This is a genomic window from Serratia sp. (in: enterobacteria) (assembly GCF_051654945.1).
Lineage (GTDB): Bacteria > Pseudomonadota > Gammaproteobacteria > Enterobacterales > Enterobacteriaceae > Chania.
The window spans coordinates 228,815-286,485 of the sequence record NZ_JBOFZA010000067.1 but is presented as its reverse complement, the minus strand read 5'-3'; the positions used below and the strand labels follow the sequence as shown (position 1 = coordinate 286,485).

At 52.8% G+C, this 57,671-nt stretch carries 54 protein-coding genes (2 of these 54 running past the window's edge); 33 read left to right on the top strand and 21 right to left on the bottom strand.

Translation table 11 applies throughout. The annotated features are described in order from the left end of the window. Together mngB and mngA are read right to left on the bottom strand one after the other, a co-directional pair. Positions 1-941, bottom strand: the start of a protein-coding gene (gene mngB / locus ACRDCA_RS10385; RefSeq protein ID WP_438689428.1) for a mannosylglycerate hydrolase. Its footprint begins 1,696 nt before the window's first position; the window shows 941 of its 2,637 coding nt (coding positions 1-941); it begins with the start codon at positions 939-941; its stop codon lies off the left edge, out of view. Between the two features lie 140 nt (positions 942-1,081). Next, positions 1,082-3,007, bottom strand: a complete 1,926-nt coding sequence (gene mngA / locus ACRDCA_RS10380; protein WP_438689427.1) for a PTS 2-O-a-mannosyl-D-glycerate transporter subunit IIABC — start codon at positions 3,005-3,007, stop codon at positions 1,082-1,084. Between the two features lie 237 nt (positions 3,008-3,244). Here mngA and ACRDCA_RS10375 point away from each other — a divergent pair, with 237 nt between their 5' ends. Further along, complete coding sequence (locus tag ACRDCA_RS10375) at positions 3,245-3,961, top strand: GntR family transcriptional regulator (protein WP_438689426.1); 717 nt, start codon at positions 3,245-3,247, stop codon at positions 3,959-3,961. Positions 3,962-4,016: 55 nt separating this feature from the next. Here ACRDCA_RS10375 and ACRDCA_RS10370 read toward each other — a convergent pair whose 3' ends face one another. Both ACRDCA_RS10370 and ACRDCA_RS10365 read right to left on the bottom strand, forming a co-directional pair. Continuing rightward, positions 4,017-4,937, bottom strand: coding sequence for a L,D-transpeptidase family protein (locus ACRDCA_RS10370; RefSeq protein ID WP_438689443.1), 921 nt, complete (start codon positions 4,935-4,937; stop codon positions 4,017-4,019). A gap of 180 nt (positions 4,938-5,117) precedes the next feature. Then, entirely contained in the window at positions 5,118-5,996 is an 879-nt protein-coding gene (locus ACRDCA_RS10365; RefSeq protein WP_438689425.1) for a helix-turn-helix domain-containing protein, read from the bottom strand. Between the two features lie 142 nt (positions 5,997-6,138). Between ACRDCA_RS10365 and ACRDCA_RS10360 the strand changes: the two genes are divergently transcribed. From ACRDCA_RS10360 to ACRDCA_RS10335, 6 genes are all read left to right on the top strand, one after another. Next, a complete protein-coding gene (locus ACRDCA_RS10360; RefSeq protein WP_438689424.1) occupies positions 6,139-6,960 on the top strand; it encodes an AraC family transcriptional regulator in 822 nt (273 codons plus the stop codon). Between the two features lie 127 nt (positions 6,961-7,087). Continuing rightward, positions 7,088-7,852, top strand: coding sequence for a hypothetical protein (locus tag ACRDCA_RS10355; RefSeq protein ID WP_438689423.1), 765 nt, complete (start codon positions 7,088-7,090; stop codon positions 7,850-7,852). Continuing rightward, entirely contained in the window at positions 7,833-8,561 is a 729-nt protein-coding gene (locus ACRDCA_RS10350; protein ID WP_438689422.1) for an RES family NAD+ phosphorylase, read from the top strand. Before ACRDCA_RS10355 ends, ACRDCA_RS10350 begins: the two co-directional genes overlap by 20 nt. A gap of 220 nt (positions 8,562-8,781) precedes the next feature. Then, entirely contained in the window at positions 8,782-9,858 is a 1,077-nt protein-coding gene (locus ACRDCA_RS10345) for a YncE family protein (RefSeq protein ID WP_438689421.1), read from the top strand. A gap of 281 nt (positions 9,859-10,139) precedes the next feature. Beyond that, on the top strand, positions 10,140-10,397 hold the full coding sequence (locus ACRDCA_RS10340; protein ID WP_438689420.1) for a hypothetical protein: 258 nt from the start codon (positions 10,140-10,142) through the stop codon (positions 10,395-10,397). 152 nt (positions 10,398-10,549) lie between these two features. Next, complete coding sequence (locus ACRDCA_RS10335; protein ID WP_438689419.1) at positions 10,550-11,311, top strand: HNH endonuclease; 762 nt, start codon at positions 10,550-10,552, stop codon at positions 11,309-11,311. Positions 11,312-11,354: 43 nt separating this feature from the next. Here the strand turns inward: ACRDCA_RS10335 and ACRDCA_RS10330 are convergent, their stop codons facing one another. After that, positions 11,355-12,146 (bottom strand): nucleotidyltransferase domain-containing protein, encoded by a 792-nt coding sequence (locus ACRDCA_RS10330; protein ID WP_438689418.1) that lies wholly within the window; start codon positions 12,144-12,146, stop codon positions 11,355-11,357. 4 nt (positions 12,147-12,150) lie between these two features. Beyond that, a complete protein-coding gene (locus tag ACRDCA_RS10325; protein WP_438689417.1) occupies positions 12,151-13,386 on the bottom strand; it encodes an RtcB family protein in 1,236 nt (411 codons plus the stop codon). Between the two features lie 188 nt (positions 13,387-13,574). Between ACRDCA_RS10325 and rtcR the strand changes: the two genes are divergently transcribed. Beyond that, positions 13,575-15,146, top strand: a complete 1,572-nt coding sequence (gene rtcR / locus ACRDCA_RS10320) for an RNA repair transcriptional activator RtcR (RefSeq protein WP_438689416.1) — start codon at positions 13,575-13,577, stop codon at positions 15,144-15,146. A 45-nt stretch (positions 15,147-15,191) separates the two neighbouring features. Here the strand turns inward: rtcR and ACRDCA_RS10315 are convergent, their stop codons facing one another. Next, the gene (locus ACRDCA_RS10315; RefSeq protein ID WP_438689415.1) at positions 15,192-15,674 is read right to left on the bottom strand and encodes a hypothetical protein; all 483 of its coding nucleotides are present in this window, start codon (positions 15,672-15,674) and stop codon (positions 15,192-15,194) included. 197 nt (positions 15,675-15,871) lie between these two features. Here ACRDCA_RS10315 and ACRDCA_RS10310 point away from each other — a divergent pair, with 197 nt between their 5' ends. The 8 genes from ACRDCA_RS10310 (at position 15,872) to ACRDCA_RS10275 (ending at position 22,991) form a co-directional block, all read left to right on the top strand. Then, positions 15,872-16,588, top strand: coding sequence for a DUF554 domain-containing protein (locus ACRDCA_RS10310; protein ID WP_438689414.1), 717 nt, complete (start codon positions 15,872-15,874; stop codon positions 16,586-16,588). 68 nt (positions 16,589-16,656) lie between these two features. Beyond that, on the top strand, positions 16,657-17,211 hold the full coding sequence (gene idi / locus ACRDCA_RS10305; RefSeq protein ID WP_438689413.1) for an isopentenyl-diphosphate Delta-isomerase: 555 nt from the start codon (positions 16,657-16,659) through the stop codon (positions 17,209-17,211). Positions 17,212-17,411: 200 nt separating this feature from the next. Continuing rightward, complete coding sequence (locus ACRDCA_RS10300) at positions 17,412-19,565, top strand: carbon starvation CstA family protein (RefSeq protein ID WP_438689412.1); 2,154 nt, start codon at positions 17,412-17,414, stop codon at positions 19,563-19,565. A 67-nt stretch (positions 19,566-19,632) separates the two neighbouring features. After that, positions 19,633-19,836: a YbdD/YjiX family protein gene (locus ACRDCA_RS10295; protein ID WP_021179159.1), complete on the top strand. Its 204-nt coding sequence runs from the start codon at positions 19,633-19,635 to the stop codon at positions 19,834-19,836. A gap of 13 nt (positions 19,837-19,849) precedes the next feature. After that, the gene (gene yjiA, locus ACRDCA_RS10290; RefSeq protein WP_438689411.1) at positions 19,850-20,812 is read left to right on the top strand and encodes a GTPase; all 963 of its coding nucleotides are present in this window, start codon (positions 19,850-19,852) and stop codon (positions 20,810-20,812) included. A gap of 351 nt (positions 20,813-21,163) precedes the next feature. After that, on the top strand, positions 21,164-21,427 hold the full coding sequence (locus ACRDCA_RS10285) for a CopG family ribbon-helix-helix protein (RefSeq protein ID WP_438689410.1): 264 nt from the start codon (positions 21,164-21,166) through the stop codon (positions 21,425-21,427). Further along, complete coding sequence (locus ACRDCA_RS10280; protein WP_438689409.1) at positions 21,427-21,711, top strand: type II toxin-antitoxin system RelE/ParE family toxin; 285 nt, start codon at positions 21,427-21,429, stop codon at positions 21,709-21,711. Before ACRDCA_RS10285 ends, ACRDCA_RS10280 begins: the two co-directional genes overlap by 1 nt. A 50-nt stretch (positions 21,712-21,761) precedes the next feature. Next, positions 21,762-22,991, top strand: a complete 1,230-nt coding sequence (locus ACRDCA_RS10275; protein WP_438689408.1) for a lysozyme inhibitor LprI family protein — start codon at positions 21,762-21,764, stop codon at positions 22,989-22,991. A gap of 175 nt (positions 22,992-23,166) precedes the next feature. Here the strand turns inward: ACRDCA_RS10275 and ACRDCA_RS10270 are convergent, their stop codons facing one another. Genes ACRDCA_RS10270 through ACRDCA_RS10260 form a run of 3 tightly spaced genes read right to left on the bottom strand, consistent with a single transcriptional unit; the run spans position 23,167 to position 26,815 of the window. Further along, positions 23,167-24,351, bottom strand: a complete 1,185-nt coding sequence (locus ACRDCA_RS10270; RefSeq protein ID WP_438689407.1) for a M20 family metallopeptidase — start codon at positions 24,349-24,351, stop codon at positions 23,167-23,169. Continuing rightward, positions 24,341-25,591, bottom strand: a complete 1,251-nt coding sequence (locus tag ACRDCA_RS10265; RefSeq protein ID WP_438689406.1) for a Zn-dependent hydrolase — start codon at positions 25,589-25,591, stop codon at positions 24,341-24,343. The genes ACRDCA_RS10270 and ACRDCA_RS10265 overlap by 11 nt, the downstream gene beginning before the upstream one ends. 3 nt (positions 25,592-25,594) lie before the next feature. Further along, positions 25,595-26,815 carry a hypothetical protein gene (locus tag ACRDCA_RS10260; RefSeq protein ID WP_438689405.1) on the bottom strand — a complete coding sequence of 407 codons (1,221 nt, stop codon included), beginning with the start codon at positions 26,813-26,815 and terminating at the stop codon, positions 25,595-25,597. 433 nt (positions 26,816-27,248) lie between these two features. On the opposite strand from ACRDCA_RS10260, the gene ACRDCA_RS10255 reads away from it, so the two are divergent. After that, the gene (locus ACRDCA_RS10255) at positions 27,249-28,562 is read left to right on the top strand and encodes an NAD(P)/FAD-dependent oxidoreductase (protein WP_438689404.1); all 1,314 of its coding nucleotides are present in this window, start codon (positions 27,249-27,251) and stop codon (positions 28,560-28,562) included. A 149-nt stretch (positions 28,563-28,711) separates the two neighbouring features. Here the strand turns inward: ACRDCA_RS10255 and ACRDCA_RS10250 are convergent, their stop codons facing one another. The 7 genes from ACRDCA_RS10250 to ACRDCA_RS10220 form a co-directional block, all read right to left on the bottom strand. Further along, entirely contained in the window at positions 28,712-29,395 is a 684-nt protein-coding gene (locus ACRDCA_RS10250) for a molecular chaperone (protein WP_438689403.1), read from the bottom strand. An 11-nt stretch (positions 29,396-29,406) separates the two neighbouring features. Next, complete coding sequence (locus tag ACRDCA_RS10245; RefSeq protein ID WP_438689402.1) at positions 29,407-31,011, bottom strand: fimbrial protein; 1,605 nt, start codon at positions 31,009-31,011, stop codon at positions 29,407-29,409. Positions 31,012-31,025: 14 nt separating this feature from the next. Then, positions 31,026-33,554 carry a CS1-pili formation C-terminal domain-containing protein gene (locus ACRDCA_RS10240; protein WP_438689401.1) on the bottom strand — a complete coding sequence of 843 codons (2,529 nt, stop codon included), beginning with the start codon at positions 33,552-33,554 and terminating at the stop codon, positions 31,026-31,028. 55 nt (positions 33,555-33,609) lie between these two features. Beyond that, a complete protein-coding gene (locus ACRDCA_RS10235) occupies positions 33,610-34,293 on the bottom strand; it encodes a hypothetical protein (RefSeq protein ID WP_438689442.1) in 684 nt (227 codons plus the stop codon). Positions 34,294-34,358: 65 nt separating this feature from the next. After that, positions 34,359-34,952, bottom strand: coding sequence for a common pilus major fimbrillin subunit EcpA (ecpA, locus tag ACRDCA_RS10230; protein WP_438689400.1), 594 nt, complete (start codon positions 34,950-34,952; stop codon positions 34,359-34,361). Between the two features lie 185 nt (positions 34,953-35,137). Beyond that, a complete protein-coding gene (locus ACRDCA_RS10225; protein ID WP_438689399.1) occupies positions 35,138-35,722 on the bottom strand; it encodes a LuxR C-terminal-related transcriptional regulator in 585 nt (194 codons plus the stop codon). A 757-nt stretch (positions 35,723-36,479) separates the two neighbouring features. After that, positions 36,480-38,459, bottom strand: a complete 1,980-nt coding sequence (locus tag ACRDCA_RS10220; protein ID WP_438689398.1) for a DUF4132 domain-containing protein — start codon at positions 38,457-38,459, stop codon at positions 36,480-36,482. Positions 38,460-38,744: 285 nt separating this feature from the next. Here ACRDCA_RS10220 and ACRDCA_RS10215 point away from each other — a divergent pair, with 285 nt between their 5' ends. From ACRDCA_RS10215 to ACRDCA_RS10175, 9 genes are all read left to right on the top strand, one after another. Next, positions 38,745-39,854, top strand: coding sequence for a M42 family metallopeptidase (locus ACRDCA_RS10215; RefSeq protein ID WP_438689397.1), 1,110 nt, complete (start codon positions 38,745-38,747; stop codon positions 39,852-39,854). Beyond that, the gene (locus ACRDCA_RS10210) at positions 39,851-40,126 is read left to right on the top strand and encodes a PTS sugar transporter subunit IIB (protein ID WP_438689396.1); all 276 of its coding nucleotides are present in this window, start codon (positions 39,851-39,853) and stop codon (positions 40,124-40,126) included. The genes ACRDCA_RS10215 and ACRDCA_RS10210 overlap by 4 nt, the downstream gene beginning before the upstream one ends. Before the next feature lie 16 nt (positions 40,127-40,142). Next, a complete protein-coding gene (locus ACRDCA_RS10205; protein WP_438689395.1) occupies positions 40,143-41,456 on the top strand; it encodes a galactitol-specific PTS transporter subunit IIC in 1,314 nt (437 codons plus the stop codon). A gap of 29 nt (positions 41,457-41,485) precedes the next feature. Continuing rightward, complete coding sequence (locus tag ACRDCA_RS10200) at positions 41,486-42,292, top strand: BtpA/SgcQ family protein (protein ID WP_438689394.1); 807 nt, start codon at positions 41,486-41,488, stop codon at positions 42,290-42,292. A 109-nt stretch (positions 42,293-42,401) separates the two neighbouring features. Beyond that, positions 42,402-42,848, top strand: a complete 447-nt coding sequence (locus tag ACRDCA_RS10195; RefSeq protein WP_438689441.1) for a PTS sugar transporter subunit IIA — start codon at positions 42,402-42,404, stop codon at positions 42,846-42,848. Positions 42,849-42,853: 5 nt separating this feature from the next. After that, complete coding sequence (locus ACRDCA_RS10190) at positions 42,854-43,486, top strand: epimerase (RefSeq protein WP_438689393.1); 633 nt, start codon at positions 42,854-42,856, stop codon at positions 43,484-43,486. A gap of 4 nt (positions 43,487-43,490) precedes the next feature. Continuing rightward, positions 43,491-44,255 (top strand): DeoR/GlpR family DNA-binding transcription regulator, encoded by a 765-nt coding sequence (locus ACRDCA_RS10185; RefSeq protein ID WP_438689392.1) that lies wholly within the window; start codon positions 43,491-43,493, stop codon positions 44,253-44,255. 365 nt (positions 44,256-44,620) lie between these two features. After that, positions 44,621-45,358 (top strand): LuxR family transcriptional regulator, encoded by a 738-nt coding sequence (locus ACRDCA_RS10180; RefSeq protein ID WP_438689391.1) that lies wholly within the window; start codon positions 44,621-44,623, stop codon positions 45,356-45,358. Positions 45,359-45,485: 127 nt separating this feature from the next. Beyond that, on the top strand, positions 45,486-46,358 hold the full coding sequence (locus ACRDCA_RS10175) for a phosphorothioated DNA-binding restriction endonuclease (protein WP_438689390.1): 873 nt from the start codon (positions 45,486-45,488) through the stop codon (positions 46,356-46,358). Positions 46,359-46,371: 13 nt separating this feature from the next. Here ACRDCA_RS10175 and ACRDCA_RS10170 read toward each other — a convergent pair whose 3' ends face one another. From ACRDCA_RS10170 to ACRDCA_RS10160, 3 genes are all read right to left on the bottom strand, one after another. Further along, positions 46,372-47,055, bottom strand: a complete 684-nt coding sequence (locus tag ACRDCA_RS10170) for a response regulator transcription factor (protein WP_438689389.1) — start codon at positions 47,053-47,055, stop codon at positions 46,372-46,374. A 94-nt stretch (positions 47,056-47,149) separates the two neighbouring features. Continuing rightward, complete coding sequence (locus ACRDCA_RS10165) at positions 47,150-48,682, bottom strand: sensor histidine kinase (protein WP_438689388.1); 1,533 nt, start codon at positions 48,680-48,682, stop codon at positions 47,150-47,152. Between the two features lie 11 nt (positions 48,683-48,693). Further along, positions 48,694-50,025 carry a vWA domain-containing protein gene (locus tag ACRDCA_RS10160; RefSeq protein WP_438689387.1) on the bottom strand — a complete coding sequence of 444 codons (1,332 nt, stop codon included), beginning with the start codon at positions 50,023-50,025 and terminating at the stop codon, positions 48,694-48,696. A gap of 328 nt (positions 50,026-50,353) precedes the next feature. On the opposite strand from ACRDCA_RS10160, the gene ACRDCA_RS10155 reads away from it, so the two are divergent. Continuing rightward, positions 50,354-50,998, top strand: a complete 645-nt coding sequence (locus tag ACRDCA_RS10155) for an acyl-homoserine-lactone synthase (RefSeq protein WP_438689386.1) — start codon at positions 50,354-50,356, stop codon at positions 50,996-50,998. Here the strand turns inward: ACRDCA_RS10155 and ACRDCA_RS10150 are convergent, their stop codons facing one another. Beyond that, positions 50,999-51,715, bottom strand: coding sequence for a helix-turn-helix transcriptional regulator (locus ACRDCA_RS10150; RefSeq protein WP_438689440.1), 717 nt, complete (start codon positions 51,713-51,715; stop codon positions 50,999-51,001). 313 nt (positions 51,716-52,028) lie between these two features. Here ACRDCA_RS10150 and ACRDCA_RS10145 point away from each other — a divergent pair, with 313 nt between their 5' ends. The 6 genes from ACRDCA_RS10145 to ACRDCA_RS10120 form a co-directional block, all read left to right on the top strand. Beyond that, positions 52,029-53,456, top strand: a complete 1,428-nt coding sequence (locus ACRDCA_RS10145; protein WP_438689385.1) for a CBM96 family carbohydrate-binding protein — start codon at positions 52,029-52,031, stop codon at positions 53,454-53,456. A 406-nt stretch (positions 53,457-53,862) separates the two neighbouring features. Then, positions 53,863-54,183, top strand: a complete 321-nt coding sequence (locus ACRDCA_RS10140) for a PTS sugar transporter subunit IIB (RefSeq protein ID WP_025119470.1) — start codon at positions 53,863-53,865, stop codon at positions 54,181-54,183. 118 nt (positions 54,184-54,301) lie between these two features. Beyond that, positions 54,302-55,660, top strand: coding sequence for a PTS N,N'-diacetylchitobiose transporter subunit IIC (gene chbC, locus ACRDCA_RS10135; RefSeq protein WP_438689384.1), 1,359 nt, complete (start codon positions 54,302-54,304; stop codon positions 55,658-55,660). Between the two features lie 66 nt (positions 55,661-55,726). Then, on the top strand, positions 55,727-56,074 hold the full coding sequence (chbA, locus tag ACRDCA_RS10130) for a PTS N,N'-diacetylchitobiose transporter subunit IIA (protein WP_025119472.1): 348 nt from the start codon (positions 55,727-55,729) through the stop codon (positions 56,072-56,074). Between the two features lie 14 nt (positions 56,075-56,088). Continuing rightward, positions 56,089-56,949 (top strand): transcriptional regulator ChbR, encoded by an 861-nt coding sequence (gene chbR, locus ACRDCA_RS10125; protein ID WP_438689383.1) that lies wholly within the window; start codon positions 56,089-56,091, stop codon positions 56,947-56,949. Positions 56,950-57,015: 66 nt separating this feature from the next. Then, positions 57,016-57,671 carry the 5' portion of a 6-phospho-beta-glucosidase gene (locus ACRDCA_RS10120; protein WP_438689382.1) on the top strand. Its footprint extends 688 nt past the window's final position, so only the first 656 of its 1,344 coding nucleotides appear in the window; the start codon lies at positions 57,016-57,018; the stop codon falls past the right edge of the window.

The window sequence follows — 57,671 nt, the reverse complement described above, 5'->3', positions numbered from 1 at the left end:
CAGGCAATGGCGGCCAACGGCTCGAGGATATTGACGATCTTGTTTTCGATTTCGGCATGGGCAATCTTGATGTCCATGCGGGTCGATGAGATGGTGCGGTGTACACGCATGTATTTGCCGTCGTTGAATTCTCCCTTCAACGTCGCCAGGCGCTCACGGCTAGCTTCGATGCGCTCAAAGACCTCTTCAAAACGGCTCATCACAAACTCACGCTGCGGATAAATCTCGCGCAGTTTGGCCATCACCTGGAAGATATTTTGCTGCAATGGCATCTGATCGTGGCCGTTAGGCAACAGGATGTCCTTGGTGACCGACGCGTTTTCCAGCACGGTGAAATAACTGTCCAGCCGTTTGCGCAGCCCGGCTTCATCTTCCGGCAGGTATTTACCAATGGCGTAGCCCAGCGGCAGCACCTGTGCCGCAACTTCGCTGCCGTCGTTACTCTGCCACAGGAACTCGGTCTTGTCGGTACCGTGACGCTCGGAACAACCCCGCCAGAACATGGCGCGCGTAAGGCCGAATCCGTTGAAAATATGCGGCAGCTGAGAGGACATGCTGAAGGAATCGGGCAGATAGCCAATCTTCATCGGTTCGCCGAAGGACAGGCAATCGCGCATGCCATACATCAGGTTGCGCACGATGGATTCCCCTGACACCACCATGGTATCGGTTTGGGTATACCACGGGCCAATGATCAGCTTACCTGCCTGCACCAACGCTTTCACCCGCTGGTGGTTTTCTGGCTTGATGGCGAAGTAGTCTTCCAGCACCGCCGTTTGCCCATCCAGCACATAGAAACGGTACTCGGGATCGCTTTCCAGCCGGGTCAGGATCTCTTCCATATTGTTAATCAGCAGGATGCGTGACTCCTCGGTGGTGAAATACCACTCACGATCCCAATGCATATGCGGCGTAATGTGAACACGTGATACAGCTTGCATAATCAATTCCTAAGATGTCGTAACCAAGCCCCTCAACCCAACCCTCTGCAAACCCGATCGCCCCTCAGCCAAGCTGCGTCACCGAATTTTCAGGATCCCCTCGCCCTGTGGGAGAGGGTTAGGGTGAGGGATAAATAAAATTACTGTGGCTGCACGATGGTGTATTTGCCCTGCTTCATCGCCTGACGCCGCCAAAGGATCAACACCGATGTGGAGATCGCCGTACCAAGCAGCGCCGCTCCCAGCCAAATGGCTGCCGACAGCACGCCACCGAGGCCGTTATCATGCAGCAGAAACAGCGAGAAGATCCCCGCACCTGGCGTAGACAGGCCGATCCCCATCCCACCGACGATCGCACCGGTCACCAGCGATCCCACCAGGAAGGAGCCGATCACCCGCACAGGATCTTCAATCGCCATCGGGATAGCCCCTTCGGTAATGCCTGCCAGACCAAGCAACCAGGTCGATTTACCCGTTTCTATCTCGAACTGTTGGAACAGACGCGGTGCCAACAACGTAGAAGCGGTGACCGTAAAGGCCGAGACCATTTTGACCGCGCCAAAGATCGCATAAGGGCCGAACACGCCGTTGGCCATCGCCCCCAGGCAAAACGCATAGGCTGCCTTGTTCACCGGGCCGCCAAGATCGAACGAACACATAAAACCGAGAAGAGCCCCCAGTACCAGCGCGTTGGTACCAGACAGGCTGTTAAGCCAGGAGGTCAGGCTGTTGTTCAACCAGGCCACCGGCTCGCCGATCACGAACAGCATCAGGCTACCCGCCACCAGCGTGCCAATCACCGGGTAGAGATAGAATGTCAGGAAGCCGTTGAAGTTGGGGCTGAGACGCACATGTTGCTTCACCCAGCGCATCAGATAACCGGCGATCAGGCCGCCCACAATGCCACCAAGGAAGCCGGAGCCAATCATGTTGGCCGCCAACCCGGCCGCAAAGCCTGGGCCAAGGGCCGGTTTATCCGCCAGTGAATACGCCGTGTAGGCCGCCAGTACCGGTACCATCAAGATACCCAGCATGCCGCCACCCAGCTTGCGGTACATCCACAGCCAGGAGTTCTCTTGATCAAACAGATGTTGCAGGCCAAAGATCTGCGCCAGTAATACCGAAACCGCTAAAACCGTACCACCCGCCACAATCAGCGGCACCGCAAAGGAGATACCACTGAGCAAGGCCTGTTTGAGTTCGGTCTTCACGCTGCTTTTCTGCACCGGCACTTCGCTCTGCTGCACCCGCCCGGCACCATCGGCGGACTGGCCCACGGCCAACGCCTGCTGCAAAATGCGTTCGGCGTGTTTGATCGGTTCGGCGACCGGCGTTTCGATGCGGGGAATACCGTTGAAGCGCTCCACTTCTTTAATCGCGACTTCAGCAGCGAACACACAGGCCGTCGCCTTATTCAGTTGTTCCGCCGTCAGACGGCCTTCGATCCCGTTAGCCCCTTGCTTCTCGACATACACGTTGATGCCGAGCTTACGCCCCGCCTTCTCAAGATATTCCGCAGCCATGTAGGTATGGGCGATACCGGCCGGGCAAGCGGTGACGCACACCACCGTAGGCCAGGTTTCGTCCTGCGGTTTGCACTGCGGCTCCGGTGCGCCGCCCGTCAACAGAGCCAACAACTGTTCTGGCGTGCTGGCCTGTAGGACCGCCGCACGGATATCGTCATCCACCAATGCCGTCGTCAGGCTGGTTAGTAATTGCATATGCGTGGAACCGGCCTGCGCCTGTGGGATCGCCAGCAGGAAGATCAGGTTGACGCTTTCCGGGCCGTCGATCCCCTGCCAGTCCAGCGGCGTTTTCAGCGTGGCAACGGCAAAGGCGGCTTCCTTTACCGCATCGCTTTTACCATGGGGTACCGCCAAGCCTTCCCCGAGTGCGGTAGGACCTTGCGCTTCCCGAGCAAAAACCTCCCGTAGAAACTCTTCTTTATCGTGTAATTTGCCTTGCGCGGCCAACTGGTCGGCCAACTGATGAATGGCCTGATCGCGCCCCGCAAATGCCACTTGCAGGTTGATCAGGCTGGGGTGGGTCAGGCTGCTCAGGTCCATCTTTATCCTCGGGTAGGCCACTCTCGGGCGGCTCCATCAGTAAACAGGCGGCGATCATAGCAAGCCAATTAATACCATTTTGTGATCAATTTCAAATCAACGATATTTTGTATTTAATTTGTATTAATTCAACTTAAATACAACTTAACGCGATATGGTGTTATTGGTTTGTTTATCCTTAGCCTGCGGCTAGAATGCAAGGCAGCCGATCCAACCACCAGCCAGGGACACCAACGCGTGAGCAAGAAGCCTATTTATCGTCAGATTGCGGATACCTTGCGCCAGCAGGTTAGCGATGGTGAACTGAAACCCGGTGATGCATTGCCAACAGAGGCCTTATTGCGTGAGCAATACAACGTCAGCCGGGTAACGGTACGCCAGGCGTTGAAATTACTGACCGAAGAGCAGGTGATTGAGAGCATTCAGGGCAGCGGCTGGTATGTTAAAGAGGAGAAGGTGAATTACGATATCTATCAGCTCACCAGCTTTTATGAAAAGTTGGCGGACCGCAACGTGGAAACCCACAGCGACGTGCTGATCTTTGAAGTCGCCAAAGCCAGCCCACTCATCGCCGAAGCATTGCGCCTCACCACCGAAGACAAGGTGTATTACGTCAAGCGGGTGCGCTATATCAAGCAAAAGCCGGTGACGCTGGAAGAAACCTGGATGCCATTGGCACTGTTCCCCGACCTCAGTTACGAAGTGATGCAGAAGTCCAAATATCACTACATCGAGCAGGTCAAAAAGTGGGTCATTGACCGTAGTGAACAAGAGATCATCCCGGTGATGCCGAGTGAAGATGTGGCGAGCGCATTGGGGATTGATCCGCAGAAACCGATCCTGGAAAAAGTCTCTACCGGTTTTCTCGACGACGGAACGGTGTTTGAATTCAGCCGTAACTTCTTTAAAAGCGAGGACTACAAATTCACCCTGGTAGCCAAGCGCGGGCGCTGATTTTCTCCATAAAAAAAGACGCCCGAGAGCGTCTTTTTTACAGCGAGAGCAAAAATCAGTTCACTTTAACCGGCATACCGGAGCGAGCTCTGATGGCCGCGTCGACTACGCTTTGGTCGACAGCGGGATCCATCAGCACTTTGCCCACTGGCGCAGTGATAGTGATTGGCACCGGCTCTTTCGACTTCAGCTCATCTTCGTTGGCAGACAGTGGATTATGCACTTCCAGGTAACGTGAACCGTCTGGCTCTACGGAAACCTTCACCGGTTCGTTGATAAATTGCACACGAGTCCCTACCGGTACGCTGTCGAACAGGTATTTGATATCGTCGGCACGCAGACGCACGCAGCCGTGGCTCACGCGCAGGCCAATACCGAAGTTGGCGTTGGTGCCATGGACCGCATACAGACGGCCAACATACAGCGCGTACAGACCCATTGGGTTATCCGGGCCTGCCGGGAATACCGCTGGCAGAATTTCACCATCGGCGGCGTATTCTTCACGCATTTTCGCGGTTGGCGTCCAGGTTGGGCCAGCCTTCTTGCGTTGTACGGTGGTAACCCAGTTCAACGGGGTATCTTTACCCAACTGGCCGATACCAATCGGCAACACCACAACGGTCTTGGTGCCTTTCGGGTAGTAGTACAGACGCATTTCTGCGCTGTTGATGATGATGCCTTCACGCGGAGCGTCTGGCAGGATCAACTGCTGTGGGATGGTCAGCGTGCTGCCTGGCAGCGGCAGGAACGGGTCAACACCAGGGTTGGCTTCCAGCATATTGCTCAGGCCCATCTGGTATTGCGCCGCAAAGCTCTCCAGCGGCAGTTTGCTGTCTGCAGGCACGGTGATCTGAATATTTTCCCCAACCAGACGGCTGTCTTTGGCGGGCAAAGGGTATACAACGGCGAAGGCAGCCTGGCTGAATGCAACCAGAGCAGTAAACAGGGTTAATAACGCGCGAATGCTCATTTTCATCTTCGTAGTAGAGTGGTGGCCGCACTGGCTAAAAATGGTATGTGTTTTCTGCCCGGCCAGGTTTGACCGGATGCGCATTATATGTGCACTTGCCGCCAAGATGGAAACATTACTAACGCAAATACCTCACTTTTTTGTAGCCGGATGTGGTGAAAAACGCGCTTTCTGTAAAATTTCGCCTTAACCCACCCGCAGGTCGTCTTCGCCACGCCGGATCGGGATCAGATATTCACAACTGATCGCCGCCTGATCGTCGCCATAGCAACATCCTGATGCCGGGTAAAAGCGCTCGATATCCTGCCCTTCCCGTCGCACCGCATTCATTTGCGGAATGGCCGTGTCATACAGACGGGCGATAAAGTTCTGTAACCCTGCCACCTGCCCCTGATAAGCGAAGCGTGCATACTCCCCGGGTTCGATAGTCACCGCTTCACCCGCGGCATTTTCCTCCGGCAGTGCCGCCGTATAAACCATCTGTTGACGATCCCGCTGCTGGGCGTCCGGTTTCAGGCTCATCAGGCCATACGCAACGGCAGGCGGCCCCTGATCCGGGCGCAGCAAGTTACGCCACGCGTGTTGGCGCAGCCGATTTTTCGACTGTCCCAATTGCCCCAAGGTACAACTCCCCTGTTGCGTATGGCCGACTAATTTCATTGACGGCAGCACAATAATATCCGCCTCTGGCGTGGGCTCATTGGCCATATTCAGCGGTGGTTGCAGGCCGTAGCTGGGCCAGTCGGCACTCCGGCGATAGGCCGCCGGTGGCAAACCAAACTGTTTTTTAAAACCACGGGTGAAGGTCTGCTGGGAATCGAACTGATATTTATCTGCGATGCAGGCAACCGTGGCACTGGTCAGGCGCAGTTCACGCGCTGCCGCCGTCAACCTTCTGCGCCGGGCATAGGTCCCGAGTACTTCTCCAGTGAGCAGTTTGAACATCCGTTGCAGGTGCCACTTGGAATAACCCGATTTGGCCGCGATGTTGTCCAGCGTCAGTGGCTGATCCAGGCTTTGCTCGATCCAGACCAGCAATTGACTGATGACATTTTTCTGGTGCATGGCCTCTCCTTTGCGTTGTCGAACCTGAGCGTGCTACCACTGAACACGCAAGTGGCGCTTACTTTATCGGCATCGACGCTAGACCGCATTGCACAATCAAGACATAATATTGTTCAAATACGCCAAACTGATAACTATTCTCATGAAACCTGCCTGGCAAGAACCGAAGCCGGATATCGATAACGTACCGCGCGCCATTTTCGCCGTTCAGGCTTCTACCGTGCAGAAAGACTGGGAATCCGCTCATCATCGTCATCGCAAGGCACAATTGATCTACACGGTGCGCGGCATGATCCGTTGCGAAGTCGAAAACGGTCTATGGCTAGTACCGCCACAATGTGCGTTGTGGATGCCCAGTAACGTTAGCCACAATGCACGAGCAACCAGTCAGAGCGAGTGCTATTGTCTGTTTGTCGAACAGGATGCCATCCCCGGCTTGCCACAAAACTGCTGCACCTTGACGGTTACGCCGCTGTTGCGCGAGCTGCTATTACAGGCCTGCCAATTCGATATTCTCTACCCGGAAGATGGCCCCGAAGGTCGTCTGGCCAAGGTCTTGTTGGATCAACTGGCCGCCGCACCGCTGGAAAATCTGCATCTGCCAGTATCCAATGATGCCCGTATTCGCCAACTGACCGAGCAACTGCTGGCCAATCCGGCCGATAAATCCACCCTGGGGCAATGGGCGCAACGTATTGGCATGAGCGAGCGCTCGATCAGCCGCACGTTGCAACAGCAGATGGGCATGAGCTTTGGCCACTGGCGGCGGCAGCTCCACGTGATGCTGGCCTTGCAACGCTTAACCCAGGGGGAAAGCGTCCAGACCGTAGCGCTAGACCTCGGTTACGAGAGTGCCAGCGGTTTTGTCACCATGTTCCGTAAAGCGGTGGGGAAACCCCCTGCCCGTTATTTGGCGGAAAAGGCTGCCGCGGATCAGGCGATTGCTGGCGCGATAACGCTGTAGTTTAAGCACGTCTTGCCTCTAGACTGCTCGTAATCCACGCTGGTCAATTCTCGTACAACCTGCTATAACTAAGGATAGTTTGGTTAGAATAGTTAAAACGGTTAGCTTTAGCTAACGGGAGAAGAGAATGCTGGCCCGAGAAATCGACATCAACAGAGATGGCCTCAGGATCAGGGAAGACGGTCTTCAGATGGTCATCAGTAAAAAGAAAATGAAGGCGCAGAAACCTTTCTTCCAGTTGAAGGTTGATATAGACAATTCAACTTCTCTTGGGGTGGTCGAAGAGCATCTGAAAATCATGCTGCAAACCATTCGCCGGGTCAGAGAAGCTGAAAATGATCATGGCGACGTTTGTCACATCGACGAAACGCGTTTTGAAGCCATGTTTCATAGCCTGGAGCAACAAATCGGCCCAACTGATGCAGCAAAGCGGATAATTCTGCCACGGGAGACTCATAAGCCGCTCAACCGCAGTGGGCTGGTTGATATTGCCAAGGTTGAGCAGGGGCGTGAACATATCCTGGCGGCCAGCGAATGGTTGACGGCGGAGCAAATTTCCCAGTTGGCAGGCTTTGCCAGCGAGAATCCCTCGGCCCAGCCAAGTAAATGGAAAAACCATCAACGCATATTTTCGCTAAAGAAAGGGGCCACGCAGCTCTTTCCACGCTATGCGCTGGATGAAAACTATCGCCCTCTTCCTGTCATGGCAGTGCTACTTGCCAGCTTTAAAAACCTGAAACACGGCTGGGGATTGGCACAATGGTTCGCCACCTCAAACAACCTGTTGGCTGGCCGCCGTCCCATGGAGATGTTGCAATCACATCCAGCAAATGTGATTGCTGCGGCGGAATATGAAGCGGAAAGGATCGCCGATGGAGCAGAACAAAGTTAAGCCTATGGGTGAGTTGAAAAAGGAAGATTTTGGTTCACCTGTTTTTCTTGGCCGGACGATCGCCGCCCCAGGCAAGGCTCTGCGGGTAAGAACTGAAGCCATCCCCCAAGGCACGGTGTTACATCGCTGCCACGATGCGCGCTATCCCGGTGACAGTTTTAATCCTGGCAAAATATTGCTCCCCAATGAGTATGGAGCCCGTTTCAGCCCGATCAGGGATGCGGCTTTGAATCTGATCCCCACCATGTACCTTGCCAGCAGTTGCGAAGCTGCCATCGCAGAATCGGTTTTTCACGATGTGGTCGCCACGGGGAAAACAGAATTCTTCGACTTACGCCCGTTTAGCACTATGCATTACATCCAACTGAGGCTGGAGCGAGATCTGAATGTCGTCAGTTGCCGAGCACAGGACTGTATCTATCTGGGGATCGATCGCGATGAATTGATCGGCAGTACCCGGCTCGAATACTCACAGACCCGAGCCTGGTCGCAGGCTATTTATCAACAGCACCCTAACGTTGACGGCATGAAGTGGTACTCAAAAAGAAACGACGACCATTTCGCCCTGATCCTGTTTGGCGGCCAACGGGTCAGGGAGAATGAACTCTCGATAGCCCAACCCTCAAGCCGTCTATTCAACAACAAAGCTCTCGGCCAAATAATCCAAAAGACCGCAGAGCGACTCGGCCTGATCCTGACTGAAGAATAGCCCCCACCCTCCTCTCTGGTTACCCTAAACGTGACGCTTATCGCCCCAAACAACAAAAGTGCTCCCCTTCCGTAAGAATAATGATTATCATTCACAAATATAGTGAGCCGCATGCCATGACATGACCGGCCAGATTTTGCTTTCGATTCAATGTTGAGCCCGATTTAGCCGCCGAGCAGCAGCCCGGTGGTGACCTGTATTTTGATGAAATGGAGCTTTTATGAACGCTATGATGACCACCAGCCGTAAGTTTGGCGGACGTGCAGTTTATCCTCTGTTGCTTCTCAGCAGCCTGATGTTTTCCACCTCTGTGCTGGCACAGACAGAGCCGGAAATGCTGCGTAAGCCGGTAGGTAAAGGCGCTTACGAGATGGTGTACAGCCAGGGCGAGAATGCGCTGTATCTGGCTACCTCACAGAGCCGCAAGCTGGATAAAGGCGGTATCGTCTATCGCCTCGATCCACAAACGCTGGATATCACGCAGATTATTCATAACGATATCAAGCCGTTTGGGGCAGCCATCAATACCAAGACCGACACCCTTTACTTTGGAAACACCACCAGCAACTCGATGACTGCCATCGACGGTAAAACCGGTGAAGTGAAAGGCCGCCTGGTGCTGGACGCGCGTAAACGCTCCGACACCGTCAAACCACTGGCCCCGCGTGAAATGGTGGCAGACGCCACGACCGATACGGTCTATATCACCGGCCTGGGCGAATCCAGCGTAGTTTGGGTGGTGGATGGCAAAGACCTGACCCTGCGCACCACCATCACTGAAACCGGTAAATACGGCACCGGGCTGGCACTGGATGCAGCGGCAAGCCGCCTGTATGTCACCAATGCCGATGGTGAACTGGTGACTATCGACACCAAAACCAACAAAGTGCTGTCACGTAAGAAGCTGGATGAGTCGAAAGAGCACTTCTTCCTGAATATCAGCCTGGATCCAGCCAATCACCGTGCGTTTATCACTGACTCCAAGCAGCCGCAGGTGCTGGTTGTTGATACCAACAACGGCAACATTTTGCAGAAGATCGACGTGCCGGAATCCCTGGCCGTGCTGTTTAACCCGGCGCGCAATGAAGTGTACGTGACTCATCGCCAAGCGGGCACCGTGAGCGTGATCGATGCCAAGAGCTATAAGCTGTTGGAAACCATCAAGACGCCAACGCATCCAAACAGCCTGGCACTGTCACCAGATGGCCAAACGCTGTACGTAAGCGTGAAACAGGCTTCCAGCCGTGACAAAGAAGCCACCGATCCAGATGATGTGATCCGTATTGCTTTGAAATAAATCGTTATTCTCCCTCACCCTAACCCTCTCCCCAGGGAGAGGGAACCGAACGTGCTGCGGTTTTACACCTGCTTATGACCGCAGCACCGCCGGGGTGAGGAGAGACAAGTCGATGCCCCATCACCTCAAGTTCCCACCCGCAATTGTCAAGCCACGTCAAGCCCGTTGACGAACCTTATCACTTAATTTACCTGAGCTTATCTTGAGCCAACGATCGCGATGTCCTACGTTATCGGTAGTTTAAATGGATAACTAACCGGCCGTAAAAAGGATAAGTCATCATGGTTAAATCTTTGAGAAATCCGCTGATTGGGTTGCTGTGTTTGTCGACGGTGGGTTGTGCCAATATGAGTTCGGATGATGTCGCCATCGGCACGGTGGTACTCGGGCTAGGAGCATTGGTCGCATTGGCACTGCTAAGCGACGGTGACGACGACAAGGGACATAAAGAACCTCCCCGTAAAGAGCATGGCCACAAGGGCGGTGATAAGCATGGATATGGCAAGGATCATGGGAAAGGTCATCCCGGACGCCGTTAGTCCTCTGTAAAGGACGAAATAACTGGCTCTCCTCGTCGGGCGCTGCATGCTGCGCCCATGCATATTATCAATGAACGTAGTCAATAACCGATGTGCCTGGCATAGTAAATGGCTTCACTAACACGATTAAGTCACGCCAAAGCGAGGCCCTGATGGCTGCCGTAAATCTCTGGACACGGGAACAATTGCTGGTCGCTTTTACGCTATACAGCCAAATCCCTTTTGGTAAATTACATTCCACTAACCCCGATATCATCCATTACGCTGGGTTAATTGATCGTACCCCTTCCGCATTGGCAATGAAGCTGGTGAACATCGCCAGCCTGGATCCCTTTATCGTTAAATCTGGCCGCCGCGGGCTGACGGGTGCCTCTAAAGCCGATCAGGCACTGTGGCGGGAAATGAACCTCGACAGTGAAACCTTTGAACGGCAGTGCCAATTGGCGATGGCACAGTTGGAACAACCGGTCACGGCCTTACATGACAGTGGTATGGAAGACTTCAGTGGCAGAGAAAGAACCACCATCGTCAATGCGCGCGTCGGCCAGCAACTGTTCCGCAAGCGGGTGCTGGATGCTTATGAAAATCGTTGTTGCCTGACCGAACTGGAAGAACCGATGCTGCTGGTCGCCAGCCACATCCGCCCATGGAAACATACCGTTGAACATCGGCTCAACCCCAACAACGGCTTATGTCTGTCCAACCTGCATGATAAAGCGTTCGATCGCGGGTTAATCACCTTTAATGACCACCTTGAGCTGGTGCTTTCACCACGCCTTAAGCGGTTGAAAAGCGCCATCAGCGAAGAGAATTTTGCCAACTATGAAGGCCGCAAACTGAGGCTGCCGATTGATTTCCCTCCGGATGCTAGTCAGTTGGCCTATCATCGGCAGAATATCTTTCTGAAAAGTTAAATGGGGGCAGCATGGCCGGGGAGTATTGCTTTCCCCCGGTCCATTACACCATCACCGTGCGATAGAGCAGTTCATCCAGTGATTTGTCGCTACGGGCTGAGCTGTCAGGCAACGCTTGCTGCCGGGCATCCGCCGTGAGTTCCTGTGCGATAAACGCGTGGATCCTCTCCCTGCGCGGACCGTACTCCGCCTCACCTGCGCGCCGTTTAGCTGCCAACAGTTCGTGGATTTCCGCCAACAACGGCGGATCTTCCACCGTGCCAGCCAACAGTTGGTCAAAACGCATCGGTGGCACGCCCTTGCCCGCCTCTATCCAACGCACCGCCAGCAACGGGCGCAGTACGTAGAAGTATTTCTTCAGGCGTACCTGCTCACCTTGCAGATAGCCACGGAAGTTTTTCCTGGCCATCGACAGATAATGCCAACGCGCCCGCTGCGCGGAAAACCACTCCGGCACTACACCCCGCAAAGCCGCAACGCTCTCAGGGGTTTCCTGATACACCACGGGCGAATCCAGCCACTCGATCAGCGTTGGGTTAGCCCGCTTCAGCAGGCCAAGCGCCTTGCGCCATTCCCAGCCACAGACATCCAGATCATGATCGATAGGCAGCTCTATCACATCCCGTTGCGCTTCTACCCGCAGATACCATTCTGGCGTGTGGACATACAAAAAGCGCACGTCGTAATCGCTGTCTGGCGAGGCAAAACCCCAGCCGCGGCTACCGGATTCGCAGGCATAGAGCACCCGCACGTCGTAACGTTTTTCCACCTCGCCCAACACCTGCCTGACCCTTTCCCGCATGGCGCTGTCAACGCCGTTTACTTGCTGTTCCATCACATTATCCTTTTACACACACTACCTGGCGCAGGGTATGGACGATCTCTACCAGTGAAGACTGCGCTGCCATCACCGCATCGATATCTTTATACGCCATGGGGATCTCATCGATCACCTCGCTGTCTTTACGGCATTCCACATGCTCGGTTGCCCGGATCTGGTCGGCCACGGTGAAACGCTTTTTCGCCGCCGTACGGCTCATGGTGCGGCCTGCGCCATGGCTGCAAGAGCAGAAGCTCTCTTCGTTACCCAATCCGCGCACGATGAAGCTTTTTGCCCCCATCGAACCGGGGATGATCCCCATCTGCCCTTTCTGCGCCGATACCGCACCTTTACGCGTCACCAACACCGGCTCACCAAAATGCGTCTCACGTTGCACATAGTTATGGTGGCAGTTCACGGCCTCTTGCTGGGTAGTGAACGGTTTGGTCACGATACGCGACAGCGCCGCCAGCACGTGTTCCATCATCACTTCACGGTTATGACGGGCAAAATCCTGTGCCCAACCCACGGCTTCCATGTAATCGTCAAAATGCAGGCTGCCTTCTTCAAAATAGGCCAGGTTACGATCCGGCAGGTTGGCGATATGCTGTTGCATATCCTGTTGCGCCAGCGCGATAAACAGTGAACCTATGGCATTCCCCACCCCACGGGAACCGCTATGCAACATCACCCACACCTGCTGCGTTTCATCCAGGCACACTTCGATAAAGTGGTTACCCGTACCCAAGGTTCCCAGATGCTGGTAGTTGTTGGTTTTCAGCAGCTGTGGATATTTGTCGGTCAGGCGCCTAAAGCGCGGCAGCAAGCTGGCCCAATGCCGATCGACAGTTTCCGGTGGGGTTTCCCAGGCCCCCTTATCTCTGCGCGAACGGGTCGAGGTACGGCCATGCGGCACCGCCTGCTCGATGGCGCTACGCAATCCAGCCAGGCTATCCGGCAGATCTGACGCCACCAGCGAAGTACGTACCGCAATCATGCCGCAACCAATATCGACGCCTACGGCCGCTGGGATAATCGCGCCACGGGTAGGGATCACGCTACCAATGGTGGAGCCTTTACCCAAATGCACATCCGGCATCACCGCCAGATGTTTAAAGATAAACGGCATTTTGGCCGTATTCAGCAATTGCGCCCGCGCTTCTGGCTCAACGGGCACGCCTTGTGTCCACATTTTGATCGGTGCGCTATTATCCGGAGCCATCAATTCATAGTTATTATTTTTTGTATCAGTCATCTTTTTCTCATCCCTTTTCTGTTGACGTAGTGGATATAGCGAAAGGCGTGCCAACTCTGAATTAATCAACAATAAAAAATTAAGTTATTGATACTTAAAATATAAATAATCAAACAGATTCTACTGGCGATGATAGCAACAAGCGGTTATTTTATCCTTCAGGATAGTCTTTTATCACAAGGGATAACATGAAGCGCAGGGTAGTGATTGGCGTGCTGGGCACCACGCTGGATAAACGTGGCAAACGGGAAAACCGCTGGAGCAAGTGGCGGCCAACGGTAGGGCTGTGCCAGCAACCCGAGCTGCCGATCGATCGGCTGGAGTTACTGCATCAGCCGCGCGATAAAGGCAAGGCGCAGCAGGTGGCGGAAGATATTGTGGCAGTTTCGCCTGGCACTCAGGTGGTATTACAGGAAGTGGCACTCAAAGACCCGTGGGATCTGGAAGAGGTGTACAGCGCCTTTCTGGATTTTGCCAGCCGCTATCCGTTTGATACCGAAAACGAAGACTACCTGGTACATATCACCACCGGCACCCACGTGGTCCAGATCTGCTGGTTCCTGCTGACGGAAGCGCGCTACCTGCCCGCTCAACTGTTGCAAACCGCCCCCGGCGACAAAAGCGATCGCCCGTCCCCCCAAGGGATCTACTCGGTGATCGATCTGGATCTCAGCCGCTATACCGCCCTCACCAGCCGTTTTCTGCATGAACAACAGCGGTCCGTGTCATTCCTCAAGGCTGGCATTGAGACACGTAACGCCACCTTCAACACCCTGATTGACCAGATCGAACGCGTGGCCCTGCGTTCCAATGCCCCCATGCTGCTCACCGGGCCTACCGGAGCCGGTAAATCCTTTTTGGCCGAGCGTATCTACCAACTACGGCATTCACGCCATCTGGTAAAAGGCCGCTTTGTGGCAGTGAACTGTGCCACGCTGCGCGGCGATAATGCCATGTCGACCCTGTTTGGCCATGTGAAAGGGGCGTTCACCGGTGCGCTCCAGGCACGGGCTGGCCTGCTGCGGGAAGCCGACGGCGGCGTGTTATTCCTTGATGAGATCGCAGAGCTGGGGTTGGACGAACAGGCGATGCTGCTAAAAGCCATCGAGGAGAAGACCTTTTTCCCCTTTGGTTCCGATAAAGAAGCCAGCAGCGATTTTCAGTTAATTGCCGGTACCCACCGCGATATGCGCGACTGGATCGCCCAAGGGCGTTTTCGTGAGGATTTATACGCCCGTATCAATATGTGGACTTTCCCACTGCCCGGCCTGGCAGAACGCCGCGAAGATATCGAGCCTAATATCGATTACGAATTACAACGCTTTGCCCGCAGTAACCAGACACAGGTGCGTTTCGATAAAGACGCCAGGCAGCATTATCTGGCTTTTGCCCGCTCCCCACAGGCGGTCTGGCGTGGCAACTTCCGCGAGCTGGGTTCTTCCATCGCCCGCATGGCCACGCTGGCGGAACAGGGGCGTATCAACCGGCCGTTGGTCGATGAGGAAATCACCCGGTTGAAATCCCATTGGCAAGGGAATACCACTGCGCAATTACCTGCCGAACTGGCTGAAATCGATCTATTTGAGCAAAGCCAGTTGGAAACGGTACTTAAAGTGTGCCGGGCTTCAACTTCACTTTCCGAGGCGGGCCGGCAGTTGTTTGCCGTCTCGCGCCAGCAGAAAAAACAGCCCAACGATGCCGACAGATTACGTAAGTATCTGGCTCGCTTTGGGTTAAGCTGGGATGAAGTGTCTAAATAGAGGGCGGATAGGCGTAGCATGCAGCACCCCTAAAGTTAGCAGATCCTATTTAATCCCCAGATACGCTTTTGCCGCCGCCATGTCATTGAAGGTGATATCAACGGCAATGGGCGGTTGTCCCTTGCGATAAAGATAAGCGCCCCAACCGCCTTCATCTTCCGAGTCCGGCTGCGGTTTTAGGCTATCAAAGATCATCCGTTGGTCTTTACCCTCGGTAAAGATCAGATAGCGTTTGTCGGTGCTCACCACCTTCACATGCAGTGCGGCAAAACTTTGGGTGATCTCGCTGGCATAATAGGACCAGTCGTCCATGGCGGTCGAGTAATCCATCGCCGCTTCCGAGTTTTCATCGGCAAATGTTTTCAGCTCGGGCTGGAGCAGTACCAGCTCCGTTTGCTGCATTTCAAACGCATCCTGGTTGAGCGTTGGATCATAGGGGCTATAAAGCGCAACAGGGATTGCGAATGCTGTGGTACTACTCACCGCCAACATCAGGCCCAACAGGATGCTGAAATTCCGTTTTCTCACACTTACTCCTTAAATGATTTAACTACCTGGACGCCAGCAGCGAGGTTATCGTAATAGTCGATCGTCGTCATCGGATATTATAATCACCCACAGCATCCTCTGGGCGCTCGATCTTTTGAACTTAGCTGGGCGAGGAAATACCCGCAAATCAAACGTGATGATGACAATGTGGGTTAAAAAACAACAAGGAAAATAAGATGTTAATCGGTCCTTATGTCAACGGTGCTGCCGTTGTCATCGGTGGTTTGTTGGGGGCGCTGGCCGGCAGTAAAATCCCGCATCGCGTCAAATCGGCCTTGCCACTGACTTTCGGGCTATGCTCCATCGGGTTGGGAATTAACCTGGTTATCAAGGTTCAATTCATGCCCGCCGTGGTGTTGGCGATCATTTTGGGGGCGGTGATCGGCGAGTTGCTGTACGTCGAAAAAGGGATCGGCAAAGCCGCTAGCTCTACGCGCGGCCTGGTCAATCGGTTCCTGCCTGCGGCTCCGGGGATCTCCCATGACGAGTTTACGGAGACGTTTGTCGCCATCCTGGTGCTGTTTTGCGCCAGCGGTACCGGGATCTTCGGAGCTATGCATGAAGGGATGACGGGCGATCCCTCCATTCTGTATATCAAAACCGTACTCGATTTCTTCACCGCCATCATTTTTGCCACTCTGCTAGGATATGCGGTCATGGCCATCGCCCTGCCGCTGGTGATTATTCAGGTCGGCCTGGCTCTGCTGGCGGTGTTTATTATCCCCATAACCACACCGGCGATGATGGCAGACTTCTCCTGTACTGGCGGCCTGATCATGATCGCTACCGGCCTGCGGATCTGCAATATCAAGCTGTTCCCAGTAGCCAATATGCTGCCAGGGCTGGTGCTGGTGATGCCTTTTTCTTACTTATGGGCCACGCTAATAGGCTAAGATCTAACAAGAGCACGGTTCGCTGAACGGTGCATACAGGTCGCCCCCACGCTTACATTGGACTTCTCATGACCCAACAACACGTCGTTTTACTTGATGAACAAGGTCAACCCACCGGCGTGATGGAAAAATATGCGGCCCATCAGAAACAAACGCCCCTGCACCTGGCGTTCTCCTCCTGGATCTTCAATCCGCAGGGGCAGTTGTTGATCACCCGTCGCGCCCTGAGCAAAAAAGCCTGGCCTGGCGTCTGGACCAACTCGGTGTGTGGCCATCCACAGTGGCATGAGAGCGTCGAACACGCCATTGAGCAACGCTGTCTGTATGAAGTGGGCCTGAACGTGGAACAGATCACCTCCGTCGCCCCCGATTTTCGCTACTGCGAGACAGATGCCTCCGGCATTATGGAAAATGAAATCTGCCCGGTTTATGCGGCATTGGCTACGGGTGATGTCGTAGCCAGAGCGGACGAAGTGATGGATTTCCACTGGGTGGCGTTACCCGCGTTGATAGCAGCGGTGGCGGCAACCCCTTGGGCCTTCAGCCCGTGGATGGTGCAGCAGTTGGCGAGTGCCACAACCCAAGAAAATCTGATCGCTTTCGCCGCCCGCACGTTCGCTTAAACCACTCACCCCGCCATTCCAACCGCTCACCAGCGTATAAAACCGCTGGCTGAAATTCGGATGTTATTCCCTCTCCAGGCTAGCAATGATGAGCTGTTCCTAAACCTGACCCTAACCAGGGGAAGACGCTACAGCTAAATGTCCGACATCTAAGAATCGGATTTATCACTCAATTTTTGCAGATAGGAAAAGGATACCTCATGAAACGCGAGGGAATTTTAAAACATCTCCCATGGATGCTGTTGGGGATACTCGGGGCTTCCTGCCTGGGTGTCATCGCATTGCGCCGTGGCGAAAGCATTAGTGCACTGTGGATCATCGTTGCTTCGGTAGCGGTTTACCTGGTGGCTTATCGTTACTACAGCCTCTACATCGCCACCAAGGTGATGCAGTTGGACGCCACCCGCGCCACTCCGGCGGTGGTGAACAATGATGGCCTGAACTACGTTCCGACCAATAAAAACGTGCTGTTCGGCCACCACTTTGCGGCTATCGCCGGTGCGGGTCCTTTGGTGGGTCCAGTATTGGCGGCACAGGTCGGCTATCTGCCCGGTACGCTGTGGCTGTTAGGCGGCGTGGTGTTGGCGGGGGCGGTGCAGGACTTTATGGTGCTGTTTATCTCCTCGCGCCGTAACGGAGCCTCGCTGGGCGAAATCATCAAAAAGGAAATGGGCCCAATCCCTGGCACCATCGCGCTGTTTGGCTGCTTCCTGATCATGATCATCATCCTCGCGGTGCTGGCGCTGATCGTGGTGAAAGCCTTGGCCGAAAGCCCATGGGGCGTATTCACCGTCTGTTCCACCGTGCCAATCGCGCTGTTTATGGGCGTATATATGCGCTTCCTGCGCCCAGGCAAGGTGGGTGAAGTGTCGATCATCGGTATCGTGCTGTTGATCGCCTCGATCTGGTTCGGCGGCGTGATTGCCCACGACCCATACTGGGGCCCGGCGCTGACCTTTAAAGACACCACCATCACCTATACGCTGATTGGTTATGCCTTTGTCTCTGCCCTGCTGCCGGTATGGCTGATCCTGGCTCCGCGTGACTATCTGGCCACCTTCCTGAAAATCGGCGTGATCGTCGGGCTGGCGATCGGTATCGTGATCCTCAACCCAGAGCTGAAAATGCCTGCGGTAACGCAGTTTGTTGACGGCACCGGCCCGGTCTGGAAAGGCACCCTGTTCCCGTTCCTGTTTATTACCATTGCCTGTGGTGCCGTTTCCGGCTTCCACGCACTGATCGCTTCTGGTACCACACCGAAACTGCTGGCCAATGAAATGGACTCCCGCTACATCGGTTACGGTGCCATGCTGATGGAATCCTTCGTGGCCATTATGGCGCTGGTTGCGGCTTCGATCATCGAACCTGGCCTATACTTCGCCATGAACACCCCACCGGCGGCACTGGGCATCACCATGCCAGACCTGCACCGTCTGGGCACCGAAGATGCGCCAATGATCATGGCTTCTCTACGTGATGTCAGCGCGCATGCTGCCGCAACCGTCAGTTCCTGGGGCTTTGTGATCACCCCTGAGCAGATCCTGCAAACCGCCAAAGATATCGGCGAACCGTCGATCCTGAACCGTGCAGGTGGCGCGCCAACGCTGGCAGTCGGTATCGCTCACGTGTTCCACCAGGTCATCCCTGGCGCCAACATGGGCTTCTGGTATCACTTCGGTATTCTGTTCGAAGCGCTGTTCATCCTGACCGCTCTGGATGCGGGTACCCGTTCCGGCCGCTTCATGCTGCAAGATCTGCTGGGTAACTTCGTACCGTTCCTGAAGAAAACCGACTCGCTGGTGGCCGGTATGGCGGGTACTGCGGGCTGCGTTGGTCTTTGGGGTTACCTGCTGTATCAAGGCGTGGTCGATCCGTTGGGCGGCGTCAAGAGCCTGTGGCCGCTGTTCGGTATCTCCAACCAAATGTTGGCTGCGGTAGCGCTGGTCCTGAGTACCGTAGTATTGATCAAGATGAAGCGCACCAAGTACATCTGGGTGACCGTGATCCCAGCCGTTTGGCTGCTGATCTGTACCACCTACGCGATTTGTCTCAAGCTGTTCAGCGACAATCCGCAGTTGGAAGGCTTCTTCTATCAGGCCAGCCTGTACAGAAACAAAATCGCCGAGGGCGGTGCTGAACTGACCGTACAGCAGGTTGCCAACATGAACCATATCGTGGTGAACAACTACACCAACGCCGGTTTGAGCATCCTGTTCCTGCTGGTGGTGTATAGCATCATCTTCTTCGGTGTTAAAACCGCCATGGCGGCGTACAAAAACCCGAAACGCACCGACCAGGAAACGCCATACGTGCCGGTTCCTGAGGGTGGCGTCAAAGTTTCGTCGCACCACTGATGGTGATTTAGTCGATACCCTGCATAATGATTAAATTATGTAGGGTATTTTTCTTTGGAGAAGACTCATGTTCGGTAACCTCGGCCAGGCAGGTAAATATCTCGGGCAGGCAGCACGCATGTTAGTGGGCGTGCCTGACTACGATACCTACGTCCAGCATATGAAAGACAACCACCCGGACAAGCCGGTGATGACCTATAAAGAGTTTTTCCGCGAACGCCAGGATGCCCGCTACGGTGGCGATGGCAAAGGCGGTATGCGCTGTTGCTAGAAAAGGACCCAGTATGAAACCCATCGCAGTGACCATCCTGACGGGCTTTTTGGGCGCAGGTAAAACTACCCTGTTGCGCCACATCCTGAATGAAAATCACGGTTACAAGATTGCCGTCATCGAAAACGAATTCGGTGAAGTGCCCATTGATAATGCGTTAATCGGCGACCGTGCCAGCCGTATCACCACCCTCAGCAACGGCTGTATCTGTTGCAGCAAATCCAACGAATTGGCCGACGCGCTGCTGGACCTGTTAGACGGCGTCGATCAGGGGCAACTGGAGTTCGACCGGCTGATCATTGAATGTACCGGCATGGCCGATCCCGGCCCAATTACCCAGACCTTTTTCTCGCATGAAGTCATCGGCCAACGCTTCCTGCTGGACGGCATTATCACGCTGGTGGATGCAGTGCATGCCGATCAACAGCTGAACCAGTTCACCATCTCGCAGGCCCAGGTGGGTTACGCCGATCGCATCTTGCTGACCAAGACCGATGTGGCAACGGATAACGAAGCGCTGATCCAGCGTTTGCAGCTGATGAACGCCCGCGCACCGGTGTATAAAGTCACGCACGGCGATATCGATCTCGGCGTGCTGTTTGATATCGAAGGCTTTGTGCTTAACGACCAGCTCAACGTAGCGGCCCCCACCCCGTTGTTCCGCCGCATTCCGCAGGCGCAGAACAATATCCAGTCAATCGTGGTGTATCACGACCAACCGCTGGAGCTGATGCAGATTTCTGAGGTGATGGAAGGTTTATTGCTGAAGTTCGCCGATAACCTGCTGCGCTACAAAGGGATTTTGTCGATCAAAGACGAGCCGCGCCGCCTGCTGTTCCAAGGCGTGCAACGGCTGTACAACGCTGACTGGGACCGTGAATGGTTGCCGGAAGAAGAGTGCAAAAGCACGATGGTGTTTATCGGCATCGACTTGCCGGAAGACGAGATCCGCGCGGGGTTTGCTGCGCTGGGTTGATGAGTTGGGACGGTGTTGGTTGCTCAAGCTGCCAACGCGGTCTTTTTTATGAGTAAAGTTATTGCATAGATACAATAAAAATCACCGCCAATCTATTGTATATACGTAATAAAATAGCATGAATAGCCAGTTTGTAGTTGAACCGCCACAGCCAGAAAAATGCTAGCCGCATTTTGCGATCCCAATTCCAATCTAAGCAACAATTTCCTGTAAATTCATCCAGTCTATTTTTTACGTGGATCTATCGCAGTATCGTCTCTCACATGGCTAAACCCTATGAAAGTGCCTGTTATTTTCTTCAAGGAAATAAAATGGTATATACTTCGTTAGTACCTTAATGAGGATTTATCTATGAGCAAACAGGCCGTTTTCACTATGAAACTTGAAGCCGAACTTCGCGATACTTTTATGGCTGTAGCCCAGGCGGAACATCGCCCTGCATCACAAGTTGTTCGTGATCTTATGCGGCAATATATTGAGCGCCATGAATATCGTCATTTTTTGGAAGAGAAAGTCAATGCAGCCCGTCAATCTATGGCGAACGGGGAAGGCGTTGAACATGAAGATGCCAAGGCCATTTTTGCCGCACGCAGGGCGAAAGTTAAGGGTAACTAGTGAAAGTTCATTGGACGAAACAGGCACTTGATGACAGTAAACAGATATGGGATTACCTTGTCGAAAGAAATCCCGATGCTGCCATCGAGATGGACGAATTGTTTGAAGCCGCAGCCGATCGTCTCGCAGAGTTTCCATTCATGGGACACGAAGGAGAAATTGTCGGAACTCGTGAGGTCTTTCCCCATCAAAACTATCGCCTGGTGCACGAAACTCAGGCAAACACAGTTTGGATTGTCGCATTAGTTCATACATCTCTGCTTTGGCCTAGGACCATTTCATAAGTTAAAAATAGTGACTGAGCGACCCCATAAGCAACCAAAAGGAATTCAGCATGATCGCCAGGCTTCAACACACTAAAGCACCTCGTTATACCAGATTGACCAGCCATCCCTTATCACGCCTGTTGCTCTGCCTGTGCCTGGCATTCGGAGCCAACACGGCAGTGCATGCCGCCTCTTTTGACTGTGCCAAAGCCACCAGCGATATCGAGCATGCCATCTGCAATAACCCAGACCTGAGCAGCCTGGACGACAGGCTGAGCGAAAGCTATCAGTTGGCGATGGCCAACCTGCCAGGGGATCAGGCCGATGCATTGCGCACCGAGCAACGTAGCTGGTTGAAACAGCGAGATGCCTGCAATGGTCAGGAAAGCTGCCTGAGCGATCTATTTAGCCAGCGTGCTGCCCTGCTGCAAGATACCGCCAAGCAGGCGGCCACCGCGCTAGACGCCATCATCGCCAGCATTCCGGCAAACCCGGCCACTGCGGAGCAACAGCTTCAGCAATATCGTGGCCCGCTAGCTTCCGCCTGGTTGATTTACCTGCATCAGTTCGCGCCAGCCAGCAAAGTCACGGATGCCGAGGTAGAAAAAAGGCATCTAACCGTGGTCACCGCGATGAATGACGATAAGTTCCCGCAGTCATTATTGCGGGATATCGAAAACGATCCCAAGACCAGCCATGATGTCGCGGTTTTGACGTTATTACGTATGACCATCGAGCGAGCAGGCTATGAAGATGCGGATGGCCGCCCTTACGTGCATTGCTTCATCTTCAAGCAACAGGGCGCTGCGGCTTATGATGCCTTTGGAGCGCTGTACGGATCGTCGCGTGATTCGCAGGCACCGATTTGCCCCCCGCAGGGCGATCTGTTTGAACAACCTGCCTGGCAACAACTGACCAAGTTGATCGAACCAATGGTTGGCAAAGCCAGTGAAAATTCCGGCACCATTCGTTATGCCAGCTATGCCGACTGGGCCATGTTCCGGCTACGTGCCACCGTGTCGCCCGAGGATTTCCTCAAACCCGGCCAGCGCACGCCAGCCACCGACGATCCTGAACAGCTGATCCGCAGTTGGTCTGATGAAAGCGTTTGGCCGAAAACACAGCGCGAACAGTTGCTTGCTGCCATCGAACCGGCACGTCTGGCGACCATGGGCTGGTTGCAAACCGAGAAGCATTTCTCAGCCAGCGATGCGGCCAAAATCTCCGATGCAATCGTGAAGACCTGGCTCAGTGACAGAATGGATTTTATCGGCGAGATGAGCGGACCGGAGGATTAATAAGCACTCTCATGTCCCCTCACCCTAGCCCTCTCCCACAGGGCGAGGGGACTTACCGTGCTACAGATTAGTTTCTGTGTCTAACTTCGGCTACGTATTCGCTGAGGTAACAGACTGAATACCGCGCCTGACCACCGCGCCGTTCCAGCTCCCTCCCCCTGTGGGAGGGGAGGAATTAGAACGCATCCTGCTGCAAATAACTCCAGGCATACTGCGCATACAGCTCCGCGCCGGTCGCCATCACGTCTTCATCAATATTGAAGCAGCCGTGGTGATGTGCCCAGTCGGTGCCTTTCTCCGGGTTGCCGCAGCCTAGCAGGGCAAAGCAACCGGGGATATTTTCGATAAAGAAGCTGAAGTCCTCGCCGCCGGTCGTCGGCTTTTCGGCAAACAACACTTCCTCACCAAAGGCCGAACGCACCACCGATTGTGCCAGCAACGCGCTGCGCTCCTCGTTGATCACCGGCAAGGTGCCGTAAGTGTATTCCACCTGCGCCGTCGCGCCATAAATGGCCGCCGTATGCTCCGCATAACGCTCAATCGCCGCCTTGATACGCTCACGTGCCTCAACGTTAAAGCAGCGCACCGTGCCATCCAGCACCGCATTTTCGGCAATCACGTTAAACCGGGTACCGACTTCCATTTTGCCTATGGTCACCACTGCCGATTCCAGTGGGGACGTTTCACGGGAAACGATCGCCTGCACGTTCATCACGAAGGCCGAGGCAACTACCGCGGCATCCACACAAGCCTCTGGCATTGAGCCATGGCCGCCGCGCCCTTTGAACTTCACCTTGAGTAAATCGGCAGAGGCAAAGGTAGAGCCGACGTTGCAAGACACCTTGCCCGATGGGCTGGTGGTCCAAATGTGCATGCCAAACGCGTTATCCACGCCCTCGATCGCCCCCTGCTTCACCATCTCACGCGCGCCCTGAGCAATCTCTTCCGCAGGTTGGAAAATCAGCCGCACGTTGCCACGCAGGCTCTCACGGTTTTCATACAAGGCTTTCGCCGCTGTCAGCAGCATGGCGGTGTGGGCATCGTGCCCACAGGCGTGCATTTTGCCGTCGGTTTGCGATTTATAGCTTAAGGAATCGTTCAGTTCCTGTACCGGCAACGCATCCATATCGGCACGTAACGCCACGGTTTTACCGGGCTGCCCGCCAGTAATTTCGGCAATCACGCCCGTTGGCGTCGTCAGACGATAAGGAATGCCGATCGCCTCCAGCGCTTGCGCCACCTTTTGCGTGGTACGCACTTCTTCCCAAGGCAGTTCCGGGTGAGCGTGCAGATCGCGGCGGAACGCAATCATCGCCTCCACGTGGGTTTTAATGGATTGCGCGATGGCTTTATTGGTCATAACGGGTTGCCTCTGTGATCTCTTTTACCGTGTGAAAAATGACGTCGATGCCTTTCTGAATTTGCTCATAGTCGGTCCACTCGTCGGGGTGATGGCTCAGGCCATCCTTGCTGGGCACAAATACCAGCCCCACATCGGTGATCCCGGCAAATATCATCGCATCATGCCCGGCTCCGCTGACCATGGTCCGGTGGCTCAGGCCCAACGCTTCACTGTGTTTTTGTAGCAGGCTGTGGATACCGCCGTGCAGACGGGTCGGCTCCACCAGCAGGGGTTGTTCAATCTGGCAGACGATCCCCGCCCCGGCCTGCTGCTGGATACAGGCTTTGGTTTGCTCGACCACCTGTTGCAGTTTATCCAGGCGTTTGGAACGGATATCGACGGTGAAGATCACCTTGCTCGGGATCACGTTCGCTCCGTTAGGGAATACCTGAATTTTCCCAGTGGTAGCGACCGTTTCATCACCGGCCTGGCGCGCAAAATCGCCAACGCGGGCGATCACCTGGCTGGCAGCCACCAATGCATCATGGCGGCGATCCATCGGTGTGGTGCCCGCATGCCCGGCTTTACCGGTGATGGTCACCACTAATTGGGTAATACCGACAATCACATCCACCAGGCCAACGTCCAGCCCTTGCTGTTCCAGCACCGGCCCTTGCTCAATATGCAGTTCGATAAACGCCTTGAGGGTCTTCGGTTCGCGCACCACGCTGGCCACTCGATCGGCATCAAAACCGACCTGTGCCATGCACTGTGCCGCCGATTGCCCCTGGCTATCCCGCAGGCGGTGCAGTTCTTCGCTATCCACCTTGCCGGCAATCGCACAGGAAGCCAGCAGACCACGGCCAAAGCTGGCCCCTTCCTCTTCCACCAGCGCCACCACTTCCAACGGGTAGCGTGGCAATAACCGTTGTTCTTGGAACAGTTTGGCGACTTCCAAACCCATCACTACCCCGGCAGGGCCGTCGAAAGCACCGCCGTTGGGCACGGAGTCAAAATGGGAGCCGATCATTACGCTCGGGAGCGCTGGATCCTGCGCCTGACTTTTGCCAAAGATATTGCCGATGGCGTCCTCGCTCACGCTGAGACCTGCCGCCTGCATCTGTGCCTTGATATAGGCCCGTGCCTGTTGGCCTTGCGGGCTGTAGCTCATACGCGTCGTGCCTTCGCCTGGGGTTGCCGTAAACTCGGCCAGTTTTTCCAGGTGCTGCTGAATACGCAGCTGATTTGCATAGCTCATGACTTATCCTGCAATTGGAGTGATGTAACCGACCATAATGCCCGCCAGCACCACGGAAACCATCGTCACGGAGATAAATCCGCCGACCAGCATGGGTGCCAACATATGGTGCGTCAGGATCTCACGCTCTTTTTCGTCTTTGGTCAGCGCGGTTATCGCTTCGTTGGTGATGATGTAATCCGCCGGGAAGCCATACATCGCCGTCAGGGAGATAGCGAAGGCCATCTCCATGCTGACGCCCAGGCATTTACCTACGATCCACGAAACGATAAACATCCCCACTACCGCGACGACGATCAGCACCACCATCGGGAATACCAGCCGCAGCAGCATTTCCGGGGTGGCTCTATTGAGCGTATCAAAGATAAACAGCATCAGCCCCATCACCGCAAAACCGAAGCCGTTGGCTTTCTGCAGCGGTTGTTTTTCCAGGAAGCCGATGGTGGCGGCAACGACGCCAAACAGCAAACACAGCACAAACGGGCTGATGGTGACCACCGGAGCCAGCAGGTCTGAAACCAGATACGCCAGATAGCCTACCAGCGCCAAACGTAGGAACTTGAAGTAGCTGGTGTTGTAATGGGCCGGGATCAGGCCAAACAGGCGCGGCATTTTCTCTTCCGCGCTGACCGTGGTCGGCATTTTATCGGCAGGCAGTTGCACGGCAGACTCATGCCATTCGCCATTGCGATACTTCTTCAGCACGCGTTTACCTTCGCGCTGCAACATGATGGCGGTTAACGGATAACCGGCAAACCCCTGCATCACGTAGATCAGGATGGCGAATACCGAGAGATCGACCAGGCCCGCGCTGGCAGCCCCTTTCGACATGATCAACGCCGACACGATGCCGCCAACCAGAGGGGGAATGGTGACGATGGCCGTATTCATGTCAAACATCAGCATACAGGTCGCAAACACGGCGGCGATAATGCCAGCGATCCCCGCCAGTGAGATTACAATGGTTTTCCATTGCCGTATCAGCTCAGGGACGGAAAGCAGTGTCCCCATGTTGGTGATCAGCAGGTACATCAGCATCACCGCGACCGCCGGTGTGATACCGGCCAGGCTGACGATATCCTGCGGGAAGAACGTCCAGTAACCGAACAGGAATAGCACCGCACAGACAAATACAGAAGGGATCCAGGCTTTAGTGCGCACGGATACCACATCTCCCAGGTATAAAATCACCATTACAATCAAAAGCGCTAACATCTGTGACATAGAATATTTCCGTTCTTATATTTTTTAGAAATCCGTTCCGGATAGTTAAATCCACTAAGTTGCACTTACAATGCAGTTAATAAATCTGCCACTTAAACAGGGAATGTCCGATTTACAGCAGAAAAACGCAGAAAACGGGCTATTCTCACCAATTCCGATACTAAACAGCTATCGTTGGGGAATAAAGGAAAAAATCAGAAATAAATCTGCTGAGTAGGTCCGATGACTAGCGTAGAGGAGAATTTAAACCGCCCTTGCCAACCCATTGGAAAAACATGACCACTACAAAGCTTAACGGTTACTTATAAGTAACTTACCGACAATAAATTGGGCAGTATGGCGAGTGAATGAATCTGCTGGTTCAGCCAAGAAAAATGTTTTATAACCCTATTTAGTGACCTTGGTGACCCACAGTTTAAAAAGGATCTTTAGTTTGAAATATGCATCGGTGCCGTTAAATCAAAACCAAAATGGCTGGCTGAAACCAGACTTGCACCCCACCGTCTACCCAACGCTGATCGGCGATACCGAGGCCGACTGGGTGGTGGTAGGCTGCGGGTTTGCCGGTATCTCCTTCGCCAGAAGGCTGGCCAGTAACAATCCCAAACTGAAGATTATTATCGTAGATTCAGCCTGTGCGGCAGAGAGTTCCTCAGCCCGAAATTCAGGATTTATTATCGGATTACCCCATAATATCGGCAGCTCAACGGCGGAACTGAAAAAAGCCCAGTCGTATCGCTCTTTATTGCAAGAAGGGATCACTCAATTAACCCGGCAGATTGAACGTCAGGGGATCGAATGTGAATGGGAAAATGCCGGTAAATATCACTGCCAGGTTGACGCCACTAATCAGCGAGTGCTCAAAGAATATACCGATAATCTCGATACCATGAACGAGCCTTACCAAATAATGGATAAGGAAGCGCTGTATCGGAAATTGGGCACGCGTTTTTATAATAAGGGTATCTATACGCCCAGCTCGATCCTGGTTAATCCCGCCAGCCTGATCGTTGGCCTGGCAAATAATCTGCCGGACAACGTGACGATGTATAACCATACCCCGGTGATGGCGATCCACCACGGTAGCGTAACGCAGGTGGTTACCCCCTTCGGCACGATTAGAACGGCCAACGTGATGTTAGCCACCAATGCCCTCTCCAGAGAACTGGCTCCGGTCACCAGCCAGCAAGCTGCAATGGCCACTTTCGCCAGCATCACCGCACCATTAACCGCCGAGCAGCGCCAGAAGCTGCCAGCAATGAGCAGTTGGGGATTAACGCCGGTCAACGCCATTGCCGGGGCGACGGTGCGCTATACCCAGGACCACCGTTTCCTGATCCGCCAGCATGTCACGCCAGCCTTGAACGGCAGGATCACCGCTGCACAGACCTATCAGGCGACCCAGTTGCACCAGCAGATATTCAACAAGATTTACCCGCAACTGCGGGATGTCCCGCTCACCAGCACCTGGTCTGGCACCATCAGCGTCACCCGTAATGGCGCACCGGTTTGGGGTGAGTTGAAGAAAGGCATTTATACCGCCGGGGGCTGTAACGGCGCGGGCGTATCCAAGCAGACCATCGCCGGGACGTTATTGGCAGACTACGCGCTGGGGATCGACCATCCGCTGATTGGCGCGATGCAGGAGCTGGGCAAGGCCAATTACCTGCCGCCTTCTCCGGTGCTGGATATTGCGATTGGCGTTTCGTTGATGAAAGAGCGCTATCTGGGGCGCAAGGAAATCTAGCTTTAGCTCCACCGCTGGCCCCTCACCCTAGCCCTCTCCCAAAGGGAGAGGGGACCTAACGTGCCACAAATCAGCCCCTGAGCCTGACGACGGCTCTGCACTCGCTCCCTCTTCTGGGGATGTACAGGGGAGATGGTTGGGGTGAGGGGCTAACCCGACGCCAAGCTCTGCCCAAAACACTGCTCCCCAAGCCGCTGATACTTGCTGAAACCGATAATAAACTTGCGATTCTGCCCACGCAGATCGGCACCGCTGTAGCTTTCCCCCGGCAGCAGATTAAACACTTTGGCGGTGTCATCCTGCCCGTCGCAGCCCTTATGGACCATCACGCGAAAATAGGTATTGCCGGTGTTTTTCAACACCCCGGCCTGCGGATCATAGTGATACGTGAAACGCATCTTGCGCGGACGAACGACCATGATGGTATCGAGCGCCACGGTCGGGGAAACCAGTGGTGTCTTTCCCTCCCCCTGCATCTCCATGGCGTTGGCCGGGATCTCCTGGATCGCAATGCGGTAATAGCGTTCGCGATCGTCCTGGGGACCACGATAAAAGATTTTAAAATACTCCCAGGCATCCGGCTCCAGGATTTTACGCAACGGCGTATAGAGGATTTCGCCCTGTTCCAACGGTTGAGGTTGTTCATCAGCACCCGGCTTGTTGATCCGATAAGCAGTGATCACGTACAGATTGGTATCTTTAGTGTTGTTAACAAACTGGCGCGAGAAAAAGGTCTTGTCGCTCTCCAGAGTAAACACGCCAGAAGAGAGATAAATCGCCCGCGCTGGAGATGCCAGCAGCAATACCGCCAACCACAGTCCTAGTCTCAACATCACCATTCACCTTAATGGATATCCGGGCCCGACCAGATTGCCGTAACCCTGACCTCACCGGTGGCACTAACCACCCCCATCCAATCCCGCCCTTCCATGGTGTACATCGAGTCGGCTTCATTCATCGGGAATGAGAGAGAGAGATCGGTGCGATAAAAGCTGCCGTCATTGTGCGCTGGCACCGCCCATGGCGTTCTTTGCCAGCGTGCCGCGTTCAGATTGACCACGGTATTGTCACAGCTGGCACGCGAACGAACGACCTGCCCGATGTTGTTGGTATAGGCCAGATAGGCCGAGAACGGCACCTGCAGCCTGCCATCGCTGGAGGAAAATACGCAATACGGGCGTCCATTTAGCTGCCCCTTCGGGCCCGCAACCTGTGCAATGACGTCATTAGCCTGCCTCGGCCCTGAAGTCGTTACAACATAATCGAAAACGATCGGCTGTTCTTTACCCCCAACCCTGCCTTCACGTTTCGGATTAAGTTCCAAATCCTTGGAAAGGATACTGATCCCGAAATCGCGCGGGCGCAGCAGGATGGTATTCGAGGGGGAAAACTCGTAAAACCCGGACTGGGGCGCTGCCGTATTGGTAAACAGGAAAGTGAAAAACTCCCTACTGGTGGTGAGATCGACACCGCGAGCAATCAGGTTTTTCAGGAAAGTCTGCGGCATAAATACGTAAATAGCGCCATTCCCCGGTGTGAACATGTTCGATGCCCGGGTACGTACATCGTAGTTTACCCAGTTGCCAGCCCCGTTAGGACTCATGCTAACCATGCCGTTGGCATTGGACGGAGCGAAACCCAGCGCGCTGGTATTGGCCTGCAAAGTCAAATACATGCGGGTAAACATGCTGCCCGTAAAGTCATAGGTCAACATCTTACAGATAATGCCGCTCTGCGCACCAACATAGCCTATCTTGCATAACTCCGATCCCATGCCAATCGACGGATTGCCATTACTATCGATAAAGATTTCCTGCAGCGCATTGGTGGACTCCAGTCGTATATGCCCCGCTTTGGTGATGGTGATCTCGTGTCCACCTATCCGCGCCCCCGTGGAAGCACAGGTCTGCCCGGCCGCAGGATTATAATACGCGGTGGTAGAGCACCAGCGGAGCTTATACAATTCCGTCCTGCCTACCGGAACGCCTCTAAAATACTCATAGGCCGAATCTGAGAAGATGCCGCGTGCATAGTTGGATTCACCGAGAGCATTGCCCCTATAGATACGATATGCTCCCTCCTTGCCGAGATATTCTGCAGGTAGAAAGCCGGTGTCGGGACATCGGGAAGAATTACGCATACAACGGTTGCCGATAAAGGGTCTGTCGATCGGAGAGTTTTCCAGCCAGATATCGGCATAGTTATTAGCCGATATGGACGGGGCAAGCGAATATCCTATATACCCCATACTGTCCTGACGGCTAGCCGTATATTTGGTGAACATATTGGCACCGGTGAAACGCGGGTTGAGGTCATCTTCGGCAAGAAAATATTCGCCATCCACCTGGTTCTCAACAAACACATAGCTATTGTTGCCACTGGCCGCCTGGCTGGCGGAACTGGCCAGTAGCAATGCCCCCGCCAGCCCACAAAGATTGCGCAGTTTCATATCAAATCCTGTTGTTATCGTTGTGCCAGAATGGTTTGCACGGAACACACCACATCGCCAACCCACTTCACGCCCTTGGCCTTGGCCAAATCCAGATCGACTTCGCAAATACCGTGTTCCGCCGTGGTGAGCGATACGCTCGGGTAACGTTTGTCCACGTCCATCGAGAAAGCTCCCGTCGCATCCGTGGTGGTTTTACCGATGTGGTTGCGTACCGCCGCATTGGCAATCGCCTGGCCATTTTTCGTCGTCATACGGCCAAATACTGTCACCAGTTGCTTCACTTCCGGCTCATAGACGGCGACATTGCCCGGATACAGAGTGACGTTGCTGGTCCGCCCTTTCACGATGTCAAAGCTGTCCATGGAGTTTTTGTCGTTCATCAGCTCAACCTTGTAGTTCGAGTAAGGCGGCAGCGGGATGAAGTTGTTCGAGCCAGTCAACCGATAGCTGCGACCATTGACCTGGGCTGAGAGCACCGCATCGTCGATGAAGCCGGTTTTCACCAGCACCCCGGACTTCTCCTGGATCCCGCTGGCAGCAAAACTCTTATTGCTGTAAGCCAGCGCACCATGCGCGGTCAGGTTGCCATTCAGGCGATTATTATCTGGCCGTGAGAGTGACAACGTGCCTGCGCTGTATTTGGTATCAAAAGCGGCATAGCCAGAGGCGGTATAATCACTGTCGCCATTGTGTTTATCCTTGATAAGCTTCGCCAGGTTGAAACCGGCCGAGGTGATTGCCGTATCATCAAAGCTCCTGTTGGCGGCCAGATTGGCCCGTACATTGCCGTTATTTGAAGACACTCCGGTACTCAGCCAGCTAGCCAGCGGTAGCGAGAAATCCAGTGAGATATAGCGCTGATTGGCGCTGTTTGACTGGTTGTTGTAGCGATAACGCTGTGCACCGGCGCGTAGGTTGATGGTGCCGTAACGCCCAGAGAACAGCGCTGTAGAATATTCCAGGTTATTTGAGACGGTGCGATCGCGTTTATCTACCGTGCGGCTAAGCGTGACTTGTCCGCCGCGCGCAAGAAAGCGGCTCAGGCTGAGGGTACCGCCATAGGAATAGCTGTCCGACTCATAGACCGGCAGACTATCACCGATATGGCTCTTTTCCCGATTGGCCCACAAGGATCCATAGCCTCCCGGTATCGCGGCGCTGGCACTGAAAATATTGCGATAGCGCCCACCTTGCGAGACCAACCCCTGCCAACCCAGATTGGCAACCTGGTTCAGGTTGACGTTAACCGAAGTCTCATTCACCACCTGCTTGTCGAAGGTGTAGGTCGAGGTTTGTACCGCCATCCCCATAATCGCCGGAACCGAGGCGATCTTGAAGATTTCCGGGTTCGAGAGTGCCGCCGAAACCCCGGCCAGGTAGGTTTCTTTGGTAGTACTGCGATCGACACGGTTACGACGATTGTCGTAATCCACATAGCCACCATACAGCTGCCAGTTCAGCTCCTGCGCCCCACCGTTAGTGCCGAAAAACGCTTTGTTGATGGTCTGGCGCATACGTGAATTAACCTTGCCGTCGATCACTACCTCGACATCGACATCATAAATCCCATAAGGCAGGCGGCTGGTATCAACCTCAAAGCTGCCCATCGGGAAGTTCTGGATGTTCAGCAGACGCCCCTGGCGGTAAATATGCACTTCCCCAGCGCTGGGCAAGAAGACGGTGATCGGCGTCAGCGCATGTTGGTTGTTGTGGATCTTGGTGGCCGATTTATTGCCGTAGGTGATGCCATACACCTTGCTGCTGCTGAGCGCCGACATGTTGCCGAGAGATTGTAAATTCCAGGTATCAACCAGCCCCAACGCCAGACGACGGCCGTTGCTATCCCTTTCATACATGGCACGATAAAGCTGTGAATCCTGCTGAGCTTCACCGAGACCGTAAAACGAGCCGTTCACATTGAAGTGATGCTCCGCGATACCAAAGGTGTTATCCAGGGTTAGATAGTTGTTGGAGGTGTTTTCACCTCTTTTTAGCTGTGAGCGATAAACACCGAGATCGTAATTCAGTATCGAGCTGAAATGCGGCACCGAAGATTTACCCAACAGGCTCAGGCGTGGAATAATGGCGGTAGACAGGCTTGCTTTACTCACGTCCAACGTCAACACGAATGAACGGACGTTCAGATTCAGCTCAGCATCGTCGGAAAGCGCAATTTGGGTATTTTCATCGAAGAAACGGTCTTTCAGACTGGTGATTAATGCCTGGGTTGCATCCGCTAGCCTGGCCCCTTCGGACTCTTCTACCAACGTAATGTCTTTTATCATCAGGCGGTCTTTTTCGAGCACCACCAACGCATCGGCTACCTTTTGTTTTTCTTGTTGGTCGCCGCCTTTGTAACGCAGCAGGACAGGAATGGTCATACCTTCGGTCAGCGCCTGGCCAAAAACACCCGGGATAAGATAATTTCCTAAACGAACATCCTGTAAGTTTCGTGCATTGGCCTGCGTAGATACCAAGGCCGCTGCAATACAGAGCGCGACAACCTTTGCTCTTGTCCCTAAGATGAAATTATTATCCATTTGCTTCCCCAAACAACACCCTTATTCCACACGAGGCAGATAATGAATAAAGGTGCTATTTCACGTTGATATAATCTTCGCTATGCCAAATACCCACGCTGAGTTTTTGGTTATTGATATCAACAAATTTCAAATGCACGCCTAAGCCTGGCATGACGTAATAACGTTCCCGGCAGCCTTTGTTTTTCTCTTCGCTGGTTTGTGGCTGCTTACACGGGCCAAATGCCACGGCGCGGAAAGAGCTATTGCCGGTGTTATAAACCACACCGTTACGATATTGATAATCGAACTTATCCTGACGCGGTGCTACGACCAGGATGGTACTGATAGTCGCCGAGGTGGTTGCCGAAGCGGTTTTTTTAGTTTTTGACAACCCCTCTTCGGTGACCGGATTATCATTCCACACTAAACGGTAATAGCGTTCCTTATCATCTTTCGGGCCGGCATAGAAAACCCGAAAAACATCCTTGCCCTTACCAGGTAAAATCAGGTTGGCTGGTGTGGTCATTATTTCCTGTTTGCTCTCCATCGGGATCACTTTCCCACCCTCCATTGGAGAGGAAATTCGTTCTACCCTCAGGCTAACCAAACGTGCATCATCCACGGTATTGATCACTTCTTTGGCGACGACGCTCTGAGCAGGAGCAATAATTGAAGTGATCGCGCCAACATTAATTGCACCGGCGTGGGTACAATAGAAGAGTGCTGAGCACATCAGCGTAGGAAACCATCTTTTCATCGTGCGTTCCATTTAGGATCGGGGCTATTCACCCCGATCCTGACTACGTAAAGGCAACCGGATGATTAACCGGTGAAGGTACCGTCCCAGGTCGCGGTGAACTCTACGTTCACGTTGCCGTCCCAGTAACCGTCAGCCAGGTCTTTGAAAGCCGTGTCGGTGCCTGCAACTGTGGCTTTTGCAATGTTGAACGCGAACACGCCCTGGGTGCTTGCACGGCCAGCACCGGCATAGGCGCTTTCCAGAGACAGTGCAGCCAGACCTGCGCTGATACCTGCAGAGGTATCGATCATTACCATGTCGGTGCTTTCAGACAGTTCTTTACCGTTCCACTGTACGCCTACGGTCAGCGCAGAGTTATCGCTGGTACGGGTCAGGGTGTTAGAGATGATTTTTGAGGTCAGTTTAAAATCGCTGGCACCAGACTGGCCTGCAATGGTGATGTCAAACGCACCGTCTTGAGTATTGAAACGATCCAGACCTTCTGCGTAGTTAAAGGTCAGTGATTTCAGCGGAGTAACCACCAGCATACTGCTGGTATCTTTAATGGCTTTTGCATCCCATGAAGCCGTCGCATTCGCCGTGCGAGTGGCTGCATTGGCCAGATTAATTGTTCCCATCGCTGAAGCTGCAATCAAAACCAGAGCTAACTTCTTCATACTATTTCTTCCTTTTTTATATCAATTAATTTCCCGAGGGTGATAACGGGCATGGCACACTAAATGCGACGCAAAGGCGCATTCGAAAATCAAGTTTCCGAATAAGCCCTTTGGCATAGAGTCGACAATATTTCTACAATATAGAAATATCGCATCCTACAGATAATATTATTTTAACTCGGGGATTACCGATTTTCTGGAGACTGAATAGCCTGAGTATAAATGTCATGCATTTTAGTCAACCCCATTTTGCCTAAGATATTATGACGCAGGGCATATATCGTTTTGGGGCTAAGCTGCAACCTGCTGGCAAGATCCCGCACGGTGACACCACGGATGAAAATACGCAATAGGTTCATCTCTCGCGAAGAGAGACTGGACTTAGACGATGAAATCACCCGGTTCCCTGCAATAACACGATCGATTTTATCAAAAATATCGCAGGAAATACCCGTCCTTTGGATCACCGAATCAACTTGGCGAAACCTGCTTTTATAGTAATTAGCCAACGGTAAAAGGTGACTATCGGTCACCAAAACCACACGATTACAAGCAGAATAAATTAGCCAATCCCGCTCCAGAAATAGACGCAGGTTAGACAATTGAAAGTCAATAAAAACCACTTTCAGTTGTTCTGGATCTGTATTGATTGAGTTAAAGTAGCCAACAATACCTTGATGAAAATATTGATTGGCATCTGGCCAGGTTAAAGGCTTTTTTGATTGAGTACCACGCTCCAGTGGATACTCGTCATCCATGTTCTGTTGCATACGGATTCCTTTCTCTTCGTATTATACACCAACTCCATAACGCCGTTGGGTGAGCGTTGATACTTCACTAGCACTAAGCAAATTCTTAATTTGTAAAATGATATTAACGGCGAAATATCATTATTCAAAATCGGTTAAAACGATCAACGAAGCCATGATTAATCGACACAACCTATCAACTTGTTATTATTTATCACAACCCAATTTGAGATTATTAGTATATATTCCAGCCAATCTTGTTAATTAGTTTGCTTATTGTCAACTAAGAACATTCTCTTTAAATTCCGCATTAACAATAAGTTGATTCTTAGAAAATGCTGATTTAGTAGTGAATTAATTGAATTAACGCACAGAGGATTAACGAAAAGCCTCAAGAGGAATCCCAAACCAAACCTACCATAAAGGGTTAGTTGGTTCAGGCGGTAGTACACTATTATTTACTACATTTACCCCACCTCATTATTAACAATAAGTTAACACAAACCAAACAAACAGGAGGTTTATTGAGCAGAAAAGCGTTTTTTTTATGTGACTAAAATCACTTTTTTATCGAAATAAAACCCGTTTTATCCTAATAAAGTGAGGATAATGACGATCAAAAGCCGATAATTACATGTTAGAAAAGTCACATTTTGAAGATTACGAGAGACTTCCCCCTGTTTTACAACAGGGGATAGAAAAATGTGGCGTTGGCTCAGAGTGCTTGAGAGGTGGTGATAACCTTCACTCAATGTTCCCTGACAGAAGGCGGCGCAGCTTAACGTGATAACAGCCTGTTCAGCGTAGCGATTATCTCACCAGACAACAGATCGCCAGATGCCTCCTCCAACCGGGGGCAAGGCAAATCCACGGGCTTGCCAAGGCATGTCACTCTACCAGTGGCTAAATGTGCCCGGTTATCGCCAACCTGAGCATAATGGCCATCAAGGATGAGCCGCTGGCTGGCAATCTCATCGGCAAAATGCTGCTCTACGCAGGTTCTTCGATAGTCGAGAGCCTCCTTCATTGAGACAAAGCCGGTTTCACCCCGAGCAAGGGCCGACTTGCTGACGAGCAAATCAACAGCCCGCAGCGCTTCAGAAAGCACCACGGCGGGGATCTGCTCATCAAAAATCCGCTCGCGGCGACCATTGCTCTGGCGGTAGCTAACCAACTCACCGCTCTCCCCTTGCCCCTGTACGCCATGGTAGAGCGTAGTCTGCATGGTAAACACGAAAAGATAGCCGCCAAACCAACGTTCGAAGGCGTCATAATTAACTTTCCATCCTTCAGCGCGAGCCAACCCCACCAGCGTTTGCAGATCCAGCGTATAGCCAGAGAAATCCTGCATTGCGGTGGCATGATAGATTTCGCGTAAAACCTGCTTAAACGGCTGATCTATGCCCTGCCTTAGCAGGTAGCCTTGCCATGCATCATGCTCGGAAGGGGAAACATGCAGCGGATGCCATAACCGTATACGTTGCGGATCGGGCAACGTGCAAGGCTCTCCCCAACAATCAACCCACTGTTGGTTTGCCCTGGGCATTATTGAATGGTAAACACCGGGCGCGGACTCCATCTGCCAGATGAGCCGGCGGCTGATATCAGCAACCCAGTCAAATTGTGTTACCGCTTCAAGCCAGGCTGGCCATGCATAGTGCGTATCGCAATACACGCCGTTTTCCAGCACTTTCAACAAGGTATCGCGCTGCTTTTTATTTTTAGTGGCGGAAAGGTGCCTGAAAGCGTATTCCCCGCGCATCGCCAAAGCCACTTGAGCAGGCTTGAGGTTACGCTTTAATTTTTTCTGCACGCCAGCATGGCGGACCTTCTCTACCCAACGCTGTAGTGCCAGCACGCTCTCCGGTGTGGGAACGCCTTCTACCGCATGGCCCAGCGCGATTGCCAACGACTGCGAAGGCACCGTTTTAGCTTCGCCAGGCGCGGAACAGACTAGCGCCAACAAGCGTGGGAATACCTCCCCAAACCAGCGTTCATCACGCCATGCCGCAACCCTTGCCGCCCGTGCAATGACGTGTGCCTCTTCGACAGAAAATGCCCCGTCGGCGCGGTAGGTGGCCGGTTGGGTATGGATGGCTTCAAGGTGGGCGATAGCCTGGCGTAACGCTTGATAAGCAAACGAGCAATAGGCCGGATCCTCACTCAACTGACGGGCAGGATCTTCTTCCCCGGCTTTAAAGTAACCTTGTCCAAAGAAAAATAGCGTAAAGCGGGAGTTGGTAGATAGGTGGGGAATAAACGTGGCTTCCAGCAAAATGAGGCTTTGCGCATTAAATTGCTCGCTCACTACTTGCTGCCAACGTGTAAGCGCAGCCTCACCGCTAAACTGCGCCATAACGGCACAACAGTAGCGCCCAGCCTTCGCCAATTGCTGATCAAATTGCTGCTCATCGGCAAACTGCTGGCTAATAAAGTCTGTCAATTCACTCTCTGGTGGCTGTGACAGCCAACCCAGGTATTGGACCATTTCCTGCCAATCCCGCGCCAGCGGCAAAACCCGCAACGCAGCGGCGTTATCCAGGGCGGGTTGCAATTGCTGCTCTCTGACCTTTCTGTAGAGCAAGTTAGCCAGGCTATTCACCGTTGACGAGGGGTCGCGTTGATTTTCTAAAATATCTGCCCACAGCCCACCCAAGGTTTCGGGCGAGAGAGAGTAAATCTGATCCGGATTAGCAATGGCGCTATCGACGTGCCGATCCAGCAGGCTCAGCCAGTCATGGTTGGGTTGTTCACACATTGGAATTTTACGGTCCCTGTAATGTTGTTGTCATTCTTTGGAAGGTGATTTTATCAGGTTATCAGACATGCATACCTTAAGGCAGAAAAGCCATCTGGCCGGGATCGATCGCCACCATTGAGCGAAATCACCAAATACGCAGCAAAATTGAGCGATTTAATTTTAACCAGTTAACAAAATTCCCAAAAAAACCGTCACGCCTATTTTTTATGCGATTGTTATCACATTTTATCAATCAGTTAGCGCACATAACATCCTCTCTGCCAATCATCACAGAGGTTGATTATGCCATTTGATATCAGTTCTACCCTGCTACAGCTGTTGTCGTTAGACGCCATTCCCGGCTTTGAAACTCCGGTTGCGGACGTTATCCAGCCTCTGCTCGCGCAAGGTGCTATCAGCACCCGGCGGGACGTGCTGGGTAACGTGATCGCGCAATATGGCAGCCAGGATCCTGATGCCCTGCGCGTGATGGTCTTTGCCCATATGGACGAAGTCGGCTTTATGGTGCGCAAGATTGAACCAGGGGGATTTATTCGCTTCGAGCGGGTTGGCGGACCAGCGCAAATCACCATGTCCGGCTCGACGGTGACGCTACAAGGCAGTAAAGGCCCGGTCTCCGGTTGCATCGGCATCAAGTCTTACCATTTCAGCAAAGGGGACGAACGAACCCAACAACCCGCCATTGACCAACTGTGGATCGATATTGGTGCCGCCAGCAAACAGGACGCGCTGGATATGGGCATTAACATCGGTACGCCCATCACGCTGTATAACCCACCGCGCAAGCTCGGCAACAACCTGATTTGCAGCAAAGCGTTGGATAACCGCCTGGGATGCACCGCGTTGGTTGGCCTGGCAGATAAAATTGCCGATAAACCCTTGGATATCACCCTGTTTATCGTTGCCGCCGTGCAGGAGGAGTTTAATATCCGGGGGATTTTGCCGGTATTGAATACCGTGCGGCCGGATATGACCATCGGCATCGATATCACCCCGTCATGCGATACGCCGGATCTCAGTGACTATGCCGATCTGGTCATCAACCAAGGGCCGGGCATTACCTGTCTGAACTACCACGGACGCGGCACGCTGGCCGGTTTGATCACCACACCAAAAGTGATCCACTGGCTGGAAAGCACCGCCGCACAACACCAGATCCCGGTTCAGCGCGAAGTGGCACCGGGCGTGATCACCGAAAGTGGCTACATCCAACTGCAGCAGGACGGCATTCTCTGCGCTGGCTTGTCCATTCCCTGCCGCTACACCCATTCCCCAAGTGAAGTTGCCAGCCTGAACGATCTGCAACACTGCATCGATCTGTTGGCACACCTGGTTCTGGCACAAGCCGAAACCTTCCCTATATCCGCAAAATCAGCGAGGTCAGCATCATGAAGAAGATACTGGTTGCCTGTGGCACCGGCATGGCGACATCTACCATGATCGCCCAGAAAATTACCCACTTTCTGGCCAGCCACAATATTAACGCTACCACCAGCCAATGTTGCCTGAACGAAATCCCGTTAAATAAGCGGGGAGTGGATGTGATCGTCACGGCAATGAAAATCACCACCGACTATGGCATCCCGACCCTGAACGGCGCGCCGTTTCTGACCGGGATCAATGACGAGCCGCTCAAGCGGCAGTTGCTCGAGTTGTTAAAATAACCGCGGGGACACAGTCATGCTTGATTACTTGTTATCGCTAGGGGGCAGCGTGTTTGTCCCCATTATCATGTTCTTCATCGCGTTGATCTTCCGCATCCCGTTTCTGCAAGCGGTAAAAGCCGGGGTAACGATCGGCATCGGCTTTGTCGGGATGGGGCTGGTGATCGTCATGGCGATCGATAGCCTCAACCCAGCCATCAAGTTGATGATCAACCGCTTCGGCTTGCAACTCCATCTGCTGGATGTCGGGGCAGGCCCGGCTTCCGGCGTGGGCTACGCCACCGCCATCGGCGCGGTGGTGATCCCGATCGTCTTCCTGTTCAACATTGTGCTGCTGCTAACCCGGCTGACCAAAACCATGAACGTGGATATCTATAACTACTGGCATTACGCCATCACCGGTGCCATTGCGCACATCCTTACCGGCAGCATGATTTATGGCATCATAGCTGCGGTTTGCCATGCGGCACTGTCGCTGAAAATGGCCGATCTTACCGCCAAACGGGTACAGAACATTGTCGGGCTGGAGGGGATATCCATTCCACAAGGCTGGGGAAGCAGTTCAGTCCCGATTGCGCTGGCGTTGGAATGGGTTTACCAGCGTATTCCGTTTATGAAAAACCACAATATCGATGCCAGCGAGATCCAGAAACGCTTTGGTATGATCGGCGATCCGGTGATTATCGGCGTGATCCTGGGGATTATCTTTGGCCTGGCCGCCGGATACGGCTTCCGGGATCTGGCTAACCTGGTGATCACCGTCGCCGCGATCATGGTGTTGTTCCCACGCATGATCCGCCTGATCGTCGAAGGTTTGTTACCGATCTCGGAAGGCGCCCGCACTTTCCTGCAAAAACACTTCCATGGCCGCGAGTTGTATATCGGCCTGGACAGTGCCGTTACCCTTGGTCACCCCACCACCATCGCCGTTGGCCTGCTGCTGATCCCGATCATGCTGATCACCGCCGGGTTGCTGCCTGGTAACAGCGTGTTGCCTCTTGCCGATCTTCCCGTTGCCCCCTTCTTTGTCTGTATGGCAACGGTGATCCACCGGGGTGACTTCCTGCGCACCTTAATCACCAGTTTCATCACCATGATTTTTGTGCTGCTAATCGCCACCCAGTTTGCGCCGTTCTTTACCCAAATGGCCGCTCAGGGTGGCTTCAATCTGGCCAAAGACGGTTCGCAAATCACTGCCCTGTCCGTCGGCAACCCGTTTGGCTGGTCGATTACCGAACTGGTCGGTATGGGGCTGATTGGCACCATTGTCTGCGTCGGCATCACGGCATTAGTGGTGATTGGCCTGCGTAACCGCGAAATTTCCGCCTGATGTATCAACCCGTTAAAGGAGTAGTAACTATGACTTGGCTTAAAACCGTGATTGGCACCGAGAAAGCCGTGATTGCCATGTGCCACCTGCGCGCCTTACCCGGAGACCCGGATTATGACAGCAACCGGGGCATGAACTGGGTGATCGATAAAGCCCATAACGATCTTATGGCGCTGCAAAACGGTGGCGTAGACGCGGTAATGTTCTCCAACGAGTTCAGCCTGCCCTACCTGACCAAAGTAAAACCGGAAACCACCGCCGCCATGGCGCGCGTGATCGGGCAACTGATGAGCGAAATCCGCGTGCCTTATGGCGTGAACGTGCTGTGGGACCCGGTGGCCTCTTTCGATCTGGCTATGGCCGTCGATGCCAAGTTTATCCGTGAAATCTTCACCGGGGCCTATGCCAGCGACTTCGGCATCTGGGATACCAACGTGGGGGAAACCATCCGCCATCAGCACCGCATCGGTGCCGGACATGTCAAAACCCTGTTCAACATCGTGCCGGAAGCGGCGGTGTATCTGGGCAATCGCGACATTGCCTCCATCGCTAAATCAACGGTGTTCAACAACCATCCGGATGCATTGTGCGTTTCTGGCCTGACGGCGGGCAGCAAAACCGATGCCGCTCTGCTTAGGGTAGTGAAAGATACGGTGCCGGATACCGTGGTGCTGGCCAATACTGGGGTATGCCTGGAAAACGTGGAGGAGCAGTTGGCGATCGCCGACGGCTGTGTGACCGCAACGCATTTCAAAAAAGACGGGGTATTCGCCAACTTCGTGGATGAGCAACGGGTCGCACGCTTTATGGAGAAGGTTCATCTGCTGAGAGGGTAAAACGGGACCGCTTTGCAACGGTCCCCCCATCATCGCTAACGGGCCCGGCGTCCTCGCCAAAGTAGGCCGGGCCTTTATTAATCGCTTTTCTGTTACAGGAGTCAATATGTTGCTATCTCATTCCCGGCTGGCTCAGGCCAGAAGAACAGCCACCGGTTGGCAGCAAGCGGTGCAAATCGCGCTGGCCCCCTTGCTGGCCACGGGCCGCATCACTGACCGTTACTGTCAGGGAGTCATTGATAATACGCTGGAATGGGGGCCGTATTACGTCGTCGCACCGGGTATTGCCTTGCCCCATGCCCGACCGGAACAAGGGGTGCTGGCCAATGGCATTGCCATCACCACGCTGGAGGACCCCGTTCGTTTTGGTCATGAAGACTGCGATCCGGTTTGGCTCCTGATCGCACTCAGCGCCGCAGACGCCAACACGCATCTGGCGACCATCCAGCGCATTTCCACCCTGCTGGCAGATGAGGAACTGCTCGTTCAACTGCAACAGGCCACCACCGACAGCCAGCTATTCCAACTCTTCCATTCTCGCAACGTGCAGGAGTGACCGCTATGCCATATCTTCATCCTTCACTGGCCTCTGCCAACCCGCTGAAACTGGGGGAAACGCTGATAAAACTGGCGTCCCACCCCATCAGCACCCTGCATATTGATATAGAAGACACCAGTTTTATCAGCAATATCACCTTCGGGATGAAGACCGTCAATGCCATTGCTCGGTCCACCAAACACCCGCTGTCGTTTCACCTGATGCTGGCCAATCCATTCCCCTGGCTACAGTGGATAGCACCGCTGCGGCCTGCCTGGATTTTCCTGCATGCTGAAGCGCTGGCCAATCCGGCTGAAGGGCTGGCCGCCATCCGCCAAGCAGGTGCACGAGCGGGTCTGGCGCTTAACCCGGCGACGCCTCTTGCGCCCTATCGATACCTGAAAGATAAGCTCGAGGGAGTGCTGATTATGACCAGTGAACCCGACGGTGCAGGGCAGCACTTTATTCCGGCAATGCGAGATAAAATTGCCGAAGCGGCGACACATTTCCCGCAGACTGAGATCTGGGCCGACGGGGGAATCGATATCTCTGTCGCCCCACAGTTGATCCATGCAGGTGCTCGTCATCTGGTACTTGGGCGTGCGGTATTTGGCAGCAGCGATATCCCGCAGGCGCTGCGCCAGTTTCAGGAGTAGCACCATGAGCCAACAGCGCAGTGAACGTATCGGCAATATCCTGCACTACCTGTGGTTGCATCATCAGTTGAGTATCCAGCAGGCCAACGAGTTGCTGAACTATGCCGAAGCTACCCTAAGGCGCGATTTTAACTACATCGCCGCCCACTATCCCGGTATGGAGCGTTATCACGGCGGTTTACGCTTCAACGTCAACAACGCGGATAAAGAGTTTGTCTTCGACATGAAGAAGAACATTAACGTCGATGCTAAAAAGCAAATCGCCCTGCTGGCACGCCAGCATATTTCGCCCCACGATTTCATCATTCTCGACTCGGGTACCACCTGTCTGGAATTGGCCAAAGTGCTGGATATGCCCGCCAGCGTGGTGACCACCGATGTCAATATCGCCCATCATCTGGCACAGATGAGTCACCTGGAAAGTTATATCATTGGGGGAATGATCCGCCCCGGTTACTTCACCGTAGGGGAAAGCCTGGCAACCGACATGTTGAAAACCTTTTCGGTCGAACAGGCGTTTATTTCCTGCGATGCCTTATCACTGGATGCGGGTATTACCAACGCCACGTTATTCGAAGTCGGTATCAAAAAGACCATTATTCAACGTGCCAAGAAAGTGATCCTACTGGCCGATCACAGTAAATTCGAGCAGACCAACCCGTACAACATCAGCACCCTTTCCTGTATCCACTGCGTGATCACCGACGCAGGCATATCCGATGCGCTGTTTAAGCGTTATCGTCAAGCAGGCGTGAACATTATTCGTTGACGGCCCATGGGAGAATCGCTGGCTGAAACCCGTTCAGAACAGTCTGCCAGTAAATAATGTGTGCGCGAAATCGGCCCATCAGTTTAAATTAAAATCGCTTAATAAGCCCATCAGTGATTGGGGGCTAAAAAACAACACAGGGCACTTGCCTCAACCCAGAAGATAGCCTTAATATAACGGCAGTAAAAATTTCCCTGGTGTTGGCCAATGTGGCAACCTGACCCAACGAGGTCAGGTTTTTTTTGCTATTTTATCGAAAAAAGCCGATTAAGCAGAATATTATCTCGCTAGTAACGGTCATTTAAGTAAGATGTTGTTATAAAACATATTTCATAGGCGTTATTATTTCAAATCGAGGTAATTTGATGTCGATACTCTTTGCTGCTGGCCATGATGAAAATAATGCATTCAGAAATCATCTGGATAGAAAAATAGCAGAATTTGGCGATTTCAAATATGCCTATATGATACTTAACAAGAAAAACCCGCTAGAAACGCTGATAACCTCCAATTATCCAAGTCAATGGATTGATATCTATAAAGAAAGGAACTATCAACATATCGATCCCGTGGTGCACTGCGCCCTACAGAGGGTATCGCCATTTCCCTGGGACGAAAGCACGTCACTAAAATCACGCCTGAAGCCTTCAGAAATATTCAGTCAGGCAAAAAGCTATAACATTACCCATGGCTATACCTTTGTACTGCATGACCACGATCATAATTTGGCCATGCTGTCACTGATGACGAATGACAACAAATCCATTGATATAGAGAACCAAATACACCATAGCAAAGCCCATTTGCAGATGCTGCTGGCTAACATCCACCAAGAAATTACCACCCGGCACCAGGAAACCGCGCGAAATAGGTTCGATAATCCCAACGCAGCAAAAGATCCCCTGTCAGCACGGGAGAATGAAGTGCTCTATTGGGCCAGCATGGGGAAAACCTACCCGGAAATTGCCATTATTCTTGGCGTGAAAATGCGTACGGTAAAATTCCATATTGGCAATATTGTTAAAAAGATGGGCGTGACCAATGCTAAACACGCTATCAGGCTGGGTGCCGAGTGGCAGCTTGTCAAACCGGTTGCTCGCTGAGATAAAGACGCTGCGTACAAGCTGGACGCGAGTGCTGAATGGCTGGATCAGCTATCGAACCGATTGAATCCCTTCTCTTTTGCGAGCATGATCGCAACCTTTACCGCCGATCGCCAGGACGCACAGGATGAAAACCAGCCAGGAACTGCAAAACGCCATCTCCAATCTGACCCTGTGGCGCAGAGGCGATCAGCGTGCACCACATAAGCCGTTACTGTTGCTGTATGTGCTATCCCAATATCAACAAGGTCACGAGCGGCTGTTCAATTACGGTGAGGAGGTCCACGCCCCCCTGCTGGCATTACTCAATAGCTTTGGCCCACAGCGGCGCGATCATTACCCCACCATGCCATTCTGGCGTTTACGCGGCGATGGATTCTGGGAATTACACAATGCAGAGCTTTGCAGCCCGCAGAAAGGCAGCAAAGAGCCACCTAAGCGGGAAATAATTGAACATGGCGTCAGCGGCGGTTTCGACGAAGAGAGCTATCAGCTGCTACGCAGCCAACCCGCCCTGATCGACAAGCTTGCACAGCAAATTCTGTGTGAGCATTTCCCCGACAGCGTTCAAGAGCTGATAGCCAACCGTTTGGACTTTCAGCTGGATGGGATACGCAAAGCACGCGATCCGGCCTTCCGGCAAACGATCTTACGTGCCTATAACTATCAATGCGCAGTATGTGGCTACAACCTGCGGCACGACAGTACGTCCGTTGGTTTAGAAGCAGCCCATATCAAATGGAAGATGCACGGCGGCCCCTGTACCGTGACCAACGGATTAGCGCTGTGCTCGTTGCACCACTCCGCATTTGATATGGGAGCGATCGGGCTTGATGACAGCATGAAACTGCTGATTTCAGCGGGTGTGAACGGCAGCCAGATGGTCGAGCGGTTGTTCTGGGATTTTGCCGGTAAGGCGATTTGGTTGCCCAAGAGCGCTGAACATTATCCTTTGGATACGTTTGTGGAATGGCATCGGGGGCAGGTGTTTAAGGGGTGAGCCAGCTTAACTCTCACCCCAAATACCGATACCCCATCCCATGCACCGTGCGGATCAGCAACGGGTTATTCGCATCAAGCTCAATGCTCTTGCGCAGTTTGGAGATATGCTGATCCAACGTGCGGCTGTTGGGCAGAAAGTCATAGCCCCAGGCGGCATCGAACAGCATCCCGCGGGTGACGACCTTGTTTTTATGTTGGTTGAGACACTCCAGGATTTTCACCTCACGCAGCGAAAGTTCCAGCCGTGTCTCTTGGCGCAAAGCGCACAGCTCGTTGGGGTACACTGTTAAATCACCAAAGCAAAAGCTGGCATCTGGCTGAGCGGTCTTGCTGCGCAGGCAACGCCGGGCGATGGTTTTGATCCTGGCGCGGATCTCATGGATGCCAAACGGCTTGCTGATGTAATCATCAGCCCCCAGTTCCAAACCAACCACCCGATCGATCTCTTCATCCTTGGCAGACAAAAAGACAATGGGGATCTGCTCATCCTGTTTTCGTATCTCACGGCATACCGCGTAACCATCCAGCTCCGGCATCATGATATCGAGGATGATAAAATCCGGTTGCTGCTGTTGGTACATCTCTAGCGCCACCTTGCCATTTTCTGCGGCAATCAGGGTATATCCCTCACGGGACAGCGCTTCAACCAAGCCCTGGCGAATGTTGGTATCGTCTTCAACGACCAGTATTTTCATTAAGATCCCTTGTGGTTAACACGATTGGCAGCGGCAGAATGCCGTTCCCCTCACCCCAACCCTCTCCCAAAGGGCGAGGGTTGGGGTGCTATGGTCAGCTAGAGGTGTCCATCCGTTGTCCGGCCACTGTACGCACCAGCCGCAAAGTAAAACGCACCCCAGACGACTGCGGAGCAACCAGGATTTCCCCGCCCAGGCTATGTGCCAGCTGCTGAGCAATCGTCAGGCCAATGCCCGTTCCCGCAACACCCTCGGTAATACCTGATTTCACCCGGTAAAAGGGCAAGAAAATCATCTTGAGCTCTTTTTCACTGATGCCTGCACCATAATCCCGTACGTGAATATCCACGTAGTCCGCGCTACACGCCACCTGCACATCGACCTGTTTCCCGGCAGTGGCATACTTCTCCGCGTTGCTCAGCAGGTTGTTGATAATCTGCGTCAGGCGATCGATATCGCTACTCACCACCACGTTTTCGCCCAGCGAGAGCGAGAGCGCCATCCCCTTGGCCTGGTACGACGGTAAGAAAGTCTGTGTGATGTTAATCAGCAACGGGTTGAGTTCAATCGGCTGCAAGTGCAGCTTCGGTTCACGGGTAAAACTCAAGATATTCTGGATCAGGCGCGACAGGCGCTGGCTCTCACCGATAATCACGTCCAGATAACGCAACCCTTCATCGTGCTGTTCATCGAGCTCCTCTTTCAGCAGCTCGGCATACAGCGTGATATTGGTCAGCGGCGTTTTCAGTTCGTGGGACACCTGGCTGACAAAACCCACCTGCTGGCGCGCCAGCCGTGCCGTCTGGGTGTATTCCCGGTAGAGGCGAAAAATGATCAAGCCCATGATGGCCAGCATCAGCAGGATAAACGCCCCGCCCCACAGATAGACCGCCGTCGTGCTGGCCGGCTTGCCGTAATAGCTCACCTGCCAGCCCGTCAGCGGATAAGGCAGGCTCTGTTCGGCCAGCGGTTGCTGGCTATCCAACGCGACGTAGGGATTGCTTTGGTACAGTAGGCGTCCGTTCTCTTCCAATACCAATGTGTCGCTGCCAAAATCGAAGCTGGCCGCATTGATCACGTCCGACAACAGCTTGATATAAGGAACCCGAAATCCAATGGTATCACTGCCGATAGTGCGCCAGTAAATCAGCAACGGCTCCTGCACTTCGCCGGTAATGAACCAGCCGGATTGCGGGATCGCCATCTCGCTTTTTATGTTGTGGCCGTACAGTAAGGAAGGATCGTTCACCAGCGGGGTGATGGCCTGAACCCAGGCTAACTCTTTTTGGCTCAGCGAGCCGTTTGGGTTGGGGTACAGCAAACGATTTTTCTGTAGAACAAACACGCCATCAATGTCGCTGTCCTTCTCAACCAGCTCCTTGAGCGCCTCATCGTTAGGTTGCAGGTAGTCGGTGATCACATCCAGCCGCGTCGCTTTCTGCCGCAGGATATCTATGATGCTGGTGCTGGCCTGCGTGGCACGCGTCTGTGCCAGGGTCTGGGATTGGTAATGGCGTAACAACACTTCGTGCTCCAGAGTGCGCACTCCCAGATAGGCGATCAGACTGAATATCGCCACGGTGATGATGATAAAAATCGTCAAACTTCTGGAAGTACGCTGGCTCATTCGGCTCCCTGTTACTGGTTCTTCTGGGTTTTGATGTTGTAGTTCTGCTCTTTCACCGCTTTACGGGTCGATTCCTTGCTGTCGCTCTCCATTTTACCCATCAGTTCTTTGTTCTTCTGCGCGCCGGCTTCGGCTTTTTGTCTGGCAGGGGCTGCGCTAACAGGCAAACTCTCCAATGCTGCCGCGTTCTGGCTAAATACCTGTTTGGCCTCTTCCATTTTGCCTGCGTCCATCAATTGTACCGCACGCTCATTTTCCAGCGCTGCCTTCTGAATGGCCGAATCCACCAGCACCTCATCAACCTGCGCAGCACTGACGTCTTTGACGGACTGGCTATAGCTGACCGCCACCTTTTCATTGAAGGTATCGACCTGCTTGGTGCTCAAGTTGGCGTAACGTACCTTCACTTCGGCCAGCGGTTTGCTTTGGGCATTGCTGCCCTTGGCCGGGATCACTTCCAGCAGAACATATTTTTCCTGATTGGAATACAGCTGGTTCAGTTTCACGGTGACCGTATTGCCGCTGATGCTGCCATCACGCCCCAACAGGCGAACCGGGGTGACCTTATCGGCGGTTTTAATCTCCACCACTACGTCTTGCGCCACTACGGACATCGCATCGTTAAACTCGTGGGCGAAGGTCTTTTCCAGATCGCTGGATTGCTCGACAAAGGCATGGTTGCCATCGCTATAGCCAGCAATGGTGGTCATCAGGTCTTCATTGTAGCCATCACCAATACCGATGGTGGTAATGGCGATGCCTTTCTTGGCCGCCAGCTTAGCCAGCTCGGCCAGTTCACTATTGGAGGTTGGCCCAACGTTGGCCTGCCCGTCGGAGAGCAGCACAATGCGGTTAACCTGCTCTTTATCCAGATGCTTGCTGACCTGATCGATGCCCTTGCTCACCCCGGCAAACAGTGCCGTCATGCCGCGCGGTTCAATGCTCTTGTTGATTTTATCGATCAGCGGTTTCTTATCTTTGACCTTGATGGCCGGGATCACCACCTCCACCCCGGAGTCGTAGGCAACGACCGAAAGCGTGTCATCACTGCTGAGCATGTTAACGGCGGCGATCGCGGCCTTTCTGGCGTTTTCGATGCGATCGCCACTCATGGAGGTGGAGCGGTCAATGACCAACGCCAGATTGATCGGGCTGCGTTTTTCCTGTGGCAGCGGATAGCCCACCAACGAGATTTTCAGGTAGTTTTTATCCTGGGTATTTTCCAACACCACCGGCGAGGCAACTTCAGACCTTACGGCGACCTTGGGGGCTGCCGGGGCAGCGCTGGCACTCCATGGCAGCACAGACAGGGTGAATAAGGCAAAAATACATTTCAGATCCATGGTGAGGCTCCTTGTCATAAGAATCGAATCCATTTTTGCCCGTATCGGCCACTGAGTTGTCTGTTATCTGTATAAAGATGTCAAAAATTGGTAAAAGTTGCCGTTACAGCGATCGCGTCCTCGGCTTCGAGAGCCGTAAGAAACAGCCCATAGTGTAGCTTAAAACGCCTTTTCCTGTCCCTGCTATAAACCGGTAAAACCTTATAATAAGGTTAGCTTAAACCGATTAAAAAGCATTATCATTCCATTGTACCGGCATGCTCTTAATGAAACTTCACTGATGTTACCGGATGAACTTATCTCTATATATTCATTCACAGGTGACATTATGTTTACTATTTATAGCGTTAACTACTCTTCAATGAGTAATGAAAAATCAGAAGATCTCTTTATGTTACGAAAAAACACTTTTAAAGACAGATTACAATGGGCGGTAAACTGTTCTGACGGCAAGGAGGTTGATCAGTTTGATAATGACAAGACCAACTATATTTTTGGCGTGGAGGACGGCATGATTATATGCGGAACCAGGATGATCGACATGAAATACCAAAATATGCTGAATAGCACCTTCTCCTCATTCTTTAACAAGGTCAACATTCCAGAAGGTAACTTCATTGAATCCACACGCTTCTTCGTGGATAAAGAGAGAACCCACTCGCTATTAGGCCGTAAATTCCCCGTCACTATGGCTTTGTTTCTCTCATTGATTAATTATGCGCGGCAGCACCACTATGATGGCATTCTTGCCGTCGCCAGCCATCCGATGATGCACATCATCAGGACTTCAGGCTGGAACGTCACCGTACTGGAGACCGGTGTTTCCGAAAAAAATGAGCCGGTCTATCTGTTGTTGGGCCACGTCGATGTCGAAAGCCAGAGGAAGCTAAAAGCCAGGATATTCAGCAAACACAGCTTGGCAGACGAGTCTGTACTGAACGACTGGCCGCTGGCGGCTGAACCTTCGCTGTAATCAACTAACCGGTTTAATCAGTTGAAGTTCCACACCTAGACGTATTGCATGCCGGGCATTTGCTACCCCCAGTTTTTTGACAATATTGGACATATGGAACTTGACCGTACGCGTTGTGATCCCCAGGATCATCCCCGTTTCCTGGTAGGTTTTCCCCACGCTGGCCCAGTAAAGGACTTCGTTTTCCCGTTCGGTAAACTGGGCGCTTTTTTCTGTACGAGTGGCGTTTTTTTCTGACAGCGAATTCAGGGTTAGATAAATCTCATGCACCGATGCCAGTAATACGGAGATATCGCCTTTGTTTTTAATCAGGGTTTGCGTGACTTCTGCTCTAGTCTCAGGGGCGAGAATAAAGGATAACGTCACCAGGTTATTATTATAATCATGCAAGACAAAGGTATAGCCGTTATTCAAGCCGAACTTTCTGGCTCGTTCGAAGAGTTCGGAAAAATGAAACCCTCCGCCCGTCATCAGATTTTCATCCCAGGAAAATGGCGTTAGCCGATTCAACGCGGTGATCACCACCGGATCGGTATATTGTAAACCGTTGGCTTTATAATGCTCTACCCACTCGCCAGGATAATTGGTTACGCCAAAGATACACGACATATCTTTTTTGGATAACACCACATATGCCCAGATTAACTCCCCGAAATCTTTTAACGTCGCCTCGAGATGCTTTTTGATAATGTCACTTATATGTTCTTCGTTTTTCATTAACCGCTTGCCCCCGACGACGTCAATAATTTTCATCCAGCCGAATATACCAGATAAGGATGCCAGGCCGAAAGCACCGAATTTCTTTTTCGAAATCGACACATCGTATGGGAACCGCTTCCGGGCTGACAAGCCCACCTGCAGTGGCACACCTGCCGTAGGTTCGTTGGCCACCATGCACGGTGATACACCACAGGGCGGCCATTTCCCCTGTTAATTTCCAAAGCGCCTAACATCAATATGTGTTCCGCGCGGCTCACATAAAAAACAGCACCCTGACATCTCATCACCGATTAACTGAAGGATATTTCACATGAAATACTCGTTGTATTCTCTCGCCCTGCTGGCAGGTTCCGCGGCCCTGGCACCTCACGCTGTCTTTGCCGCCGACGCACAAATTAACGTGGATTGTAATTTCAGCCATATGAAACCGGACGACCCGATTTTAATGCCCAACATGCCGGGCATGGCCATGTCTCATGACTTTGTCGGCAACCGTTCCACCGATGCGTACTCTACCGTTGATACATTATTACAGCACTCGGGCACCACCTGCGATAACGCAGCGGACAGCACTGGCTATTGGGTTCCTACCATGAAATTGCCAAACGGCGAGATTGTGCACCCGACCTATATCAAGAACTATTACCAGGCCAATAAGGTGATTGATTACCCCATCACCGCCTATCCGCATGGCCTGCAACTGTTGGCGGGTGACCATGCGGGCAGCGGGCCGAACCCGCACGTCAATTTCCTCTGCGGTAATGGCAACGGTTATACCCACACCGCAGACCAAATCTGTGGGCTACGTGCCGCAGGGGATGCCGTGCAGTTTAACATCGCTATTGAGTTCCCCAACTGCTGGGACGGTAACAACCTGAAAGCCAAAGGCACCAAGAATGCGGTGTATAGCACCAATGACCAGTGCCCGGCCGACCATCCGATCAAACTGGCTACAGTGAATATGAATATTGCCTACGTCTTACCGCAAATCACCTCGCTGGATGTCAGCAAAATACAGCTGTCGCTGGATCCGAAAATGATCGACGGCAAACTTACCGAACAGTGGGGCAGTATTTATACCGCTCACGGCGATTTTATGAATGCCTGGACCGATCAGGCCGCCAGGTTCATGGCCGATCGCTGCATGAACTACTCCATGGATTGCGGCACCAATATTCCTTACAGCTATACCGATGCCAAAGAGGATACTTATGTCAGTAATCAGGGGGATAGCGATAAAAACTTCGGTAGTGCCCAGACCTTACTGGTGCAGGATGACTGGAGTGGCGCAGGCCGTGACAGTAACAAGCAAATGATGGCATTAATGAAGTTTGCTATCCCCGCCGAACCCACCAACCTGGCGGATTATCCGGGAGTCAGCTTTAAATACAAGATCCGCGTCTATGATGGCAACATCACCGATACCGCTGCATTCAGCATTTTCTTCTATCCGTTAAGCAACCCGAGCCAAACCTGGAGTGAAAACGCGGTGACCTGGAATACCATGCCGAAGCCTAATTACAACGCCGATGGCAGCATGTATATGAATAACGTGCAGCAGTTCCGCTATGTGGATGTAGACAAAGCGGTACGCGCGGCACTGGCTGCGGGCAAAACCGAGATCTCCTATTACATTGGTGGCGAACGTCATGCACGGACGATTAGCGTGAATTCGAAGGAGAGCGGCAAGGCTCCGACGCTGATGTTGATAGGCTATCAGGAAGTAGTAGAACCATAAGTCAGGCTGCCCCCTGGAGATTCAGGGGGCTTTTTATTTGAACGGTTGTCCAGTGCCACCGGTATCGGTTAACCGCAGACTATCAACCGGATGGACACTCCGCCCCGCACACATCAACGCCCCTTGCAATACTGCCCACGGGAAGGCCAGCGTTTCGCTTTATAGCCGCTAGACCGGGCCTTTACGCCCTGGAGTTGCGCAGCCATCGGCTGCCTCAAGTTATTTATCGTCGCGAATTATTTGCCCAAAATGTGAAGGTAGTCATAACCACTGGTCAAGGAGAGACAATTTTATGCCTCTACAAATTACCGTTTGACTAACGTGATGCTCTATACTCCATGCAAGCAGAGACAATCAGGGCTACGGAATCAGACCTGTACAATATTGGCAACATGAGGATTTCGTTATGGAAAAGAAGGTCATTTATCTGTTCTGTTCAGCGGGCATGTCGACTTCACTGCTGGTTTCTAAAATGAAGGCCCAGGCCGAAAAATACAGCGTCCCAGTCATTATCGAAGCTTACTCCGAGTCCTCGGCAGAGGAGAAAGGCGGTGCGGCGGATCTGGTGCTGCTGGGGCCACAGATTGGCTACAAACTAGCAGAAATTCAAAAGCTGTTACCTAACAAAATCGTCGAAGTCATTGACCCACTCCTGTACGGCAAGATCGATGGATTGGGTGTGTTGAAAGCCGCGGTTGCCTCCATCAAGGCAGCGGCCAGTAAGTAGTCAGTCAGTCTTTAGTTAATTTTAAATTTTGCATTACTTTAAAGTCAAAGAGTCAGCAGTCAAAGAGCGAATTTTCATATCCCTGGCCGCCCGTTAGGCGGCATTAAAGGAACATAAAATGAGTAAAGCCATTGATTCACTTGAAAAGGTGTTGCTTCCTTTTGCCGTCAAAATAGGCAAGCAACCCCATATAAATGCTATTAAAAATGGTTTCATCAAATTAATGCCGCTAACCCTCGCCGGGGCCATGTTCGTCTTAATCAACAACGTGTTCCTCAGTTTTGGTGATGGGTCTTTCTTTTATTCCCTGGGCATCCGTCTGGATGCCTCAACGATTGAAACCCTCAATGGGTTAAAAACCATCGGCGGGAACGTTTACAACGGCACATTAGGCATTATGTCGCTAATGGCCCCCTTCTTTATTGGCATGGCATTGGCAGAAGAGCGCAAGGTAGACCCCCTTTCAGCGGGTTTACTGTCCGTCGCAGCCTTTATGACCGTCACCCCTTACAGCGTAGGTGAAGCTTATGCTGTAGGCGCCAACTGGTTAGGCGGCGCGAATATTATTTCCGGTATGCTGATCGGGCTGGTTGTCGCTGAAATGTTTGCGTTTGTGATCCGCAGAAACTGGGTCATTACCTTGCCGGACAGCGTCCCTTCTTCTGTCTCCCGCTCATTCTCTGCCTTGATCCCTGGCTTTATTATCCTGTCGATCTTCGGGATTTTCTCCTGGGTATTAGGGATGTACGGCAGCAACTTCCACCAGATTATTATGGATTCGATTTCCAAACCTCTGGCGTCAATGGGAAGCGTTGTCGGCTGGGCCTACGTCATTTTCAACTCCGTGCTGTGGTTCTTTGGTGTGCATGGTTCTCTGGCGCTGACCGCGCTGGACAGCGGCATCATGACGCCATGGGCACTGGAAAATATCGCCTTGTACACCGAGTACGGTTCTGTCAGTGCCGCGATTGAAGCCGGGAAAACCTTCCACTTCTGGGCTAAACCGATGCTCGACTCCTACATCATGCTCGGGGGTTCTGGGGCAACGCTGGGTCTGATCCTGGCCATCTTCATCGCTTCACGCCGTGCGGATCACCGCCAGGTCGCCAAGCTGGCGCTGCCATCAGGCATCTTCCAGATTAACGAACCCATCCTGTTCGGCCTGCCGATTATCATGAACCCGGTGATGTTCATCCCGTTCGTGCTGATCCAACCGATTCTGGCGGCGATCACCCTGGCGGCATACACCATGGGCATTATTCCACCGGTGACCAACCTGGCACCGTGGACCATGCCAACCGGGCTGGGTGCCTTCTTCAACAGTAACGGCAGTATCGCTGCCCTGTTGGTCGCGCTGTTCAACCTTGGTGTCTCTACGTTGCTTTATATGCCTTTCGTTATTCTGTCTAACAAGGCTCAGGCGATCATCGAGGAAGAAGAAAGCGAAGAAGAGATTGCCGCAGCACTGAAATTCTAATCTGTCGGAATGCTGGGGAGCGGCTATGCTCCCCAGTAGCAACCGCATTAATACAGGGAGATTACGATGTTCGATTTAGACAACATTGAGGACAGCGCAGAAGAGTTGGACGAGCTTGAAGAAGTCGTGATGGGGCTCATCATCAACTCTGGGCAGGCGCGCAGCCTGGCTTACAACGCACTCAAGGTAGCAAAAGAAGGTGATTTCACCCAGGCTTGGGAACTGATGGCCAAATCACGTGCGGCGTTACATGAAGCGCATCTGGTGCAAACCAAGCTGATTGAAGGCGATGCGGGAGAAGGCAAAACCAAAGTCAGCCTGGTGCTGGTTCATGCCCAGGATCACCTGATGACCTCGATGCTAGCCCGCGAGTTAGTAACCGAAATCATTGAGCTTCACGAAAAAATAAAATAACGTTGGGGGTCATCATGCAGCCACAGTTATTGAGTATGGACATTAAAACCGCACGCGAAGACCAACTGTTTGACGGTCAAAATTTCCATATGTTCATCTATAACAAAGTAGAAAGCATTTCTGGCCTGCATGAGCATGACTACTACGAATTTACCATTGTACTGACCGGCCGTTATTACCAGGAAATCAACGGTAAGCGGGTGCTGCTGGAACGGGGGGATTTCGCCTTCATCCCTCTAGGCTCAAACCATCAAAGCTTTTATGAGTTCGGGCCAACCAGGATCTTGAACGTGGGCATCAGCAAGGCCTTTTTTGAGCAACACTATCTGGCGTTACTGCCCTCGCGCCTGATCGCCTCGCAGGTGTATACCATCAAGGCTGAGTTCCTGAACTTTATTGAGTCGATGGTGGCTTCGCTTAACTTCAGAAACGGTGAGTTCAATGAGTTCCTGGAGATGGTGACGTTTTATACCATCAACAGAATACGCCATCACCGAGAGTCTGAAATAACCACCACCGTGCCCACTTGGCTCAAAGATACCATTGAGAAGATGCATGATAAAACGCAGTTCGGCGATGGCGCATTATCGACCATGGTGCAACTGTCTGGAAAATCGCAAGAATACTTGACGCGTGCGACGCAACGCCATTATGGCAAAACACCGATGCAGATTATTAATGAGATCCGTGTTAATTTCGCCAAAAAGCAGTTGGAAATAACCAACTACTCAATTACCGACATTGCGTTTGAATCCGGCTATAGCAGCCCAAGCATGTTTATCAAGAACTTTAAAAAGCTTACTTCCTTTACGCCAAAACACTATAGAAAGGAGCTGAGCTGTAATTCAATGAGTAATATGTCGGCCGATCAATAGCCAGTATTCACTCCAGCCTTTCCTTTTTAATTTAATCAAGTGCATGTATTTTGCACGGGAGTCCCTATGAGTAAAAAACTGAAAGTGGTCACTATCGGTGGTGGCAGCAGCTATACCCCTGAATTACTTGAAGGCTTTATCAAGCGTTACGACGAATTGCCCGTCACCGAGCTATGGCTGGTCGATATCGAAGCGGGCCAAGAGAAACAGAATATCATTTTTGATCTTTGCCAACGCATGATTAAACGCGCCGGCGTGCCGATTAAAATGTACCAAACATTAGATCGCCGCGAGGCCCTGGTAGATGCCGATTTCGTAACGACCCAACTGCGCGTAGGCCAATTAAAAGCGCGCGAACTGGATGAGCGTATCCCATTGAGCTACGGCTATTTGGGCCAGGAAACTAACGGGGCCGGCGGCTTATTTAAAGGTCTGCGTACCATTCCGGTTATTTTTGACATTATTAAAGATGTCGAAGAGATCTGCCCGAACGCCTGGGTGATTAACTTCACCAACCCGGCAGGCATGATCACCGAAGCCGTGTTCCGTCATACCCAGTTCAAACGCTTTATTGGCGTGTGCAACATCCCGGTCGGCATGAAAATGTTTATTCAGGATGTGCTGCAACTGGAGCCGCAGGATGAACTGTCGATCGACCTGTTCGGCCTGAACCACATGGTGTTTATCAAAGACGTCATCGTGAATGGTGAATCGCGCTTTGC

Bases quoted from the DNA above. Each gene is read 5' to 3' on its own strand.
- mngA (WP_438689427.1), bottom strand. From the start codon at position 3,007: ATGGACCTGAGCAGCCTGACCCACCCCAGCCTGATCAACCTGCAAGTG.
- ACRDCA_RS10370 (WP_438689443.1), bottom strand. From the start codon at position 4,937: ATGAAAATGAGCATTCGCGCGTTATTAACCCTGTTTACTGCTCTGGTT.
- ACRDCA_RS10365 (WP_438689425.1), bottom strand. From the start codon at position 5,996: ATGCACCAGAAAAATGTCATCAGTCAATTGCTGGTCTGGATCGAGCAA.
- ACRDCA_RS10360 (WP_438689424.1), top strand. From the start codon at position 6,139: ATGAAACCTGCCTGGCAAGAACCGAAGCCGGATATCGATAACGTACCG.
- ACRDCA_RS10355 (WP_438689423.1), top strand. From the start codon at position 7,088: ATGCTGGCCCGAGAAATCGACATCAACAGAGATGGCCTCAGGATCAGG.
- ACRDCA_RS10350 (WP_438689422.1), top strand. From the start codon at position 7,833: ATGGAGCAGAACAAAGTTAAGCCTATGGGTGAGTTGAAAAAGGAAGAT.
- ACRDCA_RS10345 (WP_438689421.1), top strand. From the start codon at position 8,782: ATGAACGCTATGATGACCACCAGCCGTAAGTTTGGCGGACGTGCAGTT.
- ACRDCA_RS10340 (WP_438689420.1), top strand. From the start codon at position 10,140: ATGGTTAAATCTTTGAGAAATCCGCTGATTGGGTTGCTGTGTTTGTCG.
- ACRDCA_RS10335 (WP_438689419.1), top strand. From the start codon at position 10,550: ATGGCTGCCGTAAATCTCTGGACACGGGAACAATTGCTGGTCGCTTTT.
- ACRDCA_RS10330 (WP_438689418.1), bottom strand. From the start codon at position 12,146: ATGGAACAGCAAGTAAACGGCGTTGACAGCGCCATGCGGGAAAGGGTC.
- ACRDCA_RS10325 (WP_438689417.1), bottom strand. From the start codon at position 13,386: ATGACTGATACAAAAAATAATAACTATGAATTGATGGCTCCGGATAAT.
- rtcR (WP_438689416.1), top strand. From the start codon at position 13,575: ATGAAGCGCAGGGTAGTGATTGGCGTGCTGGGCACCACGCTGGATAAA.
- ACRDCA_RS10310 (WP_438689414.1), top strand. From the start codon at position 15,872: ATGTTAATCGGTCCTTATGTCAACGGTGCTGCCGTTGTCATCGGTGGT.
- idi (WP_438689413.1), top strand. From the start codon at position 16,657: ATGACCCAACAACACGTCGTTTTACTTGATGAACAAGGTCAACCCACC.
- ACRDCA_RS10300 (WP_438689412.1), top strand. From the start codon at position 17,412: ATGAAACGCGAGGGAATTTTAAAACATCTCCCATGGATGCTGTTGGGG.
- ACRDCA_RS10295 (WP_021179159.1), top strand. From the start codon at position 19,633: ATGTTCGGTAACCTCGGCCAGGCAGGTAAATATCTCGGGCAGGCAGCA.
- yjiA (WP_438689411.1), top strand. From the start codon at position 19,850: ATGAAACCCATCGCAGTGACCATCCTGACGGGCTTTTTGGGCGCAGGT.
- ACRDCA_RS10285 (WP_438689410.1), top strand. From the start codon at position 21,164: ATGAGCAAACAGGCCGTTTTCACTATGAAACTTGAAGCCGAACTTCGC.
- ACRDCA_RS10275 (WP_438689408.1), top strand. From the start codon at position 21,762: ATGATCGCCAGGCTTCAACACACTAAAGCACCTCGTTATACCAGATTG.
- ACRDCA_RS10270 (WP_438689407.1), bottom strand. From the start codon at position 24,351: ATGACCAATAAAGCCATCGCGCAATCCATTAAAACCCACGTGGAGGCG.
- ACRDCA_RS10265 (WP_438689406.1), bottom strand. From the start codon at position 25,591: ATGAGCTATGCAAATCAGCTGCGTATTCAGCAGCACCTGGAAAAACTG.
- ACRDCA_RS10260 (WP_438689405.1), bottom strand. From the start codon at position 26,815: ATGTCACAGATGTTAGCGCTTTTGATTGTAATGGTGATTTTATACCTG.
- ACRDCA_RS10250 (WP_438689403.1), bottom strand. From the start codon at position 29,395: ATGTTGAGACTAGGACTGTGGTTGGCGGTATTGCTGCTGGCATCTCCA.
- ACRDCA_RS10245 (WP_438689402.1), bottom strand. From the start codon at position 31,011: ATGAAACTGCGCAATCTTTGTGGGCTGGCGGGGGCATTGCTACTGGCC.
- ACRDCA_RS10240 (WP_438689401.1), bottom strand. From the start codon at position 33,554: ATGGATAATAATTTCATCTTAGGGACAAGAGCAAAGGTTGTCGCGCTC.
- ACRDCA_RS10235 (WP_438689442.1), bottom strand. From the start codon at position 34,293: ATGAAAAGATGGTTTCCTACGCTGATGTGCTCAGCACTCTTCTATTGT.
- ecpA (WP_438689400.1), bottom strand. From the start codon at position 34,952: ATGAAGAAGTTAGCTCTGGTTTTGATTGCAGCTTCAGCGATGGGAACA.
- ACRDCA_RS10225 (WP_438689399.1), bottom strand. From the start codon at position 35,722: ATGCAACAGAACATGGATGACGAGTATCCACTGGAGCGTGGTACTCAA.
- ACRDCA_RS10220 (WP_438689398.1), bottom strand. From the start codon at position 38,459: ATGTGTGAACAACCCAACCATGACTGGCTGAGCCTGCTGGATCGGCAC.
- ACRDCA_RS10215 (WP_438689397.1), top strand. From the start codon at position 38,745: ATGCCATTTGATATCAGTTCTACCCTGCTACAGCTGTTGTCGTTAGAC.
- ACRDCA_RS10210 (WP_438689396.1), top strand. From the start codon at position 39,851: ATGAAGAAGATACTGGTTGCCTGTGGCACCGGCATGGCGACATCTACC.
- ACRDCA_RS10205 (WP_438689395.1), top strand. From the start codon at position 40,143: ATGCTTGATTACTTGTTATCGCTAGGGGGCAGCGTGTTTGTCCCCATT.
- ACRDCA_RS10200 (WP_438689394.1), top strand. From the start codon at position 41,486: ATGACTTGGCTTAAAACCGTGATTGGCACCGAGAAAGCCGTGATTGCC.
- ACRDCA_RS10190 (WP_438689393.1), top strand. From the start codon at position 42,854: ATGCCATATCTTCATCCTTCACTGGCCTCTGCCAACCCGCTGAAACTG.
- ACRDCA_RS10185 (WP_438689392.1), top strand. From the start codon at position 43,491: ATGAGCCAACAGCGCAGTGAACGTATCGGCAATATCCTGCACTACCTG.
- ACRDCA_RS10180 (WP_438689391.1), top strand. From the start codon at position 44,621: ATGTCGATACTCTTTGCTGCTGGCCATGATGAAAATAATGCATTCAGA.
- ACRDCA_RS10175 (WP_438689390.1), top strand. From the start codon at position 45,486: ATGAAAACCAGCCAGGAACTGCAAAACGCCATCTCCAATCTGACCCTG.
- ACRDCA_RS10170 (WP_438689389.1), bottom strand. From the start codon at position 47,055: ATGAAAATACTGGTCGTTGAAGACGATACCAACATTCGCCAGGGCTTG.
- ACRDCA_RS10165 (WP_438689388.1), bottom strand. From the start codon at position 48,682: ATGAGCCAGCGTACTTCCAGAAGTTTGACGATTTTTATCATCATCACC.
- ACRDCA_RS10160 (WP_438689387.1), bottom strand. From the start codon at position 50,025: ATGGATCTGAAATGTATTTTTGCCTTATTCACCCTGTCTGTGCTGCCA.
- ACRDCA_RS10155 (WP_438689386.1), top strand. From the start codon at position 50,354: ATGTTTACTATTTATAGCGTTAACTACTCTTCAATGAGTAATGAAAAA.
- ACRDCA_RS10150 (WP_438689440.1), bottom strand. From the start codon at position 51,715: ATGAAAAACGAAGAACATATAAGTGACATTATCAAAAAGCATCTCGAG.
- ACRDCA_RS10145 (WP_438689385.1), top strand. From the start codon at position 52,029: ATGAAATACTCGTTGTATTCTCTCGCCCTGCTGGCAGGTTCCGCGGCC.
- ACRDCA_RS10140 (WP_025119470.1), top strand. From the start codon at position 53,863: ATGGAAAAGAAGGTCATTTATCTGTTCTGTTCAGCGGGCATGTCGACT.
- chbC (WP_438689384.1), top strand. From the start codon at position 54,302: ATGAGTAAAGCCATTGATTCACTTGAAAAGGTGTTGCTTCCTTTTGCC.
- chbA (WP_025119472.1), top strand. From the start codon at position 55,727: ATGTTCGATTTAGACAACATTGAGGACAGCGCAGAAGAGTTGGACGAG.
- chbR (WP_438689383.1), top strand. From the start codon at position 56,089: ATGCAGCCACAGTTATTGAGTATGGACATTAAAACCGCACGCGAAGAC.